Annotated in this window: 54 protein-coding genes (1 of these 54 running past the window's edge); 42 read left to right on the top strand and 12 right to left on the bottom strand. The window is 47.0% G+C overall.

The window, feature by feature from the left end; translation table 11 throughout:
- The 4 genes from GPL15_RS00430 to GPL15_RS00415 form a co-directional block, all read left to right on the top strand.
- Positions 1–68, top strand: the 3' portion of a protein-coding gene (locus tag GPL15_RS00430; RefSeq protein WP_215695048.1) for a sodium-dependent transporter. It extends 1,303 nt beyond the left edge of the window; 68 of the gene's 1,371 nt are visible here — the last part of the coding sequence; its start codon lies off the left edge, out of view; its stop codon occupies positions 66–68.
- 208 nt (positions 69–276) lie between these two features.
- Positions 277–1,497: an acetate kinase gene (locus GPL15_RS00425; RefSeq protein WP_215695047.1), complete on the top strand. Its 1,221-nt coding sequence runs from the start codon at positions 277–279 to the stop codon at positions 1,495–1,497.
- A 539-nt stretch (positions 1,498–2,036) separates the two neighbouring features.
- Complete coding sequence (locus GPL15_RS00420; protein WP_215695046.1) at positions 2,037–2,627, top strand: DUF3793 family protein; 591 nt, start codon at positions 2,037–2,039, stop codon at positions 2,625–2,627.
- Between the two features lie 190 nt (positions 2,628–2,817).
- Positions 2,818–3,246 (top strand): flavodoxin, encoded by a 429-nt coding sequence (locus tag GPL15_RS00415; protein ID WP_215695045.1) that lies wholly within the window; start codon positions 2,818–2,820, stop codon positions 3,244–3,246.
- On the opposite strand, the gene GPL15_RS00410 is transcribed toward GPL15_RS00415, so the two are convergent.
- From GPL15_RS00410 to GPL15_RS00385, 6 genes are all read right to left on the bottom strand, one after another.
- Positions 3,240–4,637, bottom strand: coding sequence for a CotH kinase family protein (locus GPL15_RS00410; protein ID WP_215695044.1), 1,398 nt, complete (start codon positions 4,635–4,637; stop codon positions 3,240–3,242). The genes GPL15_RS00415 and GPL15_RS00410 overlap by 7 nt on opposite strands.
- Before the next feature lie 4 nt (positions 4,638–4,641).
- Entirely contained in the window at positions 4,642–5,319 is a 678-nt protein-coding gene (locus tag GPL15_RS00405) for a DUF4956 domain-containing protein (RefSeq protein ID WP_215695043.1), read from the bottom strand.
- 18 nt (positions 5,320–5,337) lie between these two features.
- A complete protein-coding gene (locus GPL15_RS00400) occupies positions 5,338–6,093 on the bottom strand; it encodes a polyphosphate polymerase domain-containing protein (RefSeq protein WP_346344872.1) in 756 nt (251 codons plus the stop codon).
- A complete protein-coding gene (locus tag GPL15_RS00395; RefSeq protein ID WP_215695042.1) occupies positions 6,026–7,231 on the bottom strand; it encodes a hypothetical protein in 1,206 nt (401 codons plus the stop codon). The genes GPL15_RS00400 and GPL15_RS00395 overlap by 68 nt, the downstream gene beginning before the upstream one ends.
- Before the next feature lie 138 nt (positions 7,232–7,369).
- A complete protein-coding gene (locus GPL15_RS00390) occupies positions 7,370–8,536 on the bottom strand; it encodes a hypothetical protein (RefSeq protein ID WP_215695041.1) in 1,167 nt (388 codons plus the stop codon).
- Positions 8,533–9,261, bottom strand: a complete 729-nt coding sequence (locus GPL15_RS00385; protein WP_215695040.1) for a sigma-70 family RNA polymerase sigma factor — start codon at positions 9,259–9,261, stop codon at positions 8,533–8,535. Before GPL15_RS00385 ends, GPL15_RS00390 begins: the two co-directional genes overlap by 4 nt.
- A gap of 622 nt (positions 9,262–9,883) precedes the next feature.
- Here GPL15_RS00385 and GPL15_RS00380 point away from each other — a divergent pair.
- From GPL15_RS00380 to GPL15_RS00330, 11 genes are all read left to right on the top strand, one after another.
- Positions 9,884–11,536, top strand: coding sequence for a leucine-rich repeat domain-containing protein (locus tag GPL15_RS00380; RefSeq protein ID WP_215695039.1), 1,653 nt, complete (start codon positions 9,884–9,886; stop codon positions 11,534–11,536).
- A gap of 242 nt (positions 11,537–11,778) precedes the next feature.
- Positions 11,779–12,381, top strand: a complete 603-nt coding sequence (locus GPL15_RS00375; protein ID WP_215695038.1) for a MerR family transcriptional regulator — start codon at positions 11,779–11,781, stop codon at positions 12,379–12,381.
- Between the two features lie 277 nt (positions 12,382–12,658).
- Complete coding sequence (locus tag GPL15_RS00370; RefSeq protein WP_215695037.1) at positions 12,659–13,831, top strand: iron-containing alcohol dehydrogenase; 1,173 nt, start codon at positions 12,659–12,661, stop codon at positions 13,829–13,831.
- Positions 13,832–13,861: 30 nt separating this feature from the next.
- Positions 13,862–15,241 (top strand): anion permease, encoded by a 1,380-nt coding sequence (locus GPL15_RS00365; protein WP_215695036.1) that lies wholly within the window; start codon positions 13,862–13,864, stop codon positions 15,239–15,241.
- A gap of 291 nt (positions 15,242–15,532) precedes the next feature.
- The gene (locus GPL15_RS00360) at positions 15,533–16,264 is read left to right on the top strand and encodes a GntR family transcriptional regulator (RefSeq protein WP_215695035.1); all 732 of its coding nucleotides are present in this window, start codon (positions 15,533–15,535) and stop codon (positions 16,262–16,264) included.
- A gap of 5 nt (positions 16,265–16,269) precedes the next feature.
- Entirely contained in the window at positions 16,270–17,088 is an 819-nt protein-coding gene (locus GPL15_RS00355) for an HAD family hydrolase (RefSeq protein ID WP_215695034.1), read from the top strand.
- On the top strand, positions 17,078–17,941 hold the full coding sequence (locus GPL15_RS00350; RefSeq protein WP_215695033.1) for a sugar ABC transporter permease: 864 nt from the start codon (positions 17,078–17,080) through the stop codon (positions 17,939–17,941). The genes GPL15_RS00355 and GPL15_RS00350 overlap by 11 nt, the downstream gene beginning before the upstream one ends.
- A complete protein-coding gene (locus GPL15_RS00345) occupies positions 17,938–18,771 on the top strand; it encodes a carbohydrate ABC transporter permease (RefSeq protein WP_252197998.1) in 834 nt (277 codons plus the stop codon). Before GPL15_RS00350 ends, GPL15_RS00345 begins: the two co-directional genes overlap by 4 nt.
- 33 nt (positions 18,772–18,804) lie before the next feature.
- Complete coding sequence (locus GPL15_RS00340; protein WP_215695032.1) at positions 18,805–20,223, top strand: extracellular solute-binding protein; 1,419 nt, start codon at positions 18,805–18,807, stop codon at positions 20,221–20,223.
- A 123-nt stretch (positions 20,224–20,346) separates the two neighbouring features.
- Entirely contained in the window at positions 20,347–21,303 is a 957-nt protein-coding gene (locus GPL15_RS00335) for a nucleoside hydrolase (protein WP_215695031.1), read from the top strand.
- 32 nt (positions 21,304–21,335) lie between these two features.
- A complete protein-coding gene (locus GPL15_RS00330; RefSeq protein ID WP_215695030.1) occupies positions 21,336–22,235 on the top strand; it encodes a sugar phosphate isomerase/epimerase family protein in 900 nt (299 codons plus the stop codon).
- A 97-nt stretch (positions 22,236–22,332) separates the two neighbouring features.
- Here GPL15_RS00330 and GPL15_RS00325 read toward each other — a convergent pair whose 3' ends face one another.
- A complete protein-coding gene (locus tag GPL15_RS00325; protein ID WP_215695029.1) occupies positions 22,333–23,139 on the bottom strand; it encodes an Ltp family lipoprotein in 807 nt (268 codons plus the stop codon).
- Positions 23,140–23,353: 214 nt separating this feature from the next.
- Complete coding sequence (locus GPL15_RS00320; RefSeq protein ID WP_215695028.1) at positions 23,354–23,506, bottom strand: hypothetical protein; 153 nt, start codon at positions 23,504–23,506, stop codon at positions 23,354–23,356.
- A 153-nt stretch (positions 23,507–23,659) separates the two neighbouring features.
- Here GPL15_RS00320 and GPL15_RS00315 point away from each other — a divergent pair, with 153 nt between their 5' ends.
- The 26 genes from GPL15_RS00315 to GPL15_RS00190 all read left to right on the top strand — a co-directional run bounded on the left by GPL15_RS00315 (position 23,660) and on the right by GPL15_RS00190 (position 52,693).
- A complete protein-coding gene (locus GPL15_RS00315; RefSeq protein ID WP_252197996.1) occupies positions 23,660–24,676 on the top strand; it encodes a LacI family DNA-binding transcriptional regulator in 1,017 nt (338 codons plus the stop codon).
- 129 nt (positions 24,677–24,805) lie between these two features.
- Complete coding sequence (locus GPL15_RS00310; RefSeq protein WP_215695027.1) at positions 24,806–25,810, top strand: LacI family DNA-binding transcriptional regulator; 1,005 nt, start codon at positions 24,806–24,808, stop codon at positions 25,808–25,810.
- A gap of 92 nt (positions 25,811–25,902) precedes the next feature.
- On the top strand, positions 25,903–27,246 hold the full coding sequence (locus GPL15_RS00305) for a sugar ABC transporter substrate-binding protein (RefSeq protein WP_215695026.1): 1,344 nt from the start codon (positions 25,903–25,905) through the stop codon (positions 27,244–27,246).
- A 32-nt stretch (positions 27,247–27,278) separates the two neighbouring features.
- Positions 27,279–28,181 (top strand): sugar ABC transporter permease, encoded by a 903-nt coding sequence (locus GPL15_RS00300; protein ID WP_215695025.1) that lies wholly within the window; start codon positions 27,279–27,281, stop codon positions 28,179–28,181.
- Positions 28,171–29,007, top strand: coding sequence for a carbohydrate ABC transporter permease (locus GPL15_RS00295; protein WP_215695024.1), 837 nt, complete (start codon positions 28,171–28,173; stop codon positions 29,005–29,007). Before GPL15_RS00300 ends, GPL15_RS00295 begins: the two co-directional genes overlap by 11 nt.
- Complete coding sequence (locus tag GPL15_RS00290) at positions 29,008–30,510, top strand: sulfatase (protein ID WP_215695023.1); 1,503 nt, start codon at positions 29,008–29,010, stop codon at positions 30,508–30,510.
- A 19-nt stretch (positions 30,511–30,529) separates the two neighbouring features.
- Positions 30,530–31,612, top strand: coding sequence for a zinc-binding alcohol dehydrogenase (locus tag GPL15_RS00285; protein WP_215695022.1), 1,083 nt, complete (start codon positions 30,530–30,532; stop codon positions 31,610–31,612).
- Positions 31,603–32,394: a sugar phosphate isomerase/epimerase gene (locus tag GPL15_RS00280; RefSeq protein ID WP_252197994.1), complete on the top strand. Its 792-nt coding sequence runs from the start codon at positions 31,603–31,605 to the stop codon at positions 32,392–32,394. The genes GPL15_RS00285 and GPL15_RS00280 overlap by 10 nt, the downstream gene beginning before the upstream one ends.
- 18 nt (positions 32,395–32,412) lie before the next feature.
- Positions 32,413–33,465 (top strand): Gfo/Idh/MocA family oxidoreductase, encoded by a 1,053-nt coding sequence (locus GPL15_RS00275; protein WP_215695021.1) that lies wholly within the window; start codon positions 32,413–32,415, stop codon positions 33,463–33,465.
- Positions 33,462–35,678 (top strand): glycoside hydrolase family 65 protein, encoded by a 2,217-nt coding sequence (locus GPL15_RS00270; RefSeq protein ID WP_215695020.1) that lies wholly within the window; start codon positions 33,462–33,464, stop codon positions 35,676–35,678. The genes GPL15_RS00275 and GPL15_RS00270 overlap by 4 nt, the downstream gene beginning before the upstream one ends.
- Positions 35,626–36,330: a beta-phosphoglucomutase gene (gene pgmB / locus GPL15_RS00265; protein WP_252197992.1), complete on the top strand. Its 705-nt coding sequence runs from the start codon at positions 35,626–35,628 to the stop codon at positions 36,328–36,330. The genes GPL15_RS00270 and pgmB overlap by 53 nt, the downstream gene beginning before the upstream one ends.
- On the top strand, positions 36,318–37,994 hold the full coding sequence (locus GPL15_RS00260; RefSeq protein WP_215695019.1) for a sugar phosphorylase: 1,677 nt from the start codon (positions 36,318–36,320) through the stop codon (positions 37,992–37,994). Before pgmB ends, GPL15_RS00260 begins: the two co-directional genes overlap by 13 nt.
- Before the next feature lie 297 nt (positions 37,995–38,291).
- On the top strand, positions 38,292–39,380 hold the full coding sequence (locus GPL15_RS00255) for a DctP family TRAP transporter solute-binding subunit (RefSeq protein WP_215695018.1): 1,089 nt from the start codon (positions 38,292–38,294) through the stop codon (positions 39,378–39,380).
- 18 nt (positions 39,381–39,398) lie between these two features.
- Positions 39,399–39,869, top strand: a complete 471-nt coding sequence (locus GPL15_RS00250; RefSeq protein ID WP_215695017.1) for a TRAP transporter small permease — start codon at positions 39,399–39,401, stop codon at positions 39,867–39,869.
- A 16-nt stretch (positions 39,870–39,885) separates the two neighbouring features.
- Entirely contained in the window at positions 39,886–41,181 is a 1,296-nt protein-coding gene (locus GPL15_RS00245; RefSeq protein WP_215695016.1) for a TRAP transporter large permease, read from the top strand.
- 20 nt (positions 41,182–41,201) lie between these two features.
- Positions 41,202–42,017: a sugar phosphate isomerase/epimerase family protein gene (locus GPL15_RS00240; RefSeq protein ID WP_215695015.1), complete on the top strand. Its 816-nt coding sequence runs from the start codon at positions 41,202–41,204 to the stop codon at positions 42,015–42,017.
- Positions 42,018–42,029: 12 nt separating this feature from the next.
- Entirely contained in the window at positions 42,030–43,244 is a 1,215-nt protein-coding gene (locus tag GPL15_RS27855) for a uroporphyrinogen decarboxylase family protein (protein ID WP_215695014.1), read from the top strand.
- A gap of 177 nt (positions 43,245–43,421) precedes the next feature.
- Complete coding sequence (locus GPL15_RS00230; protein WP_215695013.1) at positions 43,422–44,132, top strand: FadR/GntR family transcriptional regulator; 711 nt, start codon at positions 43,422–43,424, stop codon at positions 44,130–44,132.
- Complete coding sequence (locus GPL15_RS00225; protein WP_215695012.1) at positions 44,122–44,967, top strand: transketolase; 846 nt, start codon at positions 44,122–44,124, stop codon at positions 44,965–44,967. The genes GPL15_RS00230 and GPL15_RS00225 overlap by 11 nt, the downstream gene beginning before the upstream one ends.
- The gene (locus GPL15_RS00220) at positions 44,968–45,894 is read left to right on the top strand and encodes a transketolase C-terminal domain-containing protein (RefSeq protein WP_215695011.1); all 927 of its coding nucleotides are present in this window, start codon (positions 44,968–44,970) and stop codon (positions 45,892–45,894) included.
- 423 nt (positions 45,895–46,317) lie between these two features.
- On the top strand, positions 46,318–47,043 hold the full coding sequence (locus tag GPL15_RS00215; protein ID WP_252197990.1) for a transposase: 726 nt from the start codon (positions 46,318–46,320) through the stop codon (positions 47,041–47,043).
- A 279-nt stretch (positions 47,044–47,322) separates the two neighbouring features.
- Entirely contained in the window at positions 47,323–48,807 is a 1,485-nt protein-coding gene (locus tag GPL15_RS00210; RefSeq protein WP_215695010.1) for an IS1182 family transposase, read from the top strand.
- 1,067 nt (positions 48,808–49,874) lie between these two features.
- Positions 49,875–50,390, top strand: a complete 516-nt coding sequence (locus GPL15_RS00205; RefSeq protein WP_215695009.1) for a hypothetical protein — start codon at positions 49,875–49,877, stop codon at positions 50,388–50,390.
- Positions 50,391–50,415: 25 nt separating this feature from the next.
- Complete coding sequence (locus tag GPL15_RS00200) at positions 50,416–50,619, top strand: hypothetical protein (RefSeq protein ID WP_215695073.1); 204 nt, start codon at positions 50,416–50,418, stop codon at positions 50,617–50,619.
- Entirely contained in the window at positions 50,609–51,424 is an 816-nt protein-coding gene (locus tag GPL15_RS00195; protein ID WP_215695008.1) for a hypothetical protein, read from the top strand. Before GPL15_RS00200 ends, GPL15_RS00195 begins: the two co-directional genes overlap by 11 nt.
- Positions 51,425–52,234: 810 nt before the next feature.
- Complete coding sequence (locus GPL15_RS00190) at positions 52,235–52,693, top strand: hypothetical protein (RefSeq protein WP_215695007.1); 459 nt, start codon at positions 52,235–52,237, stop codon at positions 52,691–52,693.
- Positions 52,694–52,698: 5 nt separating this feature from the next.
- On the opposite strand, the gene GPL15_RS00185 is transcribed toward GPL15_RS00190, so the two are convergent.
- Both GPL15_RS00185 and GPL15_RS00180 read right to left on the bottom strand, forming a co-directional pair.
- Positions 52,699–53,049, bottom strand: a complete 351-nt coding sequence (locus GPL15_RS00185; protein ID WP_215695006.1) for a DUF2200 domain-containing protein — start codon at positions 53,047–53,049, stop codon at positions 52,699–52,701.
- A 73-nt stretch (positions 53,050–53,122) separates the two neighbouring features.
- Complete coding sequence (locus GPL15_RS00180; protein ID WP_215695005.1) at positions 53,123–53,515, bottom strand: hypothetical protein; 393 nt, start codon at positions 53,513–53,515, stop codon at positions 53,123–53,125.
- A gap of 220 nt (positions 53,516–53,735) precedes the next feature.
- Between GPL15_RS00180 and GPL15_RS00175 the strand changes: the two genes are divergently transcribed.
- Positions 53,736–56,813, top strand: coding sequence for a glycoside hydrolase family 2 TIM barrel-domain containing protein (locus GPL15_RS00175; RefSeq protein ID WP_215695004.1), 3,078 nt, complete (start codon positions 53,736–53,738; stop codon positions 56,811–56,813).
- A gap of 82 nt (positions 56,814–56,895) precedes the next feature.
- On the opposite strand, the gene GPL15_RS00170 is transcribed toward GPL15_RS00175, so the two are convergent.
- Positions 56,896–57,171: a type II toxin-antitoxin system YafQ family toxin gene (locus tag GPL15_RS00170; protein WP_215695003.1), complete on the bottom strand. Its 276-nt coding sequence runs from the start codon at positions 57,169–57,171 to the stop codon at positions 56,896–56,898.
- Entirely contained in the window at positions 57,161–57,439 is a 279-nt protein-coding gene (locus GPL15_RS00165; RefSeq protein WP_215695002.1) for a type II toxin-antitoxin system RelB/DinJ family antitoxin, read from the bottom strand. The genes GPL15_RS00170 and GPL15_RS00165 overlap by 11 nt, the downstream gene beginning before the upstream one ends.
- Positions 57,440–57,671 lie beyond the last annotated feature (232 nt).

Genomic DNA, 57,671 nt, shown 5'->3' with positions numbered 1-57,671 from the left:
CTTATCTGCTTCCGGTCATCGTGCTGGCTATATTTATCCAGGGGTACTGGGCTAAGTTTTTTAGCTGATGAGAAGAGGAAACAATGGAAGAAAAGGTCAGACCATTCGTATGGATGGTTTGGCCTTTTTTGTGTGGGAAATGGGTGGTATGCTTATTTTTTGTTGTCATATGACGTCTTTAGATGGTACAATAAACAGATAATAATCAGACAGATAATGTTCCATCGGGGGCCGGATTCCGTTACAGGCCCGGTGGACGGGAGAGGGCGGATATATATGAAAATATTGGTAATCAACAGCGGCAGCTCTTCTTTAAAATTCCAGGTGATCAATTCCGGGACAGAGCAGGTGCTTGCGAAAGGGGTCTGCGAGAGGATTGGCATAGACGGGGTGTTCAATTATAAGACCGGATCCGGCGTTTCGATCCGGCAGGAAGTTCCCATGCAGACCCATAAGGAAGCGGTCAACACCCTGCTGGACATGCTGGTAGATCCGGAGCGGGGCGTGATAAAGGATTATACGGAGATCGACGTGGTGGGTCACCGGCTGGTTCATGGGGGAGAAAAATTTTCCGGTTCCGTGGTCATCACAGAGGAAGTCATCCAGGCCATGAAAGAGTGCAATGATCTGGCGCCTCTCCATAATCCGGCCAACCTGATCGGAGTTTATGCCTGCCGGGAGCTGATGCCGGATCTGCTCATGGTAGGGATCTTTGACACGGCTTTCAACCAGACCATGGAGCCTAAGGCATTTCTCTACGGCCTTCCCTACCGGTATTATGAGAAATACAAGATCCGCCGCTACGGGTTCCATGGAATCAGCCATAAGTATGTGTCTCAAAGGGCGGCGGAATTCATGAGGCAGGATCCGTCTGCTGTGAAGACCATTGTCTGCCATTTGGGAAATGGAGCCAGCATCTGTGCGGTCAAGTACGGCAGGGTGGTGGACAATTCCATGGGATTTACGCCTTTAGAAGGGCTGGTGATGGGAACCAGGTGCGGGGATGTGGACGCCGGAGCCCTGGAATATCTGGCGAAGAAAGAAAATCTGGACTTCCGGCAGATTATGACCATTTTAAACCAGGAATCAGGGGTTCTGGGCATTTCAAGCAACTTTTCCAGCGATTTCAGGGAACTGAAGGACGCGGAGATCAAGTACAATGACAAGGCCGCTCTGGCAAGGGAAATATTTGTATACCGGGTTGCCAAATACATCGGCAGTTATGCGGCGGCTATGAACGGTGTGGACAACATCGTATTCACCGCCGGTGTGGGTGAAAATGATTCCGATATCCGGGAGCAGATCTGTGAATACCTGGAATTTCTGGGCATTACCATCGACGAGGTTAAAAACCGGGAGCAGGCGGAGGCAGTCCGGATATCCGATGGAACTTCCCGGATCAATGTGCTGGTGATCAAGACCAATGAGGAACTGGAGATTGCCAGGGAAGCCGCTGCGGTGGCCATGGAGATCAAATCTAAGAACCGGGAACCGTAGAAGACTTTGCTGCTTCGCATTTACTGCGCGGACCGTACGAAAACATTGGGGTTGCAGGCATCCAGTCCCTCGCCGCAAGCGACTTTAATGGGCTGGATGCGTAACAGTTCAGACCTGTCTGAACTGTCACTGCCGCCTTGCGCCGTTGGAATTCATCGTTCCGTCCAGGCTGGAAATCATGAAAATGATAAAATAGATCAGAAAAAGTGCTTGCATTTTTAGTTAGCATATGCTAATCTATATTTAGTTAGCAAACGCTAACTGACGTGTGAATATTCTATACATTTTAAACCTGTAAAGGTTTTCCTCTATCTGACCCGTAGAGGTTCGTGACTCCTACGAAAAACACCCTTATACCCGCATAATAAGGGTGTTTTTTCGTACTGTTTTAGATAAATAAAATTGATCCTAATAATATTTCTCAACAAGGGGATAATGATAATTATAGAGCAGTAAACAGCTTGATGGAAACTGAAAGACAGGATATGATTACAATATGGTTAGCAACAGCTAACTATATAGGCAAAGGAGGTATTATTTTGTCGGCCGATATGATTTTAAACTATTTAGGACAGTGTGACAAGGAAAGAAAGCTGGAATTTCATATTGTGTGCCAATGTGCGCCGGTGTTAAAAGGGGTTAAGATTTCCAATATCGTCACCGTCGCCGCAGGCGCCTGGAAAACGGTGAAGCGGACATTGGCGGAGAGCAGGATCATCTGTGTGCCTTTGTTTGTGGGAAAGGAAAAGGATGTGATATTTCTCTACCGTTATGAGGAGATGGCAGAACATTTGAAAAATGAAAATGTCCGCAGGTTTATGGAAGAATACGGTTATATAAAACCCACCGTGGAGTCGGTGATATTCAGGCTCCGCAGGAGATATCAGGATTATTCGGAGGGCAAAGCGGGCTTCCCCCATGAACTGGGCGTTCTTTTGGAATATCCGTTGGAGGACGTGCTGGGCTTTATTCAAAATCAGGGAAAGAACTGCCTGCTCTGCCGGTATTGGAAAGTTTATCACAACAAAGAGCGGGCCAAGGAGATTTTCCGCCAGTATGATGAGGCCCGGGAATGCGCTATGAAAGAAATGATTGCAGGATGTCCCCTGAAGCAGGTGGCCAGTTCCTGATCATGGATTCATATAAAAAGAATCCCCTTGGCGGGATTCTCCGCCTGCGGCGGATCGTTTCAGCGGCAGAATTTCTTACTGCCGCATTATAAGCGGTGCGCAGCAGGATGCCGCGGTTTGCAACATCTTAAATCCGCGGCAAAAATAAAAAAAGGAGGATAGGCAGATAAGGAACTGTCTGAAAAAAAGGATGAAAGAAGTATATGTGGTTTATTGGAGTGGAACGGGAAACACCGCAGCCATGGCAGAAGCGGTGGGAGAAGGAATCGAGGCAGGAGGAGCGGCGGCAAAAGTGGTATCCGTCGGCGAAGTGAGCCCGGAAGTATTGAAAGAAGCAGAATGTTTTGCACTGGGATGCCCCTCCATGGGCGCTGAACAGTTGGAGGAAGGAGAAATGGAACCGTTCGTATCCGGGGTGGAAGGTTTTGCTTCCGGGAAAAAGATCGGTCTATTCGGCTCTTACGGATGGGGAGACGGAGAATGGATGAGGGAATGGGCTTCCCGGATGGAGGGCGCGGGAGCCCAAATTGCAGGAGGAGAAGGCGTCATTGCCAATGAGGCGCCGGATGAAGAAGCGTTGGATGCGCTCAGGAAACTTGGGATGGAACTGGCTCAGTGATCTTTTAAGTCTGCAATTTCCCCCATGTGTGGAATCCATACGGAGGAGGCGTCCACTAAACTGCTCTTGTCCTCCATCTGTCCCCTGATGGTGGAAGGAATGGTTCCCGTCAGTTGTCCGCGGATGCTTTCAGCTCTCAAAAGACAGAAGTTTGTGATGGTGTCAACGGCCAGCAGATAATCTTCGTATGAACAGAAAGCAGTGGGATCTTTTTTTACATAAGGCGCGATCATTTCATCCGTCTGCCGGACAAAATCACGGAAATATCCGCTTTCAAAATATAGGGAAACCAGTTGGCCTAAATTTTCGTGGTATCGGGCAAAGTATGCATTGTTTTTCATCAAATTATGGTAAAGAGGGCGGCGGCGCATGATGTCGCCGGAAGCCGGGGTGTTGATCGGGCTGTTTACATAGAGGGTGGAATTGTTAACCGGATCAGGCATTCCCAGGGAGTAGGTGGCAAAAGCCAGATTATAATCCCAGGGCAGGATGCTGATAATCCCGTCTTCCTCATAGAGGAAATAATTATGGCCGGTTCTGCCCAGATAACTGTCCATATTCACCACGAACACCTGCACGGCGAAATAGCGGAGCACTTCTTCCACATTCACCGCATTTTCCAAATTTTCGCCGGTGGAAAGGGTTTTCAGGGATTGGATCAGCCGCATTTTATCCGAATCGGTTATATCAAATTTAGCGTGGCGGAAGATGTTGTCATAGTTTCCGAAATCATCGCCGGTGTAGCAAAGGGCTACATCGGCATTTTCGTCGTTCAGTGACTTGTAGTCCGGCTTGTAGAGCAGTCCGAAATCATTGCCGAAGTTTCGCTTTGCAAATGCTTCTTCCGGTTCTTCGATGGCCAGGAACAGCCCCCAGTCTTCCCCGTTGACGGTTACCCAGGTATAACTGCGAAGAGGCGTTGGTACTTCCATGGATTCCATCATATCGTAAGTGATCCAGGTTTTCATATAGCTGTTGTCCTGGAAGGAGGAGTCCAACGAAAATTTATCCAGGCCGTAATAGCTGTTAAAGGTGTAATGGTCAAATTCAACTTTCAGGCTGTAGCGGTCCAAGCCGTATTTTTTAGTCAGACGACGGGAGTTATTGCCCTTGATCCTCAGCCCGATATTGGAAAATGCTTCGCCGTCAATCACAACCGTACAGGGGCTGTAGGTCTCTTCATCAGCGGTTTCCAGAAAGCTTTCCCAATCTTCAATTACGATATCCACAGTATGAACCCTGGATTTATCAAACAGCCGCGTCTCATAGCCCGGTGCGGCTGAGGCGGGAACCAGGCCAAATGACTGTCCGTTGATGAATAAAATGGTCAGAATCAGGGCCACTGCCGCCGCCGCAATGCAGATGCGGTCAATGTATTGGTGTTTCAGCATGGGATCAGCTCATGTAATCGCCGTTATAGGATACCATGACCGTATGGCTGACACCGGGCAGTTCAGCCAGAACGTTGATGAAACCGGTATCGGCATCCTTCAGGCGCACTTCATAATTCAGTTCAATACAGTGAGGGGCCACGCTTTTGCTCTTTAAACAGAGCCCGGCTACCCGGCCGGATATGAATTCTCTTGCATTCTCTTCATTTTCCGCAGTTTTGCAGTGAACCACAAGAATATATGGTTTTTCAAACCCTTTGTACCGGGAGAACATCAGCAGAACCAGGCCGATCAGCAGGCTTCCGAACACGGCGAGAGGGATGAAGCCGGCCGCCAGTACGATTCCCGCCGCAATGGCCCAGAACAGGAATGCAATATCCGACGGGTCTTTGATGGCAGTGCGGAACCGGACAATGGACAGGGCGCCCACCATACCCAGGGACAGGATGACATTGCTGGTGACAGCCAGGATGAGCAGGGCCGTAATCATGGTCAGTGCGATCAGGGTGACGCCGAAGCTGGCGGAATACATGACCCCGGCATAGGATTTTTTATAAATAAAGAAGATAAACAGGCCGGTTAAAAAGGCCAGAACCAGGGCTAATACCATGTCCAGCACGGAGATGGCGGATACATTTTCCAGGAAGCTGGATTTGAAAATGTCTTGAAAATTGAAGGGCATAATCGTTCTCCTATGTGTTTAATCGTATTGCCGGCATACGGCGTATTTGGAAAAAGCGGCCGCGCGGCGGTTGGGGGTCTGTACAGCCATACGGACGATTTCCGGCAGAAATGCATCGTATTTTACTTCCAGAACCGAGAGGGTTTGGGATACATCAGCATAATGGAGGCTGGGGGAAAGGAAACAGGTGCTGGTGAGGCCGGTTCTCAGCCTGCGGTCAATGGTGACGCGCACATTTCCCGGCTCATACAAAAATGCCTCCCGGTCATAGCAGACTATGGTTTTTGGTGAAAGGAGCTGCCCTTTCATCTTGCTGTATAATTCTATCAATAAAGGTTCGCCGCTTTCCAACAGAAATCCGGTATGGCCTTCGAGAAGCCGCTGGGTCTGTTCTTTCGTGATCCTTGCGCTGTATTTGCCGCAGAGACCGTTGATTTTTATCTTTTTTTCCAGACGGATGAAAGAGGTGTCATCATTATAATATCTGAGGCGGAATTTCTCCCGGCAGTTGACACCGTCGATTTTCTGGCGCAGGGCCTTGTCGTAAGGGGTGTCAAAATACAGGCTGTTCACACGGTAGATACCGTGTGAATCAGCATTTCCATCATGCCGGAACAATTTTCCCAGCCGTTTACAGGTTTCATAATCATCCAGGGCATTGATGCTGTATTTCAGTTCGTGCCGCAGCTTCTGGGGACGTTTCTCTTTAATCGTCATAGTCGCTGCCGCCGTCATAATTGCTGCCGCCGTCGTCGTATCCGCTGTTTCCGTCATTGTAATTGCTGTTTCCTCCGTAGTTGCTGGAACCGTTATCATAACTGCTGTTTCCGTCGTTATAGTCGGTGACGCCGTCGTTATTAGGGCCGTAGTCGGTGTCGTTGTAGTCAGTGACGCCATCGTTGCTGGGGCCGTAGTCGGTGTCGTTGTAGTCAGTTATGCCGTCGTTGTTGGGGCCGTAGTCGGTGTCGTTGTAGTCAGTTATGCCGTCGTTGTTGGGGCCGTAGTCAGTGTCGTTGTAGTCGGTAACACCATCGTTGTTAGGGCCGTAGTTGGTGTCGTTGTAATCGGTGACACCATCGTTGTTAGGGCCGTAGTCAGTGTCGTTGTAATCGGTGACACCATCATTGTTAGAGCCATAGTCGGTGTCGTTGTAATCGGTGACACCATCGTTGTTAGGGCCGTAGTCGGTGTTGTTGTAGTCGGTGACGCCGTCATTGTTGGAGCCGTAGTCAGTGTCGTTGTAGTCGGTGACGCCGTCATTGTTGGGGCCGTAATCGGTGTCGTTGTAGTCGGTAACGCCGTCATTGTTAGGGCCGTAGTCAGTGTCGTTGTAGTCTGTGATGCCGTCATTGTTAGGGCCGTAGTCGGTGTCGTTGTAGTCGGTGACGCCGTCGTTGTCAGGGCCGTAATCGGTGTCGGCATAATCCGTAATTCCGTAGTCGCTTTCCCCTTTAACATCAACGGGGCTGTGCCAATTATTGCTGTTTACGCAGTAGCGGACTTCGGAGACAACTTCATCCAGAAATTCGTTGTGGGGCAGTTTAGAGCCGGATTCGATTTCAATCGTGATCTGCCTTTTTTGTCCATCAATTTCTTCCACAAAATAACCCGCTTCACCAATGGCTGTTACCAGTTCGGCGACAACCTGGCGGCAGGCTTTGCCCTCATATCCGGAATAGTCGTTCAGAAGTTTGCTTCCGTCGTCATTACGGCCTTCCACCCGGGTTACATTACCGTCCTTATCATAGGCCACCGTAATTTCAGGGTTAACGCTGAGGTGGAGGACACCGCCGGAAGCCAGTTCCGTACCGGTGGAAACAGGTACATTAGTCCGGCTGTTGCAGCCGGTCAGGCCGGCCACGCTCATCATCAGAGACAGGGAAAAAGCTAAAATAGATTTGGATTTAATCATGTTCATTCTCCTTCAATATTATTTATCATTTGTTGAATTTCATCTTACATTTATAGATTACGGATGTGTTTTGGATAAAATGGGGTCGAAAGGAAAATTTTTCAATTAATTTTTATTTTTCTCGATTTTCTCCACATTTCAATCGTAATCCGATTGGCCGTCGTAACCGGAATCCTGATCGTCCGGTTCCTCATAATCCGACCAAGCGTCATCACAAATACCTGCGCTGCCGGGATGGTAACCAGGCTGGACGCTGTTATCAGGCTGGCTGTTATAGCCGCTGTCTCCTATATCAGGGTCAGCCGCAGGAGGCTGGTAATCTGATAGGCCATTTTCGTTGTTATCCGGTTCGCCATATGGAATATCCTGAGTACCGTAATCCGTCTCTCCGTCGTCAAAGTCCTCGTTTTCATAGCCGCTGTCGCCGGAACCGCCGCTGTCATAGCCGTTGCCGCCGGAACCGCCGCTGTCATAGCCGCTGTCGCCGGAACCGCCGCTGTCATAGCCGCTGTCGCCGGAACCGCCGCTGTCATAGCCGCTGTCGCCGGAACCGCTGCCATCATAGCCGCTGTCACCGGAACCGCCGCTGTCTCCAAAACTGCCGCCGTCATATCCGGTTCCCCCGGCCGCTTTGCTGCCGGAAGAATCGGTATCTCCATAATCGGATTCTTCATAGATGTTTTCACTGGGGGAAACCGGGATGGTGACTTTACGGTTCTCTGAATGTGTGTCGGTAATTTCTACTGTTACGGTCAGTTTTTCAGCCAAATGACCATTTAGATGACTGGTCAGTGAATCGCTGCGGCTGACCACCCACTGATCATCCTTTGAATCCAGGGTCAGGGTAATTTGTCCCCCTTCATGGAGATACCCCATATCAATGGATCTGTCCACCAACTGATCCATGACCATATCAAGATCCTTTTTCCGGTAAGTGTAACCGGCGATCAATTCTTTGCCGTCATCATTGACGCCTTCCAGCCCCACTACCACATCTTTCCGGTTCACATCGATGCGGACTTCCGGGTTGATGGACATAAAGAGGGACGCGTGCGTCATGTGATCCATATGGAACATGGAGCCGGCCGCAATAGTCAGGCAAGCCGCTGCCGCGGCCAGAGAACGCATCCATTTATGGGATCGTTTCTTCACCTGTCCGGCCTGTTGTTCCGGGACGTTCATTTCTATAACATCCGTTACGGTCTGGCCGACTTCATAGTTTAAATTTGCCACTTTCAGGAATCGGCCGTTTTCATCCAGAACTACGGCATAACTTAAATGGCATTCCATTACCATGCATTTCATACAGGTCCGCCTCCTTTCCTATTCAGAATGTGCATTAGATGCCCGCGTATGATCTCAAATCCATTTGTCTGGATGAGAAGCATGGCTAATATGTACTTTCTGTGGCGTTCCAAAGTTTTCCGCTCACAGCCGGATCCCAAAGCCAGCCGGGCCATGGGAAGTTTTTTTGTTCTCAGCAGTTCCTCCAGCAATGACCGGTTCCCGGCGGCGTAACGAATTGCGGCAGAGCAGGTTTCCAAGGTGCGTTCCTGACGGGGGGAATTGTCAGCCACATCGGAAAAGCTGATGCCAAAGGCGGACATGACGGACGCCAGTTCTGCAATTTCCTGCTTCGTCGCCTCCAAATTGGCTGATTCTTCAAAATGATCCTTTTCGTCCGCCAGTTCCTCCAGCAGAGGCCGGTCTTCTTCAACGCCTTCAGCATTGAGCGAGATATGGCCCTGATGCCGGGATTCTTTGCGCTGATAGTCGATGAGACGGCTGCGGATTGTCATGGAAGCATAGTTCAGAAAAGAACCTCTGTCTTTGGCATACCCTAAAACCGCCTCGTGAAAAGCGATCATGGCAATGCTGTATTCATCATTTTGATCTGTACAGGGGCGGGAAAGGAACTTGGATGCTTCGCTGCGGATGAAGGGGATATATGCCCGGATCAAATCATCGGCCTTTTGCATATCCCTTTTGGCTGCATAGACCGCTTTTATGATCTGATGCTCTTTTTGCATGTTTTTTCTCCTTTTCATATATAGATTACGGATGATAATTTATAAAACCGGGGTCGTATGGGAAATATTAAAAAAAAATTGAACGGCTGAACCGGGATTAAAATTGCGTTAAGCCGGATTTTTTAAAGAACCACGATTCTGAACAACCCATTTACTGCATAAAATTCCAATTTTAATCCTACAGGAAAAGACCGGATGCTGAAATCAGAGTTCCATTAAATCTTTGTTAAAACCATGTTAAATCTATACTATCCTATTGAATGACAGGCAGCAGCCGGTTGTAGTCTCGTGGCTATCCCAATGGGCGTGGTTCATAATTTTCGTGGATATCCTGATTTAACTTGTAACCGTTCAGGCGGCCCATTTTCCAGCCGTCTGAACGGTTAGTTCAAATTCCATATTAGTCATTCCATTCTTTACATGCTATTTTTTGTGAGATATAATAAAAATCAATAGAAAAACAGATCATTTTCTGAAATAGCAGGAGGAATATCGGTTGAATGCAGTATGGATGACTGCTTTTTACCAACGAGTTTATGACGGAGCATAAGCTTGTATATGCGGGGCATAAGTTGAAATTACGTCCGCATTCTACGTAAAAAACTCCGTGATGGAGGAAGGTATGAGAAAATTTAAAATTGCCGTTGCTGTGGGATTGGCTGTATCCCTGATTTTAAGCGGGTGCAGCGGCGGGAGTGGGAAAATACAGGATAAGGAAGATCAGAAGAAGGAATCCACCGAAGAACGGGAAATGGATACAAGCCGAGAAAGCGTCCAACCGTCCGACGAAAAAGACCCGAAAGGGTTAAAGGATGTTCTGCAGGGGGCATTTGGAAAAGCTGAGAAAGATACTCCCGGAAAAATAGAGGTGATTCAGTATGATACAAGCTGGTATTCTCTGGATTTGGACAGTAAGACCGCAGCGCTGATCCATATGGAAAAACCGGTAATTCCCCGGACGGTGGAGTATGAAGGGACAGAATATCCGGTGACGGAGATCGGTGATTACGGTGCGTGCTATGAGCAGATGAATGCGATAACGGGAGCGGTTAATCCTTATGGAATTTTAGGAAGCATTGAAGGCGTTTTAGAGATACCGGATACGGTTGAGAGAATAGGAGATCATGCATTTGAATACCAGGGTGCAATGACTGGAGTAATAATTCCCGAAAGTGTAAAGAGTATTGGAAATTTTGCGTTTTTTTCATGCAGCCAGTTGAAAACCATAGAGCTGCCGGATGCGGTGGAAACCATTGGCGGCGCGGCTTTTATAGATACCTTGTGGGAACAGGAGCAGGAAGGGGATGTGTTTATCTGGAAAGATACGCTGGTTCAGTGTCTGCCTGCTTTTGACAGAACCAGTTATGAGATTCCGCCCGAGGCGGCAGTCATCGGCCAGTATGCTTTTTTCTATGGGGATTCCCTGGAACAGGTGACAATCCCGGATACGGTAAAGGAGATTGGAGCCATGGCATTTGCAGGATGCGGTAATCTGGCTGATATCCAAATTTCCGATCAGGTGGAACGGATCGGAGGCCAGGCTTTTGCTTTGACAGAATGGGCAGGAAACCAGGATCAGAGTGAATTTGTGTGGAAAGGGCAGTTTGTACAATTGGACCAGCCCTCTTATCTATCCGGCGGAAACCTCCTGGACTACTATAAGATCCCGGATGGGGTGACGGAAATCAGCAGTTATGCGTTTGCTCCTCTGATATATGAAGGGATTTCTTCTCATTTGCTGGAGACCATCGAGATTTCGGAGAGCGTAACCACAATTGGGGATTATGCATTTTACGGCTGTGGCTGCAAGGACATGAAACTTCCTGATTCACTGAGGCGCATAGGAGATTATGCCTTTGCCCGGATGGTTCCGGGATTAAGGGCAGGCCCCGGGAATTTAAGAACTGAGAACTGGAAACTGCCGGATGGAGTCAGGGAGATTGGAAGATATGCATTTTCTGAAGACTACTGGCTGAACTCCATTAAGCTGCCGGAAAGTCTGGAATCCATCAGCCCGGATGCATTTTCCTGTTATCCCTTGGGGAATCTGGGGTATGGGGAAACGGTGAGGAGCAGGAATATCGTAATGAATAATGAGGTTACTTTTCCAAGCAGTGATTATGAGGCCATGCGTGAAATGCTGTTTGAGGAATATTTAGACCGGTTTCCCAATGAATTGTCTGTAAGGGTTCCGGAAAGCAGAAAAGAGTATTATGAGAAGCTGTTTGAAGGAAGAAGCAGGCTGGATGTGGAGATCGAAATTGAATCATATTGAGCCTTTTTTAATCAAGGGGGGCGGTAATGGGTGACAGTAAAGGGTGAAGGCATTTTCGAAAATGCCTTCACCCTTTATGTTAAAATTCCGCCACTGCATTACCGCCCCCAGTTGCCACATTCCAATAGATATACTATAATTGATATTAAAGTAACAATTTTTTATGCTAAATAATCAAGAGTAGAAAGAGTTCAGAAAGAGTTCAGAAAGCGCTCAGGAAGAACTCAGAAAGTGGGGGCGGCATGAAAGAAAGCGGGCCAAGGCAGGACCGGGAAGAGGTCTGGAAGGAAATACTGAAGTACAAAAAGGATTATATCGATTTCGTGGGAGAAAGGAATGAATGGGACGCCACGCCACGGTATACGGTTAAGGAACTGGCGAAACTTATTGAAATATCAGAGCACACCGTAAGATATTACGACAAGGAACACATTTTTCCATTTGTGTCCCGGGACGCCAATAACATCAGGCATTTTTCCATGGCCGACGCCTTTTTTGGGCGGGCGGTGAAATGTTTAAGGAGCGTGGGCCTTCCCATAGAAGAATGCCGGGAATTCGTTTTACTCACCCTGATGGGGGATATCACCGTGTCACAGAGGGCAAAACTGATGCGGGAGCAGGAAGAAAAGCTGATTCACCAGATTGAGGAATTAAAAAAGGAATTGAGGGATATCCAGTATAAAAAGATGTTCTTTGATTCTGTGGAAGTCCCCATTATGGAAGAAATCGAAGCGGGTACGTTCCGTGAGAAGGGGAGAACCACCCTGAAGGAATCCAGGATTTTCATCCAGAAGAAAATGTACGAAGACGGGCTGATCCCGGAAATTAAAATTGATATTGTTTAGATTTGGTGTTTCGTTTGACTATTTCGAACTTTTATTTCGATTAATGCAGTTTAACTGTCTGCGGGCGTTTTTTGTGCATCGGCTGTGGGAATTTGACAGTTCCCGGCCAATGTACAAAATCCGCCTTTTTGTTTTCCCATTTTTTGTGCGAGTATAATTTCGAAAATAAAAAATAAACCCCTTGACTGAGAGTAACTCTCAAGTGTTTTAATGAGGTTAGATTGATAATTATTTTACAAAAAAGAAGGAGGGAAATCTGCTCAGGCAGAGAAACAGTATGAACAATTTTGAATTTCAACTGGCAACAAGAATCCATTTTGGAAAAGGCGGGGTGAAAAACTCCCTGGCTAAAGAAATACTTCCATACGGGAAGAAAATTTTGTTTGTGTTCGATGAGATTCCGGCGAAGGCTTCCGGTCTCTACGAGGAAGTGCATGAGGTGTGCAGGGAAAATGGAATCGAAGTTACGGAATTTACGGGAATTGAACCCAATCCCCGCCATACCACGGTCAACAGAGGGGCGGAGCTGTTGAGAAAATGCGGCGCGGACTGCATCGTGGCGGCCGGCGGCGGCAGCACCATTGACTGCGCCAAGGCCATCAGTTTTGCGGTTTATCACGATGGGGATGTCTGGGATTTTTATGAGCACAAGGTGGAGATCGGGCAGGTAAAACCTGTAATTGCCATTCCAACCCTGGCGGCTTCCGGGGCGGAGGTATCTTTCAGCTCTGTGGTCAGCAATATGGAAAAGAAGAAAAAGATCGGGCTGAGAAATGATAAGGAACGGCCGGTGGCGGCTATTTTAGACCCATCTTATACATTTTCGGTGCCGAAATTCCATACGGCCTGCGGGATTGTGGATATTATGAGCCATACATATGAAAGTTATTTCGACAATTACCCGCTGTGCATGCAGGATGGATTTTCCGAGGGAATCCAGAAGACATGCGTGGATAACGGACGGAAAGTGATGATGTTTCCCGAAGATTACGACGCCAGGGCCCAGCTCATGTGGGCGGCGGTGATGTCCATTTCCCATCTGACCTCTTATGGCAGAGGGCCTCTGTACTCACCGATCCATATGCTGGATCACATGGTGGGCGCCTATTACGACATCGTGCATGGAGCCGGAATTGCCATCTTATCGATTGCCTGGTTTAAATACTGTCTGAGCGATAAGACCGCGTCCAGGTTCGCCCGCTGGGGGAAACATGTCTGGGATATAGACGGAAACCAGAGCGACTATGCCATCGCTTCCCAGGCCATCCAGGCATTTGAGGACTTCTGTGAAGAGCTGGGCCTGCCCACCAGGTTATCCCAGGTGAATGTGCCGAAAGAAGCGGTGAAAGACATCGCCCATGATCTCTACGGTACAGTGCCCTGTGATAAATGGTACAGGCCGGTGGAGAGCGAACAGGAACTGGCGGCAGTATTGAGCCTGGCATTTTAAATGAGATTAATCAAAAAGGGGATTGTTACGATGAAAAATCAATGGAATAGCGCTTATGTGAAAAAATGGATCATTGCTGTGGGACTGCCCGTTTTAATTCTGCTGATTCCGGCTACGGAGACATTTACACCGGTGCTGCGCATGTATCTGGCCATTACGCTTTGGAGTATTATGGCCTTTGCATTTGAACTGTTAAATAATATGGCAACTTCGCTGCTGCTGCTGTTTGGCTATGGATTTACGGGCGTTTGCAGCATGGCTGTGCCGCTGTCCGTGTTTTCCACGGAAAGCGTATGGATTACCCTGTGCGCCCTGGCTCTGGTGACCTTGATCCAGAAGACCCATATTCTGGAACGTTTGGCTTATACTTTGAGTGAGAAAGTAGGGGGTTCCTACGCGGGCATCGTGTATGCAGTGGCCGTATTTTCACTGTTGGCCCGTCTCCTTCTGCAGGGGGCTTTGGCCGGAGTGGCGGCCCTGGCGGTGGCCTACGGGATCAGCAATGCTTTGGGATACGGAAAGAGCAAGGCTTCAGCGGGCATCCTGCTGACCAGCGCATTTGTGTATCTGGACAGCAATTATTTCCTCTATTCACCGGACTATATCGCGGTGGCCTATAACGGGGCAAATGAAGTGACTGAGATTTCCACCAACTATATGAACTTTTTCCTAGACAATGCGGTCCATATCATACCGCTGGTGCTGTCTGTGGCAGCGACTGCCTGGATCTGCAAACCGGAAGGAAAGCTGGGAGAAGTCAGCTTTTTTAAAGAGAGATTGAAAGAACTGGGAAAATGGGAAGCCGCCGAAAAGAGAATGCTCTGTATTCTCCTGGCTCTCACAGTCTATCTGTTCACCAGCCGCTGGCATGGGCTGGGAATGGTATACGGGTTTGTGGCCGCGCTGGCGTTAGCATTTGTTCCCGGCATGGAATTGGGGGATAAAAGCGACCTGGGGAAAATCAACTGGGGAGCCTGGCTGTTCGTGGGGGCCTGCATGAGTATTGGAGTTGTGGGCGCAAAGGCTGGTTTCGGCACATTTATTTCCGGCCTGGCCCTGCCGTATATGAAGGGCATGACCAATATTCCGTTTATGGCCGTAAGCTATCTGCTGGCAGTTGTGCTGAATTTCATCATGACTCCGGCGGCAATTTTAAGTTTATTAGGGGCCCCGCTGGCTCAAATCTGCGTGGATTACGGCCTGAGCGTGCAGGCGGCCATTCACATGATCTACCAGGGAGGATCCCAGTTGATCTTCTGCTATGAAGCCAGCCTTTATATGATCGCATTTTCTTTTGGGTTGATGAAGACCAAGGATGTGGCGAAGGTTATGTCTTTAAAGTTTGTGATTCAGACCATAGGGACATTTACGATTGGGCTTTTGTGGTGGAAGCTGCGAGGGGTGATTTGATTTTTTGTTATCACTGTACGGCTGGTTAAAAAGAATAGGAAAGAATAAAGCCGTCGCTTGTAATAAGCGGCGGTTTTTTGTGCATTGTTTAGCTGGAGCGGCTTGGATGGCTGATTTTAACATGGCATATTTTCCGCGAATAAAAAGCCAAGTTATCAGATAAAATAGCTAAAAGTACAATATAAACCATAAATATCTACAAAAATATACAAATTATCTAAAAATACCCTTGACATGGCATGGCACAAATGGTATATTTTAGCTATTCAAATACATAAAAGGGGCCATGTTATGAAAGAGGACAAAAAATTTGTAGCATCCTATAAGCTGATCAAAGATGACATCGTTGCGGACATTCTCAGCGGTATCTATGAAAAGGGTTCCCGCATTCAGAGCCAGAACTATTACTCCAATAAATTCCAGGTGAGCCGCACCACGGTGCGCAATGCATTTTACCAGTTGGAGGAGCGGGGGGTTTTAGAAAGCGTAAAAGGCAAGGGAACCTTTGTGAAGAACGTGGATTTTTTAGAAAAGAAGGAAGTGAATAAGCTCTATGATCCGGAGGCGGAACGGACCAGGCTGAAACCGTCGCCCACCTTCCATGTGGTCAGGATCGGAGAAGAGCGGGCGGACCACAGGCTGGCCCGGCAGCTTGGCATCAGTGAAGGCGATCCGGTGGTCTGCCTGGAGAGGGTCAGAATGGTGGATCAGATCGCGGGAAATTATCAGATCAGCTATATCAATAAAAAGCTGGTGGAGAACATTGACTTCCAGAGTGAGGACATGGAAAAGGGATCCCTTTACCAGGTGTTAATCAATAAGGCGGGGCTGATTCCCCAGTATTCCGATGAGATGATCCGGGCGGTCGCCTGCCCCGGACACATTTCCCAGTATTTTTATATCAAGAAGGATGATCCGATCCTTTTAATTTCCAGGACTACCTACACCCTGGAAGGAATCGTGATGGAATTCTGCCTGGATTATGAATGCACGGATGTGAATGGATTGAAGATACGGAGGTAATAATCGTGGGGATTCAGTTAATCGTATGTGATGTGGACGGAACCCTGATCGGGACAGACCGCAGGGAGCCCAAGGAACTGGAGATACTGGCGGAGTGGATTGACCGGTACAGGATACCGTTTACCATCGCCAGCGGAAGGATACCGGCCAGAATCGAGGGGCTGGTGAAGAAACTTCATCTTAAACTTCCTGTGATCGGCTGCAATGGGGCCTGCGCCGTACAGGGGGACACGTATTTGTGGAATGATTTCCTGCCGGTTACCCATCTGAGAGAAGCGGTGGAGACAGCAGATGAACTGGGCATGTCCGTAGTATATACGGATGGAAAAATGGAATGGGCATACAGAAAGACCCCCTGGGTGCAGGATTTGATGGACAACTACGGGCGGTACGACGGCATTTGGAAACCTTCGGAAATGGAGTGGAAATCCATTCAGATGCAGAAAGTGCTGATCGCGGGAGCGGAACGAAAAGAAGACGCCGAGCTGGTATTTGAAAAACTTCTGCCCTATCAGGAAGAGCTGAACCTGGTCAGATATGAAGACGGGGTTCTGGATATCACGACGAAAAGCAGTGATAAGGGGAAGGGCGTAAAGCGTCTGGCTGAGCTTCTTCACATACCCGCCCGGGATATTTTAGCCATTGGGGATCACCAGAACGATATGGGCATGATCAGATTCGCAGGAATTGGGGCTGCGGTAGGAAATGGAACGGAAGAACTGAAACAATGGGCGGATTACGTCTGTGAAAATGAATTGGCTGCAGGAGTTCTGGAAGCGGTCCGGGCCTTCTGCCTATCGGAGGAATCAGAAGATGAAAGCTAAAAAACATACCATTGAACCCTATCTTTGGCTGGCTCCAACCATAATTTTATTCGCCGTATTCACCTTTTACCCGTTTCTTAAAACGGCCTATATGAGTTTGTTCATTGTAAATTCCATGGGGGAGACGAAGCGGTTTGTGGGGCTGGGAAATTATCTGTACATATTCCAGGATGATAAATTTGTCAAATCCATCATCAATACCTTTGTTTACGTGCTCATTTCCGTTCCGGCCTCCAAGGTGATCGGGCTTTTGCTGGCACTGCTGGCCAACCGGAAGAGGAAGACGTCCTCCATCTATGAAGTGCTGTTTTCCCTGCCCATGGCCATGTCCATGTCCGTGTCGGCCATCATTTTCCAGCTGCTCTACAATCCGTCATTTGGAGCCATTAATTATATTTTCCATCTGAACATCAACTGGCTGAACGATGAGAGATACGCCATGCTGGCAATCGGAATCATATCGATCTGGATGTCCAGCGGATATGCATTTTTATTCATGCTGGCGGCGGTCCGCAATGTGCCGGAGGACATATTGGAAAGCACTGATTTGGAAGGGGCTTCCTGGTGGCAGAAGGTGCGCTATATTTACCTGCCCCTGACCTCGCCCACCATGTTTTTCCTCATATGCACCAGCTTAGCCAGTTCCATGATGATGACCGCCTTAGTCAATGTGCTGACAGACGGCGGGCCGTTCCACTCCACACAGACCATCATTCACTATATGTACAGCCAGTTTGCCGTGGCGGGGAATTATACCAACGCATTTCCGGCGGCCATCGTGGCATTTATCCTGGCGGCGGCTGTTACATGGCTGAGTTTTCTTTATGAGAAAAAGGGGGTACATTACCAATGAAAAAGCATGGAAAGAAGGAGCGGCAGGATGTTTTGTGCCAGATGTGCCTGATCATTTTGGGCCTTATCATGGCATCACCGATTTTATATGCCCTGTCGTTGTCCCTGATGCGGCCTCAGTCCATTTTGTCCCAGCCGCCTAAATTGGTGACCGCGGATTTCTTTGTGGAGAATTATAAAATAGCCCTGGAGAGCACCATGCTGGCTAGGTATTCGGTGAATTCCTTTATCATTGCCACGGTGTCCAGCCTGTTTCGGGTGCTGTTCGCGTCCATGGCGGCATTTGCATTCGCATTTTTTGAGTTTCCCCTCAAAAAGCTGCTGTTTGGAATGACCCTGGCGACCATGATGATTCCGCCGGATGTGCTGGTGGTCACCAATTATATTACGGTTTCGAAAATGGGGCTTTTGAACACCTATGCGGGAATGTGCATTGTGTTTTTAGTGGCGGCCGTGAACATTTTCCTGTTCCGCCAGCAGTTTATGAGTTTTTCCAAAGAACTGAAAGAGGCGTCCCACATGGATGGGTGCAGCAATTTATGGTTCTTTATAAAGATATTGATACCGACGAATAAACCAGTTATAGTCACTGTTTTTATATCTTCCTTTATCAGCGTTTGGAACCAGTACCTCTGGCCCATGGTGATCACCAGTGAGGACGCCATGCGGACCGTGCAGGTGGGGGTGGGAATGCTGAAATTCCCGGAGGGGACTGCTTACGGGCCGTTGATGGCCGGCGCGGTGATCGCTCTGCTGCCCACGGTGGTGCTGTTTGTCCTGTTCCAAAAAAGGATTGTGGGCGGTATGATGAACGGGTCTGTGAAAGGTTAAAAATAGTTTTATTTAAGGAAAGAGGAGAAAGAGATGAAAAAAAGAGCAATTGCCATGGGAATGGCGGCAGTTATGGGCATTTCCTGCCTGACCGGATGTGGAAATGGAGCTAAGAGCGAAGCGCCCGCACAGAATGCGGAAAGCCAGGGAGAGGCCAAAGCGCAGAATGATTCGGATCCACAGGCGGAAGACGGCGTGACTGAAATCGAATTCTGGCATTCCATCAGCGGAGAACTGGCGGAAAAACTGGGAGAAATGACGGAAAACTTCAACAATACGGTGGGAAAGGAAAAGAATATCAAGGTCACCACCGTATACCAGAACTGGCCCGGCACCGATAAACTGGTGACGGTAATGCAGGCAAAGGACATAAAAAACCACCCGGATCTGATCCAGATCTATGGGGAAAATATGAACATTGTCCGGGATTACGAGCGCATGGTCTGGGTGGAAGACTATATAAACCGGGAGGATTCCGCGGTGAAAAAGGAAGACCTGGTCCCCAATGCGGCGGAAGCGTTTTCCATCGATGGAAAGATGCTGGGAGCACCTCTCACCTTGTCCACCCTGCTTCTCTACTATAACCAGGATATGTTCGACGCGGCAGGAATCACCGCACCCCCGGCAACCATCGCGGAAATGGCAGAGGACATGGAAAAGCTGACGAAAAAGGAAGGGGATACGACCCAGGTATACGGTTTAAACCTGTGCCCCAACAGCTATGAGCTGAACAGCTGGATCGCCGGACAGGGAGAGGTTTCCTATTTTGGAGACAATGAGAGCGGACGCAAAGCCCCCATGACAAAGGTTATAATCGATGAAAATGGAACCTTGGACAACTTTTTGACCGAGTGGGACAAGGTGATTCAGACCGGCGGCCTGAAATACCAGGTGGACAACATGAACGAAGAATTTGCAAACCAGCAGCACGCCATGGTCATCATGTCCAGCGCCAGAATCCAAATCATGAAAGGCCTGATCGGCGATACCTTTAAATGGAGCGTGGCGGACCTTCCAAAGGTGAAGGAAAGCGACAACGGCGGATCTTCTGTCAGCGGGGGCGGCCTGTTCATGATCGATAAAGACGACCCGAAGAAACTGGAAGCTTCCTGGGAATTCGTGCAGTACTGCCTCTCCCCGGAAACCCAGCTCTTCTGGAGCCAGAATACGGGATATGTGCCGGTGAACCAGAAAACATATGATCTGCCTGAAATGACGGAATTTTTGAAAAATGAACCGGAGCTGGGAACAGCCATTGCCCAGATCCAACATTCCAGCCCCAAACTCCAGGAACCTTATTATCCCAATGCAGGGGAGATCAAAACTGTGGTGAAAGAGGCGCTGATTTTGTTTGCAAAAGGGGAAATGTCGAAGGAAGAGACTTTGAAAACCATTGTTGAGGATTGTAACGCGGCGATAAACGATTATTATAGGGCGAATCCGCTGGACTGACAGATAGAATAATATGGTAAGCGGATGAGGTTTATAAACAAAAGGAGATAATAAAATCTTGATACAAAAGATTGTTTATGTAAGAAATTATAATGAGACTATGGATGTGAAAGGACCGGTTATATGGAGAAAAAACACGTAATAATAGACTGCGATCCGGGAGCGGATGACGCCCTGGCTCTGATGCTGGCGTTAAATTCAGAAGAACTGACCGTCCATGGGGTCACGGTGGTGGCGGGAAACCGGGATGTGGACCGCTGCGGGGAAAATGCCATGAAGGTGATGGAACACTATGGAAGAACGGATATACCAGTTGCCAAAGGCGCGGATAAACCGTTGAAACGCACCCTGTGCCTGGACGATATCTATTCCGGCCGGGATGGAATGGCGGAGACATTTCTCCCATATAAGGGCACGCCCTGCTGTGATAAAAATGGTGTGGATCTGATGATAGAAACCGCAAAGCAGTATCCGGGAGAATTGACAGTCATTTCCACGGCGCCCATGACCAACCTGGCCCTTGCCATTGAAAAAGATCCTGATTTCACGAAAAACCTGGCCTCCATCGTTACCATCAACGGTTCCTACGGCGTCAGCCGGAAAGAGGGCTGGTACAACGCCAGAAAAGAATGGAATGTGTGCGTGGACCCGGAGGCGGCTAAGATTGTGATGGAATCCGGCATCCCCGTCTGGGCCATGGGAGTGGATGTGACAGGGCAGCTGACCAACGAAATCCATGAGAAGCTGGTGAATTCCGGGACACCGGGAACCATGCCTTACGGGTTCCTGACCGATGCCAAGCGTTTCCTGGCCACCAGGGGCCTGGAACCGTCTGGACTTTTCGTGGACGCCATGGCGGTGGCCTGTGCCGTTAAGCCTGAGATTGCCCGGTTTGTCAGGGGAAAGGCGGCGGTGGAGACAGCGGGAGAGCTGACCACAGGGATGACGCTGTTTGACAATGTGGGGAATTTTAATAATGCTTCAGACCTTTATGCGGCTTACAGCTTTGATTTTGAAATGCTGACAGAACTTCTGGCCCGCCGTGTGATGGGAAATGAGAAAATTAGGCCAGAGAAGTAAGAATGAAAAACGCTCCGGCATGGAGGAATTTTATGAGATTATCGACATCAACGAATATACTGTTTTCCCGGCCGGGCGGCCGGACGGTGCCGCTGAAGGAAACGCTTAGCATGGCAAAAGAAGCGGGATTTGACCGATTTGACATGTGCTTTTACGACTGGGTTCTTCCGGGCTCGCCCTTTCTGACGGAAGGATGGAGGGACTGGATCGAGGATACGGCCATGGAGATGAGACGGCTCGGGGTGTCCTTCGGGCAGTGCCACGCTCATTTTTACGACTTTTTATCGTCCGGATTATCGGAAGAAGAGAAGAGGTATCAGCAGGAGCTGGTGCTCCGTTCCATTGAGTGCTGCGCGGTTTTGGGGGCTGAGGTGTGCGTCACCCACCCGGAGACGGTCAGGGAGACGGCCTGCCTTGTGGGCAATTCCCGGCGGGCCAATTATGAGTACTTTTCCAGGCTCATAGAGGACGCAGGGCGGTTTGGAATCAAACTGGCTATTGAGAACATGTGTGATTATTCCATGGCTCCCATAAGGAAATACTGTTCCAGCCCCGAGGAGCTGGTGGATCTGATCGACGCTTTACATACGCCGGAAATCGGCATATGCTGGGATTTCGAACACGGGGAGATCATGAAACAGGATCAGAGAGAAGCCCTCCTGCACATCGGAAGGCGGCTGATGGCAACCCATGTGTCGGATACCCACAGCAGCACGGACGCGTCCCTGATGCATATCATGCCTTACTTTGGCGATATGAAATGGGAGATCATCATGAAGACGCTGAAGGAGATCGGGTATCAGGGGGATTTTTCCTTTGAAGCCCATAATTTTGCCAACCGGCTGCCGGATGAGGTGCTGCCCACGGCTTTGCGGCTGAGTTATGAGATTGGGCGGTATTTGCTGACCATTGGAGAGGCGGACGCAGGATAAATTCTCTTTCTGCTGCTGTCAGAGGTTGGTTACATCCATAGGAAAGCCGTTCCTGGTTTGCGCCAGGGACGGCTTTTTCTGTATTATCTATAAAAAATTAATATCCTACAGCTGCTGCACCATATTCTGCCTGTGCATTAGTAAAACCATCATATTCAAGCTGCTCAATCAAGCCTGAACGTGAGAATGATAAAACGCTAATATATTCTTGTGCTTTCTTGGCAGCCTGCGCATTCCAATCTGCACCGCAATTATCTGCTGCATAAGTTGCTTCTTCTATGGAATATCCCTCATACTCCAACTGCTCGATCAATCCGCTGTAGGAAAAAGAAAGAACGTTTAAATAAGAAAGAGCAGAATTTAATGCATTCTTTTTTCCCAATGATATATTGTTAGAGGAGGCTTTATTTCCAGTGGATTTTTTGGTTGATGAGGATGAAGAAGATGATTCTGTATCGCTAATCCAAAAATGAGAAAGTAAAGCATTAGTATCTTTTTCATACCGGACAGTAAATATTGGATCATAATTGTTGCAACGTGTCCACAATACATAGTCATAATCAAACCAGTCTTTTAGTAATAATTCACCTACCCGGTCAGATACATCCTCGGAATCCGATGTGGTGGTTATGTACAGTAATTTATTTGTACCAATCTGTGCCTCAGCAACTGTAGTTCCTTTAATTTTCGAATCTGTAAAATCTGAAACTTTATTTAATAACTTACTTGATTTACCAGAAGACTTCGAACTGTTATCCTCGAGTTTTTCCAAAGCCTCTTCATATTTGCCCTTTAGATTTTCGTAGTCTGCCTTCAGGCTGTCATAATCACTTTGTGACACTCCATTACTGCATGCGGTTAAAGATAAAACAAGTAAAGATAAAATAATAAAATGCTTTTTCATAAGATCCTCCTTAGTATTAGCGTGCCATATTATTTAAAATCCAAGTTTTTTTGATACAGGGAAGAGTACCCCATTATTTGTAACTCAGCATATGTGTCAATGTCAAAAAAAACTTGGCGGGAGCCTGCTAGCATAGCCACGATAATGAAGCTATGGTATTTTTTAACTCATAATCAGTTCAGTCATTAATGAATCAGGATCAACAGGCTCACCATCATATCCAATTCCATCCATCTTTGGCATATGTAGAATCCCCATTATCATACCACCATCCGGTTTCATCCTGTTTCCACTCCCCCGCAAATGAGGAAAAGGAAGCAGCCATGCTTATTGATGCTGCAGTTAATAAAATTAATGATTTTCTCATATTATACACCCTCTCCCGGCTTTTATTTTAGTATATCATAGTTTTACGAGCACTGGTAGTAGAATACTGCCATTAGATTAACATAATTGACAAACACAGGTGCGGGCATTAAAATGATAACGTAAGACAAAACAGACAGGGGGATCTATCACATTGGAAAAAGCGAATATGATGCAGATTGCAGAGAAATGCGGGGTATCCTTAAAAACGGTATCCAGAGTGATTAACCATCCGGAGCAGGTCAGCCCTAAGACGCTGAAGCTTGTAAGGGATTACATGGATCAGTGCGGGTTTCAGATTAACCTTCTCGCGAAGGGGTTAAAACAGAACCGGACCAATATCATCATCATTTTTCTGGATAAAAACAACGGGGAGTATATGAATGCCTGGCGCAGCAATATGTTAAAGCATCTTTTCCGGTATGCCAACGGCATTGGCCTGAAAGTAATCGTATCCCCTTCTGACAGCCAGGGATATAAAGGGGATGAAACCGACGGTTTTTATCTGCTGTCAAGCGGCATAGCCGACGGGGCTATCCTTTTCGAGTATGTGGAGAATGACCAGAGACTGGGGTATCTTGAGAGAACCAACACGCCATATGTGCTGTTGGGCCAGCCAAAAGAAGAGGGGATTCCCGCGGTCAGCCTGGATAACTACAATCTGGGACATATGGGCGGAACGTATTTAAAGGAGAAAGAGTATAAAAATATCTATTATTTCGCGGCTGAAAAAGGGTATTACTCAACAGAGCTGCGGGTGAAAGGTTTTTTGGACGCGGTTCCAAAGGGAACCGTAATCTATGGGGTCAACACGCCTCAAATTGCCTGTGAGAGAGCGAAGGAGCTGCTGGAAGCAGACAGGGCGGATTGTATTTTTGTAAACGGCGACTGTTTTCTGGGAGTATACCGGGCTGCGGCGGAGTGCCATAAAAGGATTCCGGAAGATACGGCGGTTTTTGCCACAAACAGCCTTCCGATCAATGATCAGATCTATCCGTCGCTTTCATCGCTGAAACAGGATTTCGATAATCTGGCAGAGCAGTGTATTTCCCTTTTGCAGGAGCTGCTTTCCAGCAGCCAGGAGGGAAGCCCATGGGACAGAAAACAGATTTTTCTGCCTTCTTCTGTAGTTGAGAGGGAATCCACCAAAACAGATAAAGGGCAATTTTAATAAATTCGTAATCCTGATATTATGCAAAATGACTAAAACAAAAGAATTTACAGAAAATCATTGACATATATTATAAAATATTCTATTATGACAACGTAGGACAAAACAAAAAAACACAAGAGGATGATGATGAGAAAAACAACGATCGTCGATATAGCAGAATCCTGCGGCGTCTCTATGAAAACGGTATCCAGAGTGATTAATAACAGCCCAATGGTCAGTGAAGAAACCAGGGAAAAAGTTTATCTCGCGATAAAGGAACAGGGGTATCAGATCAATATTCTCGCAAAAGGCCTGAAGGAAAACCGCACCAATATCATCGTAGTTTTTGCCGACCGTCATAAAGAAGAACATTTGAGCACCTGGCACAGTTTAATGCTGAAGTATTTATTTTCCTACGCAAAAGAATGTTCCATGAAGATGATTTTGTCTCCCTCCAACAGCGAACGGTTTGAAAAAGATGAAACCGACGGGTTTTATCTGATTGCCAGCGGCATTGCCGACGGGGCCATCCTGTTGGAAAATACGTTAAATGATCCCAGGGTAGAGTATTTTGAAAAACATCATGTCCCCTTTGTGGTATTCGGGGAATCGGAAGATCCGGAAATCCCTTCGGTCAGCCTGGATAACTTTGATATCGGATATCAGGGGGCGGTTTACCTCACTGAAAAAGGATATGACAGAATTGCGTTATTTATTGGAGAGGAGAGATTCCGGTCCACACAGCTTCGTATCCTTGGATTTGAAACAGCCATGAAGGAGAAACAGGCAAAGTACTATATATTTACAGGAGTTGATACCGTAGAAAAAGCGTATCAAAAAGCTGTACAAGTTCTGAAAGAATGTGATATCCGCGTATTTTTTGTTTCCGGAGATGAGAGGGCAGTTGGCGTATACCGTGGGATTTATGAACATGGATACAGAATACCGGAAGACATAGCGGTGCTTGGGATCGACAATATTCCATTGGGAGAGTTTCTCAGCCCCCCCATATCCACGGTGGAGCAGGATTTTAAGACGCTGGCCCGGTGCTGCATGGATTTTGTGGTGGGTGAAATCACGGAAGGACGAAAAGAGGGGCGGCAGAAGGTATTTAAATTTCCATCCAGGATTATGGAACGGAAATCAACGTAGCGCGTTAATGACAACGTTGTCATAACCATAGAAACAAGATTATTTTAACAAGCTGCAGGACAAACTGGTAAAGAAGAAAAGGAGAAGATGGGATGAAGAAAAAATTAGTGAGCAGAGGATTATCGCTTGTTTTAGCAGGGGCTCTATTGACAGGATGCGCCCAGGGGGCGGCGCCTTCTGAGACAGGAAGCAAATCGGAAGCGGCAGAAACCGCCGGTGCAGAGGAGACAGTCACCATAGAACTGATGCATGATGAGGCTGAGGAGGACCGTATCAAGGCTCTTCAGGAGATTATTGACGCATTTATGGCAGAGAACCCGGATATTACGGTGAAGCAGCTTCCCGTATCGGAAGACGGTTTTGAAACGAAAGTTAAAACCCTGATTTCCGGCGGAGAGATGCCGGCTTTGGTGGCCTCCTCCGCTTCCCTGATGCAGATGCTGGATGAAGAAGAGATGATTAATACCGCTGCCAATAAAGAAGTGGTGGAGGAATTCGGGCGGGATAAATTCTATGACCAGATTTTACAGATGCTTAATTCCACCGACGGGGAGGGGATGATCGGCGTTCCCATTACCGCCTGGGTTTCAGGAATCTGGTACAGAAAAGACTTGTTTGAGGAAAAAGGGCTGAAGGCCCCTGAAACATGGGAAGATATACTGACAGCAGCCAAGGCATTTCATGATCCGGCGGGCAAGATGTACGGCATTTTGTTTGGAACGGAGGAATCGGCGGTATCACAGCAGAATTTCCAGATGATTGCCGGTTCCAACGGAGCGGAATTATTTGATGCTGATGGAAAACCGCAGTTTAATTCTCCGGAGATGAAAGAGGCCATGGCGTTTTATAAAGACCTGTACCAGTACACGCTTCCGGGATCCAATGGAGTAACACAGATCCGTGATGCCATGGTGGGAGGAAATACAGCCATGTGCACCTTCTCCTCTTACATCATGGGACCTTTATACCGGGCCGGAATGGCTGATAAAATCGGCTACTGCGTTCCTAAGAATAAAAATGGGGCCGTATTCGGTTCCCCAAGCACTTATACGATTTCCAATACGATTACGCCCCAGGAGACGGAGGCGGCTAAAAAATTCATCACCTGGCTTCTGAACGATGACATGAACATTAAACTGCTGCATATCGCTCCGGGAGGACCGAATCCGGTTCTGAAATCAGTGGCGGAAAATCCTGAATATACATCTGCGGATGTTTTAAAAGCGTATGGTGAGGAGGCAAAAAAGGTGCCGGCGGCTTTTGACAGCCTGAAAGTATTCGGCACACAAAACGGAGTGACCAATCCTTCGGCCGGTTCCATTATCAATGCGATGATTATAGGAAAAACGATCAACCAGATCCTGGTGCAGGGTCAGGACTTGGATGAGGCGATGGACAAGGCTCAGGCTGATATGGAAAAAATCGTGAACAGATAATGGTATGGAATAAAGGGCAGAAGGTGCTGTGAATGATGAGAAGATGGAACGAGAGAAAGCCGTTAACAATGGGGCAGAAGGACAGTATCCTGGGATTTGTGCTGATCCTGCCGGTGGTTTTGCTGATTGCGCTGGTTATTTTATATCCTATTTTGTACAATATACGGCTGAGTTTTTTTGATGTGGCTTTAAATCCCAAAAAGCCGGATGTTTTTGTAGGGCTGGATAATTATATGCGGCTGCTCACGGACAAGGAATTTTATAAAGTGCTGATAACAACCGTCCTTTTTGTAGCTGTCAGCGTTACCTTGTCTACTGGCATTGGTTTAGGCGTGGCAATTTTGTTTAACAGGCAGTTCCCCGGCAGGGGAATTGCCAGGTCGCTGATCCTGTTATCCTATGTTACGCCCATGATATCCCTGGTATATGTTTGGAAATACATGTTCAACGCCATGTATGGAGTTGTCAATTATATTCTGATTGACGTCCTGCATCTTCTGGAGACTGCGCCGGCATGGTTTGACAATATCTGGTTCGCCTTCGCTTCTGTGGTGGTATTTGATACCTGGCGGCTGTTCCCATATGCCTTTATGATGATACTGGCGGCGCTTCAGGCAGTGGATACTTCCATGTATGAAGCGGCGGAAATTGACGGGGCCGGAGCCTGGGGGAAATTCCGTTATATCACCCTGCCGGAAATCCTGCCAGTGGTTTCATCCGTGGCAACCCTCCGTATGATATGGAATTTCTATAAGTTTGACGATATCTACCTTTTGACACAGCAGCTGCCTGTGATCGGAATCTATTTGTATAAAACTTCGTTCGCGGCAAATGATTTTGGCTCAGCAGCCGCTATAACGGTAGTGTTGTTTGTAATTGTTATGACATTGGTATTTTTGATGAGGAAGGTGGTGTTCAGACGGAATGCGGCGTAAAAAAATCATAAATGGTTTTCTGAATTTTTTCGTTATTTTAATTTTGCTCGTAAGCCTGTTTCCATTTTTTATCATGCTCACCACAGCATTGAAAACCGACGCAGCCTCGGTTGCCTATCCGCCGGAACTATGGCCGAAAGAGATCACGCTGAAACATTTCAGGGATATTGTGGATCCCATGATTTTCCCCTTTTTCCGGTATTTTTGGAACAGCTTTTTTGTCTCTTTTACAACGGCCGTGCTGTCCGTACTGGTCTGCTGCCTGGGCGCTTACAGCCTGGCGCGCCTTGAGTTTTTTGGAAAGCGGGTCATCCATAATTCTACCCTGGTAGTGTACATGTTTTCAGGAATTTTGCTGATTGTACCGCTGTTTCGCATCATGAACTCAATTGGTTTGATCGATAACCGGTTCGCGGTGATTTTAGCTTGTCTGGTCTCCAGTATGCCGGCCGGATTGTCCATGCTGACCTCTTATTTTCAGACGCTGCCGGATTCCATAGAGGAAGCGGCGCTGATTGACGGGCTGAACCGGGTTCAGGTAATTTTTAAAGTGGTGGTGCCGCTGTCGGTTCCGGCCATTATGTCCGTATTTGCCTATGTATTTATGCAGGCATGGAATAACTTTTTGTTTGCCAACACATTCATTTCATCCATGGAAAAGCAGACGCTGATTATCGGAATGCGGAATTTGTTCAGTTCACAGGATTATGTCTGGGGACGGATGATGGTGGCTTCTCTGCTGACGGCTATCCCGGTGGTGATTATTTTTGCCTGTGTGGAGCGTTTTATCTCAGGCGGAAGGTTAGAAGGAGGTGTCAAAGGTTAGATGAGAGTGCTATTATTGGATATCGATACGCTGAGGCCGGATCATCTGGGATGTTATGGCTACAGGAGGAATACCTCTCCCAATATTGATTCCGTGGCCCGGGAGGGGGTCCGGTTTGAAGAATATTACTGTTCAGACGCCCCCTGCCTGCCGTCCAGGTCGGCGCTTGTCACCGGCCAGTGTGGAATCCGTACCGGAGTGGTGGGACATGGCGGTACGGCCGCGGATATGCGCCCTATGGGGGAAATACGGGAATTCCGGGATGCGCGGAGCATGGGAAGCCTGTTCACCCAGATGCGGCTGGCCGGTTTTCACACGGTTTCCTTCAGTTCATTTCCGGAACGCCATACGGCATGGTGGTTCAATGCCGGTTTAAATGAATGGCATAACTGCGGAGGCGTTGGGCATGAATCGGCGGAGGCGGTGACTCCCCTTGTCCTTGAGTGGCTGAAGCATAATGGGCAGCAGGAAAACTGGTTCATGCATGTCCACTATTGGGATCCCCATGGGCCCTACCGGGCGCCAAAGGAGTTTGGAAATCCTTTTGAGAATGAAGAGCTGCCGGATAAATGGATCGGCCAGGAGATATTTGAAGAACATTTGAAGCACGCAGGCCCTCACGGGGCCAATGAAATTTACATGTGGAACGATATTCCAGACCCTCATTATCCCAGATATCCGGGAAGGCTGGAAAACAGGGCGGATGTGAAGAATTTTATCGACCAGTATGACTGCGGCGTCCGTTATGCAGACCAGCATGTGGGGCAGATTTTGAACACGTTGAAACATATGGGCATTTACGGGGAAGATCTGGCGGTTATCATCACTTCCGATCATGGAGAAAATCTGGGAGAACTGGGGATTTACGGGGAACATGCCACAGCGGACAGGGCTACCGGCAGGATTCCCCTGATTATCAAATGGCCCGGAGGCTTAAAGGGGGCTGGGGATCATGAGCTGCGCAGCAACATTGATTTGCTTCCAACTCTGAGGGAGCTTCTGCAAATAGAAGGCAGGGAGCCGATCTTTAAGCATATGGAACTTCCAAAAGACCATTACGATGGAAAAAGCTTTGCAAAAACAGTGCTCACCGGAGACGGTTATGGGAAAAACAGCCTGGTGATCAGCCAATGCGCCCATGTGTGCCAGAGAAGCGTCCGGTTTGACAAATATTTATATATCCGTACCTATCATGGCGGATACCACCTGTTTGATGAAGAAATGCTCTTCGATGTTGAGGCGGATCCCCATGAAACCATCAATCTGGCGGATCAATATCCCTGGTTATGTGAAAAAGGGGCAGGGCTTTTGCTCAAATGGCAGGATGAGATGATGAAAAAATCTCTGTATCAGACGGACCCTTTGTGGACAGTTATGAAAGAGGGCGGCCCTTACCATGTACATGGACAGTTGGAGGGATTTTTGAAACGGCTGGAGGACACATCCAGGAACGGGCAGGCGGAAAAACTGAAAGAGATGTATGAAAAGGATCTTATAAAATAGGAAAAGGCAGGAGTGGAAAATGAAAAAATTAGTGGCTGCGGCTCCGAGATCAGCTGCATTGAAAGAATATGAAGACCGCTGTATAACCAGCAGAGAAGTTAAGGTAAACGTGGAATTCGCGTCTCCCAAACACGGCACAGAGCTGGCGGATTTCAGAGGAACCACGCCGTTTATCAATGGAAAATTTGATGAGGAGTGGCGGGTATTTACGGAACGGACATCCGAAGAACCACGGGGGATCGAATTTGGCGACCTGCCCCTGGGCAATATGTTTGTGGGAACGATTGTGGAAAAGGGAGAGGATGTCACAGATTACGAAGTGGGCGACCGGGTATGCTCTTACGGCCCAATCAAGGAAACCCAGATTGTGAGTGGGGTGGACAATTATAAGCTGCGCAAAATGAGCGCGGACGCATCGGCTAAAAATGCCGTTTGTTATGACCCTGCCCAGTTTGCGCTGAGCGGTATCCGTGACGGGAATGTGCGGCCTGGGGACCGGGTGGTGGTAATCGGCCTGGGAGCCATTGGCTTGATCGCATTACAGCTGGCTGTGAAAATCGGCGCTTCTGTGGTGATCGGGATTGATCCTATTGAAAAGAGAAGGGTGATCGCGAAAAAATATGGGGCGCACCATACCTTTGATTCCATCTCCTGCGATGCCGGAATGGAAATCAAACGAGTGACCGGGAAAAAAGGGGCGGATGTGATTATAGAGACAAGCGGCAGCGTCCATGCGCTGCAGTCCGCTTTAAAAGGGCTGGCCTATGGCGGAACCATAGCCTATGTGGCGTTTCCGAAGCCGTTTCCGGAAGGCTTATGGCTGGGGCAGGAGGCCCATTATAACTATGGAAAAATTGTATTTTCCAGAGCATGCAGTGAACCCAACCCTGAATATCCCCGTTGGGACAGGCACCGGATTGAGGATGTGGTGTGGGAAATGTTGATGAACGGATATTTGGATTGTGAAGATTTGATCGATCCGGTCATTCCTTTTGAAGAAAGCGCGGAAGGTTTCTGCCATTACGTTGACCAGCATCCGGAAGAGAGTATCAAATTGGGAATTAATTTTAGAGGGACAGGAGGAAATACATCATGTTATTAGGCACTCAGGACAGAGACTTTTTCCCTAAGAACCTGACGGAAAAGTTCAAATTTGTAAAAGAGATGGGATTCCAATGCTTTGAAATAGACGGCAGGGCGCTGATGGAGCAGCCTGATGAAATTAACCGGGCCATCCAGGCATCCGGCCTGCCGGTTTCCAGCGCCTGCGGCGGTTACCGCGGCTGGATCGGCGATTTTATTGAAGAAAAAAGGCTGAACGGAATTGAAGACCTGAAAGTGATCATCCGCCGGTTAAAAGAGGTTGGAGGAACCGGCGTGGTGGTTCCGGCGGCCTGGGGCATGTTTACATACCGGCTTCCGCCCATGGTGTCTCCAAGAAGCAAAGAAGGAGACAGAAAGGCAATTCTGGATTCCCTGAGGCAGTTGGAAGAAACCGCCCAGGAATGCGGGATTTACATCTATCTGGAACCTTTAAACCGCTATCAGGACCATATGCTGAATACAACCGCCGATGCGGCGTCCATCATCGATGAAGGGAAATTCTCCATGGTGAAGATCACCTGCGATTTCTATCATATGGCCATTGAAGAGGATGATATATCAGAAACTCTTTTACAATACAAGGACTACATCGGTCATATCCATATTGCGGAAAACCACAGGTATCAGCCGGGAAGCGGCAGCATCGATTTCAAGCGCCATATGGAAACTTTAAAAAAGATCGGTTATGACGGCGCGGTTGTTAACGAGGGGAGAATCCGCGGGGAAGATCCGCTGAGAGCTTACGCGGATTCTGTGGCATATATGAAGCAGTTCCTATAAAAGATCAGGAGTGATACCATGGACAAACTAAATGTAGCGGTGATCGGAGCCGGTCAGGTGGCCCAAACTTCCCATATCAATCATTACCAGAGTATGGAAGGAGTGGAGGTGACGGCTGTCTGTGATGTAAATCTTAAAGCGGCTCAAAATGCGGCGGAGAAATTCGGCATTCCCGTATGGTACGATGATCCCCTTGAAATGCTGAAAGCCGTACACCCTGACGCGGTGAGCATCTGTGTGCCCAATAAGTTCCATTGTGAGCTGACCTGTCTCTGTCTGGAGCACGGATGTCATGTGCTGTGCGAAAAACCGCCGGCCCTCACACCAGAAGAGGCGGAACTGATGCGGGATACGGCTAAACGGTGCAGAAAGATTTTGACATTCGGATTTCATTTCCGGCATGCAGGGAGAGTGGCATTTCTAAAGGATAAGATTGTAAATGGGGAGCTGGGGTCGATTTATGCCGGTGAAGTGATCTGGACGCGGAGACGGGGGATACCCGGATGGGGAAATTTCATCAGCAGTAAGATGCAGGGCGGAGGCCCGTTGATCGATATCGGAGCCCACATGCTGGATCTGGCCGCTTATCTTATGGATTACCCCCCGGTTGACTACGTCTGCGCCGCCTCATCGGACAGAATTGGAAAACAGGGCGGCACAGGATTTATGGGCGGATGGGACGGCACAAAATTCAGCGTGGAGGACGGATTGTTCGGATTCATTAAGTTTACAGACGGAAGCTGCCTCCAGGTAAAAACCTCCTTTGCCCTTCACATGGCTGAAAAAGAAGAACGCAATGTATGTCTGTACGGTGATAAAAAAGGGCTCAGTGTCTTTCCGGCAGAACTCTATGGAGATGAGGGCGGAAGGCAGTTCAACACGGTTTATCCCTTTGAGGAATCAAGGGACTGGCATTATGACTGCATCAGGAATTTTGTGGAAAGCTGTATGGGCAGAGCGGAGGTTTTGGTAAAGCCGGAGCAGGCCGTGTATGTGCAGAAGCTGATTAACGGGCTTTACCGTTCGGCAAAAACCGGCGAACCAGTATTCTACAGGAACAAGGGCTTATGATATATTACAGGATTGAAGAGGGAAAGGACGGATTCCGTTTCTGCGAACCGGAACGGAATCCCGATTATAACAGGAAGACAGAATCTGTGTTTGCCCAGTGCAATGGGTATCTGGGCGTAAGAGCTTCCTTTGAGACAAAGCAGCTGGAGGAATCCAGAGGAACTTTTATAGGAGGGCTTTACCACAGGGCCGGCGCCCACGAGGTGACGGAACTGGTAAATTGTCCTGATGTGACGGAGTTTCGAATCAGGTTGAATGGAAAAAGCCTGTATTTGGACACCAGCAGGCTCATTTCCTATGAACGCTCTCTGCATACACGCTATGGGGAATTGGAGAGCAGAATTGAGTGCAGCATGGATTCCAATCAAGATGCGGGAAAAATCTGCATCCGCTCTAAACGGTTCGCCTCGATGCAAAACAAAAACCTGTTCTGCCATCAGTTCTCCATCTCTTGTGAAAAAGGCGGGATTCTGGAGCTGTCCACAGGGATTAACGGACAGGCTGTCAACAGTGGGGTTTCCCATTTTGACAGGGTGGAGGCCAGGGTATTTGAAAACAGCAGGATGTTTATGGAATGCGGCTGTGAGGACGGGCAGATTCTTTCTGTGATGTCCCGGTGTACGCAGAAAGGCAAAAATCAGGCTGTGTCCTTTCATCTGGAACGGCGAAGCGTCTGGCAGGATTTTAAAGGAAAGCTGGAGCCGGGGGAGACGTGTACCATCTGCAAATATACGCTGTTTGACACATCCGGCGCCGGGCGGGATTTGGCTCATGTATTGAATGAGGCGTCGTCGGCAGGATATGAAGAACTGTATCAGCGTCACAGGGAGAGCTTTGACCGGTTCTGGGATATGGCGTCTATAAAGATCGGGGGAGCTTCTAAAGAAGAGCGGGCGGCTGTGGAATTCGCGGAATATCACCTGGCGGGAATGGCGCCGTGGGAAAGCTGTGACTACAGCGTGGCAGCCAAAGGCCTGACCGGAGAAGGTTATAAAGGCCATGTGTTCTGGGATACGGAAATCTATATCATGCCGTTTTTTACCATGATGTTTCCTGAGGTGACCAGAAACCTGCTGCTTTACCGGTATAAGGGGCTGACGGGAGCCCGGGAGAAAGCCCGGGAATACGGATATTTGGGCGCCATGTATCCATGGGAAACAGCGGTGACCGGATTGGAAGAAACGCCGCTTTACGCGGCCATGGATATTCATACCGGAAAAGCCGCAAAGGTATGGTCAGGAATCAAAGAGCATCATGTGACGGCTGATATCATCTATGGACTTTTGGAATATTTCCGTATGACAGGGGATAAGGGGTTCATGGAGGACTATGGATATGAAATGATATTGGAAACCGCCATGTTCTGGTGCAGCCGGGCCCTGTGGAATGAGAACAGAAACCGTATGGAAATCAGAGACGTGATCGGCCCTGATGAATATACGGAACATGTGGACAACAATGCCTATACCAATTATATGGCATATGAGAATGTGAAAGCAGCCCGTCAGGTATTGGAAACCTGGAACAGCGGCCGGGCCGATGCCTGCAGAAAGCAGGGATGGGAGACGGCGTTTGACAATTTCCTGAAACACATCTACCTGCCGGGACCCAATGAGGATCATATCATCCCTCAGGACGATACGTTTCTCAGCAAGAAGAAACTTCCCGATATCCAGATATACAGGGAGGGGGACGTCCGCCAGTTGATTTTGAAAGATTACAGCAGAAGCCAGGTGGTGGACATGCAGGTGCTGAAACAGGCTGATGTGGTGATGCTGTTGGAACTGCTGCCTGATTATTTTGACAGTGAAACCATAAAGAAGAATGTGGAATTTTATGAAGCCCTGACTACCCATGATTCTTCTCTGAGCCAATGTGCCCACGCGGAAGCGGAGGCTTTGGCCGGGGAGCTGGATTTGGCGGCAGGGTTCTTTGAAAAGGCGATGGAAATCGATCTGCGTGAAGGTTATAAAGATTCAGCCGACGGCATCCATGCCGCATCCCTGGGCGGAATTCTAAACTGCGTCCTCAGAGGGTTTGCGGGCCTGCGCTCTTCGGATACAGGCGTAAACGCCTGTGCCCACCTCCCGGAACATTGGAAATCTATAGAATGTTCTGTTATGGATCATGGGGTGAGAAAACGGATCAGGGTGACGAAAGATGGAGCAGAAATTACTGCGGGAGACAGGGATGAAACAGGCATTTATATTTGATTTGGACGGAGTGGTGACAGATACAGCCATATATCATTACCAGGCGTGGCGGGAACTGGGCCGGTCTCTGGGATTCGAGTTCCCGGAATGGGAAGGGGAGAAGCTGAAAGGCATAAGCCGCATGGCGTCGCTGGAAATCGTGCTGGAAGCCGGGAAAATCACTGGTCTGAAAGAAGGTGATAAACGATCCCTGGCAGACCGGAAAAACAGGATTTATCTGGGTTACATACAAAATCTGGACAGCCGCCATATTCTTCCGGGGATCACGGAATTCCTGGACAAGATTAAAGGGGAAGGGTACAAAACTGCCTTGGGATCAGCCAGCAGAAGCGGAGACAGGATTCTTAAAAATCTGGGAATCCGTGATTTGTTTGACGTGGTGGTGGACGGCTGTTCCATAACCAGGGCAAAACCGGACCCGGAGGTGTTTTTAACAGCGGCAATGGAGCTGGGGGTAGAACCCGCTGACTGCATTGTGATAGAAGATGCCGCGGCCGGAGTGGAGGCAGCGGTAAAGGGCGGGATGCATTGCATCGGGATAGGAAAAAAAGAATCGCTTCGAGGAGCAGACCTTGTTCTGGAACATACAGGGCTTTTGATGCAGGCAGATTATAAGTCACTTTTTGACAGGAGACAGATATGGGGACAATAAAAGATCATTTACAGTATTTATATCCGGATTGTTATGAGATTCTGGAAAAGCAAATCGGTTCACTGATGGAGTTTTGGAAAAATAAAGCAAATGCTTCCTATCCCCAGGTGGATCAGACGGATGTGATGCTGATCACTTATGGAGATGGGATCAAAAGAAAGGGAGAGGCTCCGCTTCACACCCTGCGGGAATTTTTGGATCAGGAATTAAGGGGAACCGTGAGCGCGGTCCATCTGCTCCCCATGTTTCCCTATACCTCGGATGACGGTTTTTCCGTGGTGGATTTCAGGCAGATTAATCCGGAACTGGGCGGCTGGGAGGATGTGGAGCGGTTGGGCGGACGTTATGACCTGATGTTTGATGCGGTCATCAATCATGTGTCCGCTTCCAGCAGTTATTATAAAAAATACGCATCCGGCGATGAAGGGTACAGGGACTTTTTCATAGAATCCGACCCGGATGGGGATTACAGTCAAGTCATACGGCCCCGCACTCTGCCGCTGCTCACAAGATTTGAGACTTCTATGGGCATAAAATATCTTTGGACCACCTTCAGCGAAGATCAGATTGATCTCAATTATAAATCACCTCAGGTGCTTTTGGAAGTTCTGGACGTCCTTCTCTTTTATGCTTCAAAAGGAGCCAGGTTCCTCCGTTTCGACGCCATTGGTTTTGCGTGGAAAGAACAGGGAACCACATGCATGCATCTGCCACAGACCCACGAGCTGATTAAGCTGATGCGTTGTGTGATAGAATCCTGTTTCAAAGGCTGTACCATCATCACGGAAACCAATGTGCCCCATGAAGAAAACATCAGCTATTTTGGCAGCGGTTATGATGAAGCCGGAATGGTCTATCAGTTTCCCCTTCCGCCCCTCACTCTCTATGCTTACCTGAGCGGAAATGCAGCCCATTTAACCTATTGGGCCATGGGAATCCAGCCAGTCACCGAAACAGCCACTTATTTTAATTTCCTGGCATCCCATGACGGCATCGGCCTGCGGCCGGTGGAAGACCTGCTGAGCGGTGAAGAACGCCGGTTTATGGTGGATGAAGTGTTAAAAAGAGGGGGCCAGATCGGATACCGGTCCCTGGCTGATAAAAACATGGTTCCATATGAGCTGAACATCAATTATCTGGACGCCATAGCCGGAGATGAAACGGATACCGGCATGATGGCCCGTAAATTCCTTGGTTCCCAGTGTGTCCTTCTGTCCCTCATGGGTGTGCCCGGCATATATTATCACAGCCTGCTGGGCTCCAGAAACTGTTATAAGGATTTTGAAGAGTCGGGGATTAAACGGCGGATCAACCGTGAGAAACTGGATGCGGATCAGTTGAAAGAGGAATTGTCCGATCCGGGCTCCCTCCGCGCCAGAGTCCTTACCGGGTTTCAGGCAATGCTCCGGGTGCGCAGGGGGGAAGAGGCATTTTCACCCAACCGTTTACAGGAGGTGGTGAAACTGGATGATAGGGTTTTTGCGCTGCTTCGGGGAGAAGGGGAGGGCCGTATTCTGGCGCTTATCAATGTATCCCGGCAGCAGGTGGAGTGCAGGACCGGAGTGGCAGGGGAGGATCTTCTTAGCGGCAGAAAGATAAAAGATACCGTTTTATTGGAACCATATGAATATATGTGGATAAAACAAGGTTCAGGGCAGATTTGACAGCAGTATTGAGAGGGGCGGAGGCCCCTCTTTTTTAGGAAAAGGGGAAATATGGAAAATAAAGGAAAAAGTGACGAATATTTGTCGAAAAATGAGTTGACATTTGTGCAGAATAATGATATAAAAGAAACATAAGTAAAAGTTTTAGTTTTGATGGACGCTTACTTGTATGACATCTGTCATTACTCAGGCTATTTTTGACCAATAAGCTGTATGACAACTAACAACTGATATCATTCAGAGTAAGTGTTCGTCAACAGGAAACTGCAAACAAAAAGTGAGAGAAGGAGAAAAGGTATGAAGTTGAAAAAAGTTATGGCTATGACATTGAGTTTGATGATGGGGTTATCCATGGCCGGGTGCCAAAGCAAAACGGAAACAGTTACAACCGCGGCGCAGACCAGCGCTTCTCAGGCAGAGACGGCAAAATCCGATACGGCGGCAGCGGATACCACAGCCGGGGGGGAATATGAGCCTATGAATTTAATCATAGCCAATGCAGGCCAGGATGGGGACAGCCTTGACAGCGCCCAGGATTATCTGTTGGAAGAGCTGGGAAAAGCCACCAATGGGGCGGTGACAGGTGAGGTCCATCCGAACTCACAGCTGGGATCCCACAGTGATTACATAGGCAGCCTGCAGATGCAGAGCATACAGATCGCGGAGGCGACGGCGGCAGTCCTGTCAACGGTAGCTCCCAAATTCGCCATTTTTGATCTGCCTTATGTGGCTCCAAACAGCGCCCAGTCCGTATTTGACCTTCTGGAAGGGGAGGCCGGCGAGATACTGAACCAGGATCTGATCGACAATGCGAATGTCAGGGTGATCGGCTGGATGTGCAGAACACCCCGCCATGTTTACAGCGCCAAAGGGCCGATTAACACTTTGGAAGACTGGAAAGGCTTAAAGATCAGAACCATGGAGAGCAGCGCCATGATATCAGCCATGGAATTGCTGAACGCAAAAGCTACTCCCATTGCAACCGCAGAACGTTATCTGGCATTGCAGACCGGAGTTGTGGATGCGGCGGAGAACAATGTGGCGGAGATTTATAACTGCAAAGAGTTTGAAGTTACCAAATATCTTTCCAAAACAGGCCATCTCTGCGCGCCCAATGTACTGATCGTGAGCAATTCCTGGTTTGAAAGCCTGACACCGGAATATCAGGAGCTGGTTTTAAGGATTGGCAGGGAAGCCGGAAAAGTGGCTACCGACATCGAGATCAGCAAGGAAGCCGATTTTGAAGAGAAACTCGTGGCCGAAGGCGGAATGACGGTTAATGAGATCACAGACACATCCGACGTTCAGGCAGCCCTGGCGCCGTTATATGAGGAGTACAAGGATATTGTAGGGGAAGATCTTTTGAAATTGTTCCAGGAAGGTTAATAACAGGAGGGGAATGCATTGGAGAAAGTCGAAAAATTTGTGATCGATGTGATTCTGACTTCTTTGCTCAAAGTGATTGGTTCAGCATTGGTATTGGACATCCTGCTGCAGATTGCGGCGCGGTATCTCCCGATCCGGGTCACCTGGACGGATGAAATCGGCCGTCTGCTGTTTGTATGGTTTGCAATGCTTTCAACTGCCATGGCCTATGCGAAGAACCAGCATCTGTGCATTGACTATATTTATTTAAAGTTCAACAAAAAGGTACAAAAGCTGCTGGATTATTTTTCAATCATTCTGGTGCTGGCTACATCCTCTGTCCTTTTCTATACGGGAATCCAGGTTATGAAGATTGTGGCGGCTCAGAAATCACCGATTCTAAAAATATCGATGTCATATTTTTACGCATCGGTTCCGGTTGGTTTTGCGTTTATCCTGATTTTCAATATTGTCACTCTGATCGATAAACTGATCATACAGAAGAAGTAAGCGGGGAGAAGAGGATATGGTTAGTAATGTACTGATGTTAGCGGCTTATACATTTATAATTCTGATTGTGCTCATGGCGTTAAAAGTCCCTATTTCATTTGCGCTCTGCATATCGACCCTGGTGGGGGTGATCCTGACGGCCAGGCTTCCGGTAATGGTGGTTGCACAGAGGATGTTTTACGGGCTGGATTCCTTTACCCTCATCGCAATCCCTCTGTTCATGCTGGCCGGGCACATCATGGCTATCGGAGGGGTTACCAAGGATTTGATTGATTTGTCCAATGTATTCGTAGGCTGGATGAGCGGAGGGCTTGCATACATAAACGTTGTGTCCAGCATGATCTTTGCGGGAATTACGGGCACTGCTTCTTCCGACAGTTCCTCCATTGGCGGAATCCTGATTCCGACCATGATCAATAAAGGATACGATAAAGATTTTACCGTTGCGGTAACGGCTACCTCGTCCACCATTGGAATCATGATTCCTCCCAGCATACCGCTGGTGCTTTATGGGATTGCCGCCGGAGTGTCAATCGGGGATTTGTTCATGGCAGGCATTGTCCCAGGTGTTTTGACAGGGGTTGTCTTAATCGGGATCAGCGCCGTGATATCAAAGAAGAGAAAGTATCCGGCTGAAGAGAAATATCCCCTGAAAAAGAGCCTGATGATCTGTTTAAAAAGCATACCTGCCCTTATGACAGTGGTTATTATTATCGGCGGGATTACCACAGGCTTTTTCACTCCCACTGAGGCGGCGGGAATTGCATGCGCTTATACGGCGCTGCTGGCGGTCTATTATTATAAGGAATTGAGATGGAGGGATTTTCCGGAACTGATCTACAAGGCATCTTTGACAATGGGCATTGTGGCGCTTATGATTTCAGCCGCAACTGCTCTGGGGTGGTTTTTTACCAGCCAGGGGATTCCGATGCAGATCGCAAAGGCCCTGATGTCTGTGACCAATAATAAATATGTGATTTTACTTTTAGTTAATCTGCTGCTCCTTTTTGTGGGAATGTGGATGGACCTGGCTCCGGCGGTCACATTATTTACTCCCATTCTGCTTCCGATTGTGACGGCTATCGGCATAAGCCCTCTGCATTTTGGAATCATCATGGTGGTAAATCTGGCCATTGGCTTGTTCACGCCTCCGGTGGGGGTCTGCCTGTTCATTGGATGCAGTATTGCGGAGATATCGATTGCTGATGTAATAAAGGCGTTTATTCCATTTTTTATCGGAATGATATTTGTATTGGTGGTGATAGTGCTGGTTCCGCAGGTATGCACGCTTTTACCGGCATTGTTAAAATAAATGAAAAGGAGAATAGATCTATGAAATTAAGTGTTTTGCCTGTTTCTTTGTTTTCGCAGTTATCTTCAGGAGAGATGCCGGTTGCCGCTTGGGCGGAATATGCGCAGGAGCTGGGGGCGGATGGATTTGATACCAGCATCTTGTTTTACCCGAACCATACGCCCACGACCTTAAATAAGATTAAGGAGGAATTAAAGGGGATTCAGATTCAGCCTGTTATGGTCTGCTGCTATCCGGATTTCACCAATCCTGACGCCATGGAACGGGAACGGCAGATTGATTACTTAAAACGTGATCTGGCCCTGATTTCAGACTTGGGATTCCAATATGTCAGGATCACCGCAGGGCAGAACCATCCGGGGCTGGATATTGAAGAGGGGGCGAAAGTCTGCGCCGGCTGTTTTGAACAGATGATCAGTACGGCGGAAAAATACGGCGTAAAGATGGTATTTGAAAACCATTCCAAACCGGGGGCATGGCCCTTAATCGACTTTTCATTCCGGCAGGAGGCATTTTTGGCGGTATTTGATAAGATGAAGGATCTGCCTGTGGGGATTAATTTTGATACGGCCAATGCGGTGGCCTGCGGAGCCGATCCCATCAAACTTCTGGATCAGGTGATTGATAAAGTCTGGACTGTACATTTGAATGATACGGCCACAGTGGGAAAATGGACTCCGGCAGCAGTGGGAGAAGGGCTGGTTGATTTTGACCGGATCTTCGAAAAACTTAACGCCCATGGATTTGACAACTGGGTCTGCATAGAAGAGGCCAGCGGAAATGGGATGGAAGGAATCAAAAACGCCGTTCATTTTGCAAGAAAATACGTGAAATAAGGGGGAAATCAGGTGAGCAGTGAAACTTCCAGAGAACGTGTACTAAAGACAATCAACCATCAGCAGCCGGACGGGCTGGCGATTGATTTCGGCTCCTCAACGTCAACCGGAATCAGCGTATTTTCCTATGCCAAATTACAGGAATATCTGGATATCGATAAAGGGGAACTGCCTAAGCTTTACGAATTGTTTTTGATGATGGCCGACCCGTCGGATGGGATGATCGGCCGGATGGCAGGCGATATCATACAGTTAAAACGCTATGCGCCTCATTTCGGCGTGGCGCTGGAGGACTGGAAAGAATGGGAACTCCACGACGGAACCAGATGCCTGGTGCCCGGCGGATTCTGCCCGGATGAAACCGCCAAAGGATACGAAATCAGAGACGATGACGGGAATGTCGTTGCGAGGATGCCGAAAGACGGCTATTATTTCGACCAGACCTATTTCCCATATAAAGGCATGGAGGAAATAGAGGAAATTGACAGCATTGAGATGAAGGGAATCAGCGACAGGGAGTTGTCCTATCTTCAAAAAGAGAGCGAACGGCTGCACCGGGAAACGGATAAAGCGGTGATGTTCCCCATTTACGGCCGGATCTTTGAAGCGGGAATGCAGGCATTTGGCTTTGAAGACTGGCTGGTACAGATCATGACCAATGAAGAGATGGTGCATCACTATCTGAATAAGCTGACAAACCTCCATATCCAGGACATTGACCGGGTGCTTTCAACCTGTAACGAGTATATTGATATCGTCAGATTTTGTGATGATCTGGGAACCCAGTCATCTCTGATCATGTCACAGGAAGTCTACAGGAATATGATCAAACCCTACCATACCAGAATGTTTCAGCATATTAAAAAGAATTATCCCAAACAGAAGATCGCCCTGCACTGCTGCGGAGCCATTGAGCCTCTGATTCCTGATCTAATTGAATCAGGAGTGGATATATTGAACCCGGTACAGATTTCGGCAGACAATATGGACCCTAAATCTTTGAAGGAAAAATACGGGGATCAGATTGTGTTCTGGGGCGGCGGCGTGGACATGCAGTTTGAGGCTGTGAACGCATCCATTGAGGATCTGAAAAAACATGTGGATGGACTGATTCAGACATTTATGCCCGGGGGAGGATTTATATTTGCCCCTACCCATAATATCCAGTCAGATATATCACCGGAAAGAATTCTGGCAATTTACGAAACCGCAAAGAAATACCGGTGATAAGGCTTTTATGGCTGATACGCGTGAACATGCGTACCAGCCATAAAACACCGCAGATAAATTAGTTTGACAGATTAATAAATGTCCTGTAAGATTCTGTATAGATAGGTGTCATACAACTAACATCATATAGGATGGTTGGATATGGCGGACTAAATTTAATTTGAGGTGAAACGGATGAGCATAAAACCAATTAAAAAAGTGAATGTGAGTGAAGAAGTATTTAACCAGATGACAGAGCTTTTGTCAAAGGGAGAGTGGAAACAAGGGGAGAAGATCCCATCGGAAAATGTGCTGGCAGAGATGTTCTGCGTCAGCCGCGTAACTGTGCGCCAGGCCCTTCAGAAGTTAAATGTTCTTGGCTTGATCGAAACGAGATTGGGGGAAGGCTCATTTGTGAAGGTGATTGAACCGGGAGACAGCATGAACGGTATCATTCCCACCATGTATCTCAGTGAGAATGCCATCAGCCAGATTTTTGAATTCCGTGAGATCATAGAAGTCCAGGCGGCAAAGCTGGCCACAAGACGGGCTACGAAACAGGATCTTGCGGAGTTAAAGGATATTGTGGAACATATGAAATCGGTCAGCGGAAACCTTCAGGAATTTGCCAAGGCGGATATGGATTTTCATATAAAGATCGGACAGATGACCCACAATGACCTGATTGTAAAAACTTATGAGATACTGCGTGTTGCATTGCAGGAGCCAATGTCTGATATTGTCTTAAAAACAGGATATGGGACGGGAATTCACTATCATTCGAACCTGTTAAAAACGATTGAAAGCGGTGATGAGCAGGCATCAATGGATTTAATGCATGAACACATGAATAATAATGTAAAGGTGTACAGGCTTATTAAGGAGGAGAAAAAGAATGCCTTATAGCAGTGAATTAATAGAGTATCTGGAGGAAAAGGGGAATACGCTGAGGAAAAATACCATCTACAGCATAGGCGTGGGTGTTGCAGGCCATGTTGGCGGATCCTGCTCCGCGGCCGATATTGTGGCGGCGCTGTATTTTTATAAGATGAAGTATGACCCTGAAAATCCCCGGATGAAAGACCGTGACCGCTTTTTATTGAGCAAGGGCCATGTAGCCATTCTCCAGTATGCTGCATTGGCCGAGGCCGGATTCTTTCCGGTCAGCGAATTAAAGACCACAAAAGAGCTGGGATCCCGGCTTCAGGGCCATCCTGACCGGCTGAAAACCCCGGGAGTTGAGGTGGGAACCGGATCGTTAGGCCAGGGCTTGTCCATCGGGTTGGGCATGGCCCTGGGCTTAAAGGCCGATAACATTGACCGTAAAGTATATGTGCTCTGCGGGGACGGAGAGATGGCGGAAGGCCAGATCTGGGAAGCAGCCATGGCTGCGGGCGCATTTAAAGCCGACAACCTGACTGCAATCGTGGACAGGAACCGGATGCAGGCCACGGGAAAGATCAGCGACCGGATGGATATGAAATCCCTCCGTGACAAATGGGCCAGTTTTGGCTGGCATGTAATTGAAATTGACGGCCATAACATGAATGAGATTTTAGGGGCCCTTGATGCGGCAGATGAAATTAAGGGGATGCCCACGGTGATTATCGCGAACACGATAAAAGGAAAAGGGGTCAGCTTTGCTGAAAATGTACCTGGTTTTCATAATGGGGTCTTAACCCAGGAATTATACCAGAAAGCCATGGATGAACTGACAGAATACAGGCGGGAGGCGGTTTAAATGGGATATTCAAATCAACGGATTGCATACGGCAGAACCTTAGTTGAACTGGGGAAGACAGATGACAGGATTGTAGTTTTAGATGCGGATTTAAGCGGTTCCACAATGGGCAAATTCTTTGAAGAAGCCTATCCTGACCGCCATTTTGAGATGAGCATTGCCGAAGCCAATATGACCTCTGTTGCAGCAGGCCTTTCCCTGACCGGAAAAATACCATTTACCAATTCTTTTGCGGTATTTTCCGCCGGCAGGGCCTATGACCAGATCCGTCAGACCATTGCAATTGGAAAGCTGAATGTGAAGATCGTGGGATCTTCTGCCGGTTTATCGGATTTCGGCGACGGCGCTACCCATCAGTCGGTAGAAGACCTGGCATATATGAGGGCAATCCCCAATATGACCGTAATCTGCCCGGCAGATGCCAATGAAACGGTACAGGCAGTAAAGGCCATAGCAGAATATGACGGCCCCTGCTACCTCCGTCTTAACCGCAATGATTATAATAACGTCACAGCGGAAAACAAAGAATTCGTCATCGGCAGGCCCGATGTTTTAAGGGACGGAAAGGACATCGTGGTGTTCGCCTGCGGATACATGGTGGGGCTTGCGCTGGAGGCAGCGGAGCGGCTAAAGGATAAGATATCGGTTAAGGTAGTCAATATGAGCACCATTAAACCTGTGAAAAAGGAACTCATCAGTGAACTGGCAGAAGGATGCCGGGGCGTTGTGACTGCGGAAGAGCACAGTGTAGTCGGCGGGCTGGGCAGCATGATCGCCGAGGCGCTGTGCAGATCCTGCAAGCCCATCGAGTTTGTGGGGCTGGATGACACCTTCGGCTGCAGCGCCCATAATTATGAAGAGATTTTGGAATATCATGATCTGACGGCGGAACATATTGTGAGGGCTGTGGAAGAGTTGATGGGATAATACGGGATTTTTATATGAAGTTTTTTGCATAAAGGGTGACATGAAGGGTGAAGGCATTTACATAAAGGGGCTGTCGCACTAAAAATGCATTTAAACGCATTTTTCTGTAAAAAAATCACATCAAATTATATAAAGAAAAAGAGCCGGATACTTGAAAAATCCGGCTCTTTTTGTAAAATAATAGTATGCAAAACTTATTTACTTTACATAAGGATTATACACGTTTTAATGATAATTATCAACTGGTTCTTCCATTGGATATTGGATACTTGATTCCGGCTGATGATTCGGTCCGTCTGCTCAGTCAATTTATAGATAATATGAAGTGACCTCACGATTGTAGATTCGTGGATTTACCTGTAAACTATTAATTGATGAAGATTAATGGTAACAGGGATTACCGCATACAAAAGGAGGCCACCTATGAATAGTATAGTTTATGTTGGAATGGATGTCCATAAGGAAAGTTACACAGTTTGCTGCTACAGCTTTGACACAGATAAGGTGATGTATCAACAAAAGATGCCATCTGATTATAAGATGATTCTGAAATATTTGGGGCAATTAAGAAAAAAGTTTTCAGACGATACAGAGTTTGTCTGCGGATATGAAGCAGGCTGCCTTGGCTACTCACTTTACCACCAGCTTACAGAGCATGGTGTAAAATGCATTATCCTGGCCCCTTCCACTATGGCTATAACGAATACCAGCCGGGTAAAGACGGATAAAAGAGATGCAGGGAATATAGCGAGATGTCTGGCCTTTCACACATACAGTGAAGTACATGTGCCGACAGATATGGATCATTCAATTAAAGAATATATCCGGATGAGGGATGATCAGAAAATCAATCTAAAGAAAACAAAGCAGCAGATTCTGGCCCTGGTATTACGTCTTGGAAAGAAATTTGAGGGAGGAAAGACTTACTGGACAATTGCCCACATGAAATGGCTGAAATCCTTAAAGCTTGGCGGAGTATTTCAGGAAACACTGGAAGAATACCTTATCACTTATGAATATTTCACAGAGAAAATAGAACGTCTGGATCAGAGAATTGAGGAGCTGGCGTCTGGAGAGGAATATGAGGAAAAAGTAAAGAAACTGTGCGTTACATCTGACAGACAAAAAATGACTGGAACATATGGATAGGGCCTTAGAAGACATTTAAGGTTCGAACTATCTGCGCCCTTTCTATGTTGACATTGTAAAAAAATACTTTGATTCACGCTTGTAGATTGCAGAGTTCACGGCGGACCATTGACCTGTCGGCAGGGCAACCTGATCCACGTATAACAGAGTGGCCAAGGCCGGGAACTGTTAAATCTGAGGCTCTATCCATGTGCTCCAGGCATTGGACCAACAAAAATTAAAAAAAGAGTGATTTCTCAAAATTAACACTTGACAAGAGGTCACTTCATATCAGAAAGGATGTTTTTAGGGGATTTATATCGGACTTACTGTCGGGAAGGACAGGAAAATGAGCCAACACCGCGTCAGATGCTGAAAATCATAATCTATGCTTACATGAATCAGATTTATTCCAGCAGGCAGATCGAAACTGCCTGCCGCCGGGATATTAATTTCATGTGGCTCCTGTCAGGAAAAAAGATACCCGACCACGCCACGATCGCCCGGTTCCGTTCCCTGCATTTTGCTCCGTGTGCCGAGCGGATCATAGCAGAGGTTTCTGAATTTTTATATCAAATGGGAGAACTGTCTGGAACAGTCATTTTTATAGATGGTACAAAGATAGAAGCCTGCGCAAATAAATATACGTTTGTATGGAAGAAAGCCGTCAGCAGAAACATGGAAAACCTGCTTTCGAAACTGGCCGTATTTGTAGAAGAATGTGAGAATCTTTACGGTCTGAAACTGGTTCATCATAAGCAGGTAAAAATGAAGCATATCAAAAAGCTGTATGCAGTCAGGGAATCAGAGGAGATTGTCTTTGTCCATGGTACTGGAAAGCGCAAAAGCCAGTTGCAAAAAAGCATCGAAAGGTTGGAGGCGTATCTGGATAAATTAAAAGAATATACACAGAAGCGCCATATCTGCGGAACCCGAAACAGCTATTCTAAAACGGACCATGATGCAACGTTCATGCGTATGAAAGAAGATGCCATGAAAAACGGCCAGTGGAAGGCGGGATATAATGTACAGCACGGAGTAGACAGTGAATATATCGTCTGGGTGACGGTAGGGCCGGAGCCAACCGATCCCAATACCCTGATTCCATTTATAAAAGGGATGGAGGAGAACCTGCGGTTTAAATATGAAAAAATCGTAACAGATGCAGGATATGAAAGTGAAGAGAATTACAGTTATCTGGAGAAAAACGGCCAGATGGCATTTATTAAGCCATCGAATTATGAGATCTCGAAAAGCGGGAAGTATCAAAAGGACATAGGGCGGATGGAGAATATGAAATATGAGGAAGTCCAGGATACTTACACCTGCCGGAATGGAAAAAAGCTGCAGCTAAGCCATGTAAAAAAAGAGCGGACCAAAACAGGATATGAACGGGAAATAAGTGTCTATAACAGTCAGGAGTGCGAAGGGTGTCCGTACAAAAAGGAATGCATCAAAGGGAACCATAGCAAGAAGCCCCTGGAGGAACGGAGCAAGACCCTGTATGTATCAAAAAAGTTTGTGGAGTACCGGAAAGAAGATTTAAAACGGATCACAAGCGAAGAAGGATGTGAACTGCGAATGAACCGCAGTATCCAGGCAGAAGGAACATTTGGGGACATAAAGCAGGCCAGTGGATTCCGAAGATTTCTGTGCAGGGGCAGAAAAAATGTAAAGGCAGAAGCGATCCTGCTGGCCCTGGCACATAACATGAGGAAACTGCATCATAAGATACAGTCAGAGCGGACGGGGACCCATTTATTTTCCATGAAGAAATGCGCATAAAAATAGGATAGTGAAAAGAAGAAGACGTTGCTGCAGGCAGGGTCTGTGTAAGTGCGTCAAAAATCTTATAAAAAGGGGAAAAGGCTGATTTCAACATGAAAAAGCAAGAAAAAAAGCTGTCGCACTAACGATTTTTCAATCGTTAGTGCGACAGCCCCTTTTTGTGTTTGCGCGCCATGGGCGCGCTCTAACGGGTGCAAGTCCCGAATTCGTGTTGAACGGAACTTTATCTGGTGCCTCGTGTGTCAAATTAAAATGTGCCGTTTTTTTCTATCACAGACGGCACCCAATGTCAATGGCAAGGGCTACGCCGGCATAAATGCCCCATTGACATTGGCTTTGTCTATAATTAGTGTCAGTCAAGCATAACATGAGGATGTTCTGCTACACTCACGTTTAATTTGCGGATTTCTGCTAATTATAGCATCAAATAAAATGTTTCTCTACAAATACGCCTAGGTAATAAGGAAGTATATAGCTGAACAGCAAGGGTGTTTGGCGTGAGGCAAAATCTGAAGGAAGTTGTAGGCAAACCTCTGGTCTGACGAACAGAAATCACATAAAAGGCTAGGCTCAGCTTGGTAAGTCCGAACAAAAGGATGAAGCCGTAAAGCTGCTATCAGTAGAAGCAAAATAGATGTGGCAGATAGATGGAGGGAAAGAGCACGCACATTAAGCGCGGAGGTCTCACAGCGGTCTCATTAGCCGAGTAACAACGAACTGTGAGAGGTCAGCCGAGCCCATAGTAGATACACCTTCCTTGTCCTATAATATACCACTGCAAGCGATATTATATTGAAAAGTAGTATTAAAATATGATAAAGTAGTATTTGAAAAGGTAACAAAAGAGAAATGGAGAAGAACGAATTTAAAGGCAGGTTATTTGATGTGTTGAATGATACGGATAATTTACCCATACAAGACATTATGATAAATGATTCAGAGGATAGAATAACGGTATATTTATCTGATGGAACTTTATTTACTATCAAGTGTGAATTTTGTGGAAAATGGTGGCTTGTAGGCGTATAATTAAAGAAAATATTTATGAAGGGCTGGTAAAAAACATGAAGAAAAAGCAGTTTGGGATAGTGATATTGGGCTGTATTATGGTACTTGGAATGATTGCATGTACTAATAATTCTGGTTCAAGTAGTGAAGATAGTGCAACAAGCAGTTATGTGGCTGAAAGTAATGATAACGAAGAAAATAAATCGGTAACAACAACTTCAAAAGTCATAGAACATTATTGTGAAGCAGATGGATGTCTTAACGAGGGAACAAAGTCCATTATGGGGTTGAATAATATTTTAGAATATTATTGTGCTACTCATTATAAAGAAATGGAAGATATAGTTGATTCTATGATAGAAGATACATACACGTCATCTTTTACCAATAAATATGGGACAAGCACTACAAAATGTGCCCATCCAGGATGCAATAATTATATTGCTTCGTCTGGTGATACAAATTGCTGTACGACACATTCTAAGAACTGTGGAGAATGCGGATGTTATATTGATGAAGATGCAATGTTTTGTATAAGTTGTATTGAAAAAGCAATTAATGATTTAAAGTAAAATATTATGAAAAGAGGTAATTAATATGGGAAAAGCACCAGATAAATGCCCTATGTGTGGGGAAAGAACACAGTGGAAACTTGTTGATACAAGCAAAAAAGGTTTTAGTGTAGGAAAAGCAGCCGTAGGAGCAGTATTATTGGGGCCAATAGGACTTGTAGGCGGTGCATTAGGCAAGAAGAAACAGGCATATTACTGTGGAAAGTGTGGATTTAACCATGAATACTAAGAAGCGTATCTTTGCTTTAATAATAATGATGTTGTTGTCTGTGTTTTCGTTTACTGCTTGTGCATCAGAAGGGGATAAAAATGCGGCTCAATTAGTATCACAACAAATAGAACAGATTGGAAACCTTACACTGGATAAAGCCAATACTATATATGATGTTCAGAAAGCATATGCAAACCTAACTGAAACTCAAAAGAAGTTGGTAAAGAATTATGAAGTCCTTAATGATTACATAACAGAACTTGAAGAGATTATTATAGAAGAGGAAATTAAGAATGATCCAACCAACTCTATAAAAAGGGAAGAGATGATTGGAATATGGCAGGAAGATGATTCATCAGATGTTCATAGAGGATATTTTTATTTTAGCAAGGAAGATTACATATATTATATAGCAAGCAAAAGCCAGGCAACTCAAACAGATTTTACGGGTGATTATATTTTAGCAACATCTTTTTCGTTAGAGGAGTATAATCGAGAAACAAAAATGAAAGATGGAAGTTTCTTTTGCATACCGATAAACAGGGATATTAATTTTGCAGTAAGTAAAGTGGCTGGTGGAGAAATGACCTTAGATGTATCTGATAGTACATGTGGTGGTACATATCATAAAACAGGTGAAAAGATTGATATATTGCCAAAACAATGTCTGCACTCAGATTGTAGTAAGTTGGCAGTAACAACAGGTGATTCTCGGTACTGCGATGTGCATTCTAATAAATGTGGAGAATGTAGTTGCTATATTGATGAAGATGCGATGTTTTGTTTAAATTGTATTGTTAAGGCATTACGAGAAATAAATTAGATTTAGACGATTAGCTAATAAAAAGGATTGCTTGAAAAATAGCAGTCCTTTTTTTAGGCATATTTATAAAACAAAAGGAGTTCACAATGCAAACATTAGACAGATTAAAAAAGGAGTTATCCAATCAGCAGTATTTTACAGACGAGCAATATATCCAGTTCCTCGCAGAGAACACATATACTAAGGAAGAAATGCAAAAACAATTACTGCTTACCGTATTGGATGTACACGGAAGCAGTTACCAATGATATAGACCTGATGACTTCCATATCTACGGAGTTCAGCACTTGCAGCATAAACCAAAGCAATTGATCACACAACAAAATCCAGACCCTTGCCGGGTTCCAGATGCTTCTGGAATCGAGCCGGGTTCTGGAAAGGAACCCGATAACGATGGAGTCTAACATGTACTGCATCAGCACCAAGACTAACTGAGGGGAGCAAGGTAAAGCGTTCACGGAATATCCGTACCTTGTGAAACAAAGAGGTCAGTAAAATTTAAAATACAAATAAGAGCAGTAGCTGGCAGTAGTTCTCTCCGTAGGGCATGACCCTGTTTGAAAGCTTAGCTGTCACTCGGTGTATGAACAGGTGGGACGAAGGAAGTTGGGACACAATTCCTTTATGTAAATGCCTTCATGTAAATGATGCGCCGAACTACAGCAGGATGCAATGTACCGGCATGAATTAAAATAAGCCGTTTGACATTTCCATAGTCTGATATTAAAATGAAAAAAAGGTTATGCATTTCCCCGCCTTAGACCCAAAAGGCATTCTAAAAACAATTTATCTCATTGGAGGAATCGGCGTATGAATCACTTTTGTGAATCACTGATAGTTGAAGGAAAACATGAAGCCCTTCCGGAAGAATATGATTATTTCGGAAAACTGATCGGAAGCTGGAACATAGACTATGTGGACACCAGCAATTCCAGCGTGTTAAAAGGCGAATGGCATTTTTCACGGGTTCTTGAGGGAATGGCTATACAGGATGTGATCGTCCTGCCCGGATTCGAATACGGAACAACGCTCCGTGTCTACAACCCGGGGACAAATGCATGGGATGTGGCATATTGCTATACAGGCAATATCATGCGGTTTGAAGCACGAAAGCAGGACGATAAGATCGTTCTCACAAATATTGAGGATGAAAGCAGAAAATGGGTCTTTGTTAAAATTGAAGACAATCATTTTCATTGGCAGGACGTTACCGTAATGGAAGACGGCAAGTGGCATGTTAAGTTTGATTTATATGCCGAGCGGGTCTAAAAAAACTAGTTCCGCAAAATCTTCTCCAAAGCCTTCCCTTTAGCCAGTTCATCAATAAGCTTATCCAGATAACGGATATCCTGCATCAGGGGTTCCTCTATTTCTTCAACTTTTATCCCGCAGACGGATCCCCTGATCAGATGTCTGTTTTCATTCATCTCCGGCGCATTTTGGAAAAAGGCGGAATAAGTGACCGGAGTTTTGAGAAATTCTTCCAGTTCCTTTTGACCGTACCCGGTGAGCCAGCGGATAATGATATCCACCTCCATTTTGGTACGGCCCTTTTTTTCCGCTTTGGCCACCAGGAGCGGATAGATTTTTGCAAATTGCATCTGATAAATCTTGTTGTCAGCCATCGGCGCATTCCTCCCAACCGTTAAATGGTGTTTTGCTGTTTCGTTAATCTATGTTTATAATCTGCCTCAGATTCTATCTCTTATACCTGTTAATATACCAATCCCGGTTAATCCTCTCCATCAGCCGTTCCCGGACCGTTTCCCGCGGCAGATCGGGACTGAACAGGATCTCAATTTCATACTTTCTGCTGGAATTTCTGGAATCATTGTGGTGGATATAAGCATCAAAATCATATTCAATATCATCCACCATGAGAATCATGTCATGATCTGTAAACTCAACTTTTTCAGGTTTCTTAAATTTCATAATTTTGTGGCTCGTTCTCCGGATCAGATGAAAATAATCGTCCACAATGGTATCGATATCCTCTTCGCTTCCTCCGTGTTCCAATTTGTATATAGCCTGCTCCAAACGTTCTTCTATATCCGGAACAAAAAAGTACAGTAGCTTTTCCAAAACTCCCATGGCGTATCTCCTCCTGACAATACCTGAAATTATATATATATTAACATAAATCAGCCTTTACGGCAAAGAATCCGCAATAAAATAAAAACCGCAGCCCCTTATTTCTGCCCGCCGTTTAACAGTTTTATTTTGCTGAAAATATATACCGTCAGGGATTGCAGACGGAACTGGAACGTAGTAAAATAGGTGAAAATTCTATATAGATGAGAGGACAAAGAAGATGAGGCAAAAAGTAAAAGTTTTGATTCCCGAAACCGCATGGCTGGAGAACCCGGAAGTATTTGAGGTAAACCGCCTGCCCGCCCATTCTGACCATAGATATTATGAAAGCATGAAGGAAATGGAGCAGGGGGAAATGAACCTGCGCCAGTCATTGAACGGCCTGTGGAAATTTTCATATGCAGAAAATCCTTCTCTGCGGAAAGTGGACTTCTACCGGGAAGACTATGATCTGTCAGGATTTGATGAGATTCAGGTGCCGGGCCACATCCAGCTTCAGGGCTATGATAAATGCCAGTACATCAACACCATGTATCCTTGGGACGGCCATTCGGAACTCCGCCCCCCTCATATCGATAAGGAATACAATCCGGTGGGAAGCTATGTCCGGGAGTTCGATTTAAAGAGCAGTTTGGAGGGAAAGGAGGTATTTCTCTCCCTGCAGGGAGTGGAAACCGCTTGTTATGTCTGGCTGAACGGCCATTTTATCGGTTACGGCGAAGATTCCTTCACCCCATCGGAATTTGAAATGACGCCGTATTTGAAGAAAACGGGGAACCGCCTGGCTGTGGAAGTCTATAAACGCAGCAGCGCAAGCTGGCTGGAAGACCAGGATTTCTTCCGGTTTTCCGGAATATTCAGGGAGGTTTACCTCTATGGAGTGCCTGAAATCCATATCCGGGATCTGTTTGTAAAGGCGGATTTGATTAACGGATACAAAGACGGGGCCTTCCGGGCGGAGTTAAAGCTGACCGGCAAAACGGATCAATATAGAATATCAGCCGTCCTCAAAGATGAATCGGGAGCGCCGGTTCTCAATTTAGAACAGGAAGGCAGACATGAAACCGCTGTGCTGGAGGGCATGATCCCGGCAGTACGTCCATGGAGCGGCGAACAGCCCTATCTCTACACCCTTTACATAACAGTCATGGACAAACATGGAAACACAGTGGAAATTGTCCCCCTGAAAACAGGATTCCGCCGGTTTGAAATGATTGACAACATCATGTGCCTGAACGGAAAACGCCTTGTATTCCGCGGCATCAACCGTCATGAATTCAACGTCCGCCGGGGCCGGGCCGTCACAGAGGAAGACATGCTGTGGGATATCCGTTTTATGAAACAGCATAATATCAATGCGGTGAGAACCTGCCATTATCCGAACCAGAGCCTGTGGTACCAACTCTGCGACCAATACGGCATTTACCTGATTGACGAAGCCAACCTGGAAAGCCACGGCTCCTGGCAGAAGATGGGAGCCTGCGAGCCCTCCTGGAATGTGCCGGGTTCCCTGGCAGAGTGGAAGGAAGCGGTGGTGGACCGGGCGGCTTCCATGTTCCAGAGGGATAAAAACCACCCGTCAGTGCTCATCTGGTCATGCGGCAATGAATCCTATGCGGGAGAGGACATTTTAGCCATGTCCCGGTACTTCAAAGAACACGATGATACCAGGCTGGTGCATTATGAAGGGGTGTTCTGGAACCGGGAATTTGACGAGATCAGCGACATGGAAAGCCGCATGTACGCAAAGCCGGCCGAAGTGGAAGCATATCTTCAGAATGAACCTCAAAAGCCGTTCATCCTTTGTGAATACATGCACGCCATGGGCAATTCTCTGGGCGGGATGAAAAAATATACGGATCTGGAAGACCGGTATCCCATGTATCAGGGCGGCTTTATCTGGGATTACATCGACCAGGCGCTGGTGAGGACAGATAAAGACGGCCGTGATGTCCTGGGATACGGCGGGGATTTTACAGACCGGCCTACGGATTATAATTTCTGCGGCAATGGGATCGTCTATGGAGACAGGACTATTTCTCCAAAGGCCCAGGAAGTGAAGTTTCTGTATCAGCCTCTGAACCTCAAACCGGAGCAGGGCCGGGTATGGATTGACAACCGGAACCTGTTTTTGTCAACAGAAGGATATGAGTTCCTCTATAGGGTTTTAAAGGACGGCATAGCGGTTTGGACGGCCCGGTTTGAAGCCTGTGTGCCGCCGCTGACCCGGAAAGAGGCAGAGATAGAAATGCCTGATTTTACAGAACCGGGTGAGTACGCATATCAGGTGTCGGCAGTGCTGAAGGAATCTGCCCTATGGGCGGAGGCCGGATTTGAAATGGCATTTGGAGAGACCATTTTCAGCATTCCGGCGGCGCAGGATCAAACCGGTAAAAGAGAGGCAGTCCGGCCCGCTGACGGAGAAAAAAACGGAATGAAGATCATTCACGGCGATGTGAATACCGGCGTCAAAGGCAGTGGTTTCTTCGTGCTGTTTTCAAAAACGGAAGGCGGCATTGTTTCCCTCCGCTATGGCAAAAAAGAGTGGATCACAAAGCCTCCGATGCCCATTTACTGGAGGGCTGTAACGGATAACGACAGAGGAAACCAGTTCTGCACAGACAGCGCGGTCTGGCTGGGCGCCGGAATGTTTTCCCGGTTTTTAAAAATGGAACTGGACATCACCGAACAGGAAGACCGCATTACATTTGTATACAAATACGAACTGCCTGTGGTTCCAAAGACCGTGACCCAGGTTGCCTACATAGTGACCGGAGATGGAAAAATCAGGGTTAACGCCCACTATTTTGGAAAACAGGGACTTCCTCAACTGCCCCTCTTTGGAATGCGGTTCCGTTTTACGGACGATGCGGATACCTTCCGCTGGTACGGCATGGGGCCAAAAGAGAATTACTGTGACCGGGCAGAAGGGGCAAGGCTGGGAATCTACAGCAGTACGCCAACAGAAAACCTGTCCCATTACCTGGTTCCCCAGGAATGCGGCAGCCGCACCGGCGTCAGATGGCTGGAAGTGAGAATGAAGGATGGAAACGGAATCAAGTTTACCGCAGCGAAGACCCCCTTTGACATGAGCGTTCTTCCATATACGGCGGAAGAGTTGGAATCCGCGCTGCATGAAGAAGAACTCCCCATCCCCCATTACACCGTTGTCAATATCTTAGGCAGACAGCGCGGCGTAGGCGGAGACGACAGTTGGGGCGCGCCGGTGTATCCGGAGTATTGCGTCAGCGGGGAAGAGGATATTGAGTTTGAATTTATAGTTGAAGTGTGTGATTGAGGATAGATGAGGCAGAAAGGCCCCTCTTTGGAGATGGATATTAGATGTGGTTCATCTCCAAAGGGGGTCGTAAATCTTTATGTCAGAATAAATCGCTGTGTGTACCTGTTCTTGTAAGATACAAAAGTAGTTCAACATCTGATAATTCGTATACAAGTAGCCAATCCGGAGTAATGTGGCATTCTCTGCATCCGGCAAAATTTCCGCTTAGTGTATGATCACGATATTTTTCAGAAAGTGTCTCACCATTTGCAAGAATTTCAATTACAGTATTTAGTAATGAGATATCATAACCCCTTTTAATAGCGAGCTTTAGATCCTTTTTAAACTTAGTCGAAGGTACAATTCTATATTTCATTTTCTACTTCCTCTAAGAGCTCTGAGAAGCTGGAATATGTTTTTTTATTTGGCTCCTTTTTAAGCTTCTGAATTTCTTCTATTGCCTGCATGGTTTCCTGATTCGGCACATTCCTGGAAATGATAAAGGGAATACGCTGTTCTCTGACAGCCTGTTTTACAAAGGCTGTCAGAGCAGTAGTCATATTAAAACCTAAATCAGCAAATAATTCATCCGCCTGTTTTTTTAATTCTTCATCTATGCGAATTGTAATATTGGAAGTTGCCATGATAGATTCCTCCTATTTTTAGATTTTTAAATAGTATATAACACAAGTATTATTCTTTTTCTTCTTTTATATTATTATACTCAAATATAAGTACATTGTCAATACATGGCACTTATATTTGAGTACAACTAACGTAGGAACTAACGTAGAACGCTGAGTTGTAGCCCGAGAATCCCGTTTGTACTACAAAAGTCCCGTGTTGTAAATAACAGCCCATTTTTGTAACCAAAAG

It is taken from the genome of Clostridium sp. MCC353, from assembly GCF_018785315.1.
Taxonomy (GTDB): domain Bacteria; phylum Bacillota; class Clostridia; order Lachnospirales; family Lachnospiraceae; genus CHH4-2.
This window is presented reverse-complemented; position numbering and strand designations above follow the sequence as displayed.

Bases quoted from the DNA above. Each gene is read 5' to 3' on its own strand.
- GPL15_RS00425 (WP_215695047.1), top strand. From the start codon at position 277: ATGAAAATATTGGTAATCAACAGCGGCAGCTCTTCTTTAAAATTCCAG.
- GPL15_RS00415 (WP_215695045.1), top strand. From the start codon at position 2,818: ATGAAAGAAGTATATGTGGTTTATTGGAGTGGAACGGGAAACACCGCA.
- GPL15_RS00410 (WP_215695044.1), bottom strand. From the start codon at position 4,637: ATGCTGAAACACCAATACATTGACCGCATCTGCATTGCGGCGGCGGCA.
- GPL15_RS00405 (WP_215695043.1), bottom strand. From the start codon at position 5,319: ATGCCCTTCAATTTTCAAGACATTTTCAAATCCAGCTTCCTGGAAAAT.
- GPL15_RS00400 (WP_346344872.1), bottom strand. From the start codon at position 6,093: ATGACGGAAACAGCGGATACGACGACGGCGGCAGCAATTATGACGGCG.
- GPL15_RS00395 (WP_215695042.1), bottom strand. From the start codon at position 7,231: ATGATTAAATCCAAATCTATTTTAGCTTTTTCCCTGTCTCTGATGATG.
- GPL15_RS00390 (WP_215695041.1), bottom strand. From the start codon at position 8,536: ATGAAATGCATGGTAATGGAATGCCATTTAAGTTATGCCGTAGTTCTG.
- GPL15_RS00385 (WP_215695040.1), bottom strand. From the start codon at position 9,261: ATGCAAAAAGAGCATCAGATCATAAAAGCGGTCTATGCAGCCAAAAGG.
- GPL15_RS00380 (WP_215695039.1), top strand. From the start codon at position 9,884: ATGAGAAAATTTAAAATTGCCGTTGCTGTGGGATTGGCTGTATCCCTG.
- GPL15_RS00375 (WP_215695038.1), top strand. From the start codon at position 11,779: ATGAAAGAAAGCGGGCCAAGGCAGGACCGGGAAGAGGTCTGGAAGGAA.
- GPL15_RS00370 (WP_215695037.1), top strand. From the start codon at position 12,659: ATGAACAATTTTGAATTTCAACTGGCAACAAGAATCCATTTTGGAAAA.
- GPL15_RS00365 (WP_215695036.1), top strand. From the start codon at position 13,862: ATGAAAAATCAATGGAATAGCGCTTATGTGAAAAAATGGATCATTGCT.
- GPL15_RS00360 (WP_215695035.1), top strand. From the start codon at position 15,533: ATGAAAGAGGACAAAAAATTTGTAGCATCCTATAAGCTGATCAAAGAT.
- GPL15_RS00350 (WP_215695033.1), top strand. From the start codon at position 17,078: ATGAAAGCTAAAAAACATACCATTGAACCCTATCTTTGGCTGGCTCCA.
- GPL15_RS00345 (WP_252197998.1), top strand. From the start codon at position 17,938: ATGAAAAAGCATGGAAAGAAGGAGCGGCAGGATGTTTTGTGCCAGATG.
- GPL15_RS00340 (WP_215695032.1), top strand. From the start codon at position 18,805: ATGAAAAAAAGAGCAATTGCCATGGGAATGGCGGCAGTTATGGGCATT.
- GPL15_RS00335 (WP_215695031.1), top strand. From the start codon at position 20,347: ATGGAGAAAAAACACGTAATAATAGACTGCGATCCGGGAGCGGATGAC.
- GPL15_RS00330 (WP_215695030.1), top strand. From the start codon at position 21,336: ATGAGATTATCGACATCAACGAATATACTGTTTTCCCGGCCGGGCGGC.
- GPL15_RS00325 (WP_215695029.1), bottom strand. From the start codon at position 23,139: ATGAAAAAGCATTTTATTATTTTATCTTTACTTGTTTTATCTTTAACC.
- GPL15_RS00320 (WP_215695028.1), bottom strand. From the start codon at position 23,506: ATGAGAAAATCATTAATTTTATTAACTGCAGCATCAATAAGCATGGCT.
- GPL15_RS00310 (WP_215695027.1), top strand. From the start codon at position 24,806: ATGAGAAAAACAACGATCGTCGATATAGCAGAATCCTGCGGCGTCTCT.
- GPL15_RS00305 (WP_215695026.1), top strand. From the start codon at position 25,903: ATGAAGAAAAAATTAGTGAGCAGAGGATTATCGCTTGTTTTAGCAGGG.
- GPL15_RS00300 (WP_215695025.1), top strand. From the start codon at position 27,279: ATGATGAGAAGATGGAACGAGAGAAAGCCGTTAACAATGGGGCAGAAG.
- GPL15_RS00295 (WP_215695024.1), top strand. From the start codon at position 28,171: ATGCGGCGTAAAAAAATCATAAATGGTTTTCTGAATTTTTTCGTTATT.
- GPL15_RS00290 (WP_215695023.1), top strand. From the start codon at position 29,008: ATGAGAGTGCTATTATTGGATATCGATACGCTGAGGCCGGATCATCTG.
- GPL15_RS00285 (WP_215695022.1), top strand. From the start codon at position 30,530: ATGAAAAAATTAGTGGCTGCGGCTCCGAGATCAGCTGCATTGAAAGAA.
- GPL15_RS00280 (WP_252197994.1), top strand. From the start codon at position 31,603: ATGTTATTAGGCACTCAGGACAGAGACTTTTTCCCTAAGAACCTGACG.
- GPL15_RS00275 (WP_215695021.1), top strand. From the start codon at position 32,413: ATGGACAAACTAAATGTAGCGGTGATCGGAGCCGGTCAGGTGGCCCAA.
- GPL15_RS00270 (WP_215695020.1), top strand. From the start codon at position 33,462: ATGATATATTACAGGATTGAAGAGGGAAAGGACGGATTCCGTTTCTGC.
- pgmB (WP_252197992.1), top strand. From the start codon at position 35,626: ATGGAGCAGAAATTACTGCGGGAGACAGGGATGAAACAGGCATTTATA.
- GPL15_RS00260 (WP_215695019.1), top strand. From the start codon at position 36,318: ATGGGGACAATAAAAGATCATTTACAGTATTTATATCCGGATTGTTAT.
- GPL15_RS00255 (WP_215695018.1), top strand. From the start codon at position 38,292: ATGAAGTTGAAAAAAGTTATGGCTATGACATTGAGTTTGATGATGGGG.
- GPL15_RS00245 (WP_215695016.1), top strand. From the start codon at position 39,886: ATGGTTAGTAATGTACTGATGTTAGCGGCTTATACATTTATAATTCTG.
- GPL15_RS00240 (WP_215695015.1), top strand. From the start codon at position 41,202: ATGAAATTAAGTGTTTTGCCTGTTTCTTTGTTTTCGCAGTTATCTTCA.
- GPL15_RS00230 (WP_215695013.1), top strand. From the start codon at position 43,422: ATGAGCATAAAACCAATTAAAAAAGTGAATGTGAGTGAAGAAGTATTT.
- GPL15_RS00225 (WP_215695012.1), top strand. From the start codon at position 44,122: ATGCCTTATAGCAGTGAATTAATAGAGTATCTGGAGGAAAAGGGGAAT.
- GPL15_RS00220 (WP_215695011.1), top strand. From the start codon at position 44,968: ATGGGATATTCAAATCAACGGATTGCATACGGCAGAACCTTAGTTGAA.
- GPL15_RS00215 (WP_252197990.1), top strand. From the start codon at position 46,318: ATGAATAGTATAGTTTATGTTGGAATGGATGTCCATAAGGAAAGTTAC.
- GPL15_RS00210 (WP_215695010.1), top strand. From the start codon at position 47,323: ATGTTTTTAGGGGATTTATATCGGACTTACTGTCGGGAAGGACAGGAA.
- GPL15_RS00205 (WP_215695009.1), top strand. From the start codon at position 49,875: ATGAAGAAAAAGCAGTTTGGGATAGTGATATTGGGCTGTATTATGGTA.
- GPL15_RS00200 (WP_215695073.1), top strand. From the start codon at position 50,416: ATGGGAAAAGCACCAGATAAATGCCCTATGTGTGGGGAAAGAACACAG.
- GPL15_RS00195 (WP_215695008.1), top strand. From the start codon at position 50,609: ATGAATACTAAGAAGCGTATCTTTGCTTTAATAATAATGATGTTGTTG.
- GPL15_RS00190 (WP_215695007.1), top strand. From the start codon at position 52,235: ATGAATCACTTTTGTGAATCACTGATAGTTGAAGGAAAACATGAAGCC.
- GPL15_RS00185 (WP_215695006.1), bottom strand. From the start codon at position 53,049: ATGGCTGACAACAAGATTTATCAGATGCAATTTGCAAAAATCTATCCG.
- GPL15_RS00180 (WP_215695005.1), bottom strand. From the start codon at position 53,515: ATGGGAGTTTTGGAAAAGCTACTGTACTTTTTTGTTCCGGATATAGAA.
- GPL15_RS00175 (WP_215695004.1), top strand. From the start codon at position 53,736: ATGAGGCAAAAAGTAAAAGTTTTGATTCCCGAAACCGCATGGCTGGAG.
- GPL15_RS00170 (WP_215695003.1), bottom strand. From the start codon at position 57,171: ATGAAATATAGAATTGTACCTTCGACTAAGTTTAAAAAGGATCTAAAG.
- GPL15_RS00165 (WP_215695002.1), bottom strand. From the start codon at position 57,439: ATGGCAACTTCCAATATTACAATTCGCATAGATGAAGAATTAAAAAAA.